The organism is Amycolatopsis mediterranei (assembly GCF_026017845.1).
Classification (GTDB): Bacteria; Actinomycetota; Actinomycetes; order Mycobacteriales; family Pseudonocardiaceae; genus Amycolatopsis; species Amycolatopsis mediterranei.
Genome location: NZ_CP100416.1, coordinates 9701992 through 9758152, shown reverse-complemented (window position 1 = coordinate 9758152; position 56161 = coordinate 9701992). Strand labels below are relative to the sequence as shown.

Annotated in this window: 55 protein-coding genes and 1 riboswitch (2 of these 56 running past the window's edge); of the genes, 32 read left to right on the top strand and 23 right to left on the bottom strand. The window is 71.2% G+C overall.

The annotated features are described in order from the left end of the window. Window positions 1-88 carry the start of a bifunctional hydroxymethylpyrimidine kinase/phosphomethylpyrimidine kinase gene (gene thiD / locus ISP_RS44275; protein WP_013230298.1) on the bottom strand. Its footprint begins 731 nt before the window's first position, so 88 of the gene's 819 nt are visible here — the first part of the coding sequence; the start codon lies at window positions 86-88; its stop codon lies off the left edge, out of view. Between the two features lie 103 nt (window positions 89-191). Between thiD (ISP_RS44275) and ISP_RS44270 the strand changes: the two genes are divergently transcribed. Then, a complete protein-coding gene (locus ISP_RS44270; RefSeq protein ID WP_013230297.1) occupies window positions 192-1202 on the top strand; it encodes a phosphatidylinositol-specific phospholipase C domain-containing protein in 1011 nt (336 codons plus the stop codon). A gap of 83 nt (window positions 1203-1285) precedes the next feature. Here the strand turns inward: ISP_RS44270 and thiD (ISP_RS44265) are convergent, their stop codons facing one another. The 3 genes from thiD (ISP_RS44265) to ISP_RS44255 all read right to left on the bottom strand — a co-directional run bounded on the left by thiD (ISP_RS44265) (window position 1286) and on the right by ISP_RS44255 (window position 4792). Further along, the gene (thiD, locus tag ISP_RS44265) at window positions 1286-2083 is read right to left on the bottom strand and encodes a bifunctional hydroxymethylpyrimidine kinase/phosphomethylpyrimidine kinase (protein ID WP_013230296.1); all 798 of its coding nucleotides are present in this window, start codon (window positions 2081-2083) and stop codon (window positions 1286-1288) included. Then, on the bottom strand, window positions 2080-3717 hold the full coding sequence (gene thiC, locus ISP_RS44260) for a phosphomethylpyrimidine synthase ThiC (RefSeq protein ID WP_034284127.1): 1638 nt from the start codon (window positions 3715-3717) through the stop codon (window positions 2080-2082). The genes thiD (ISP_RS44265) and thiC overlap by 4 nt, the downstream gene beginning before the upstream one ends. Further along, window positions 3711-3832: riboswitch (TPP riboswitch) on the bottom strand. (Overlaps the previous gene by 7 nt.) 48 nt (window positions 3833-3880) lie before the next feature. Beyond that, window positions 3881-4792 carry a S1C family serine protease gene (locus ISP_RS44255; protein WP_013230294.1) on the bottom strand — a complete coding sequence of 304 codons (912 nt, stop codon included), beginning with the start codon at window positions 4790-4792 and terminating at the stop codon, window positions 3881-3883. Between the two features lie 198 nt (window positions 4793-4990). Here ISP_RS44255 and ISP_RS44250 point away from each other — a divergent pair, with 198 nt between their 5' ends. Next, complete coding sequence (locus ISP_RS44250) at window positions 4991-7156, top strand: glycoside hydrolase family 15 protein (protein WP_013230293.1); 2166 nt, start codon at window positions 4991-4993, stop codon at window positions 7154-7156. Between the two features lie 52 nt (window positions 7157-7208). On the opposite strand, the gene ISP_RS44245 is transcribed toward ISP_RS44250, so the two are convergent. Continuing rightward, a complete protein-coding gene (locus ISP_RS44245) occupies window positions 7209-7787 on the bottom strand; it encodes a peptide deformylase (RefSeq protein WP_013230292.1) in 579 nt (192 codons plus the stop codon). Between the two features lie 155 nt (window positions 7788-7942). On the opposite strand from ISP_RS44245, the gene ISP_RS44240 reads away from it, so the two are divergent. Next, window positions 7943-8251 carry a DUF3263 domain-containing protein gene (locus ISP_RS44240; protein ID WP_013230291.1) on the top strand — a complete coding sequence of 103 codons (309 nt, stop codon included), beginning with the start codon at window positions 7943-7945 and terminating at the stop codon, window positions 8249-8251. Continuing rightward, window positions 8248-8892, top strand: coding sequence for a LytR C-terminal domain-containing protein (locus tag ISP_RS44235; RefSeq protein WP_230468627.1), 645 nt, complete (start codon window positions 8248-8250; stop codon window positions 8890-8892). The genes ISP_RS44240 and ISP_RS44235 overlap by 4 nt, the downstream gene beginning before the upstream one ends. Window positions 8893-9040: 148 nt before the next feature. Here the strand turns inward: ISP_RS44235 and ISP_RS44230 are convergent, their stop codons facing one another. From ISP_RS44230 to ISP_RS44220, 3 genes are all read right to left on the bottom strand, one after another. Further along, on the bottom strand, window positions 9041-11308 hold the full coding sequence (locus ISP_RS44230) for an AAA family ATPase (protein ID WP_013230289.1): 2268 nt from the start codon (window positions 11306-11308) through the stop codon (window positions 9041-9043). 240 nt (window positions 11309-11548) lie between these two features. Further along, on the bottom strand, window positions 11549-12499 hold the full coding sequence (pssA, locus tag ISP_RS44225) for a CDP-diacylglycerol--serine O-phosphatidyltransferase (protein WP_013230288.1): 951 nt from the start codon (window positions 12497-12499) through the stop codon (window positions 11549-11551). A gap of 3 nt (window positions 12500-12502) precedes the next feature. Continuing rightward, the gene (locus ISP_RS44220) at window positions 12503-13228 is read right to left on the bottom strand and encodes a phosphatidylserine decarboxylase (RefSeq protein ID WP_013230287.1); all 726 of its coding nucleotides are present in this window, start codon (window positions 13226-13228) and stop codon (window positions 12503-12505) included. Window positions 13229-13476: 248 nt separating this feature from the next. Between ISP_RS44220 and ISP_RS44215 the strand changes: the two genes are divergently transcribed. Further along, window positions 13477-13707 carry a hypothetical protein gene (locus tag ISP_RS44215; RefSeq protein WP_014467797.1) on the top strand — a complete coding sequence of 77 codons (231 nt, stop codon included), beginning with the start codon at window positions 13477-13479 and terminating at the stop codon, window positions 13705-13707. A gap of 39 nt (window positions 13708-13746) precedes the next feature. On the opposite strand, the gene ISP_RS44210 is transcribed toward ISP_RS44215, so the two are convergent. Then, a complete protein-coding gene (locus ISP_RS44210) occupies window positions 13747-14031 on the bottom strand; it encodes a GlsB/YeaQ/YmgE family stress response membrane protein (RefSeq protein WP_013230286.1) in 285 nt (94 codons plus the stop codon). 72 nt (window positions 14032-14103) lie between these two features. Between ISP_RS44210 and ISP_RS44205 the strand changes: the two genes are divergently transcribed. After that, on the top strand, window positions 14104-14670 hold the full coding sequence (locus ISP_RS44205) for a helix-turn-helix domain-containing protein (RefSeq protein WP_013230285.1): 567 nt from the start codon (window positions 14104-14106) through the stop codon (window positions 14668-14670). Beyond that, the gene (locus ISP_RS44200) at window positions 14667-15920 is read left to right on the top strand and encodes an MFS transporter (protein ID WP_013230284.1); all 1254 of its coding nucleotides are present in this window, start codon (window positions 14667-14669) and stop codon (window positions 15918-15920) included. The genes ISP_RS44205 and ISP_RS44200 overlap by 4 nt, the downstream gene beginning before the upstream one ends. Here the strand turns inward: ISP_RS44200 and moeA are convergent. Beyond that, window positions 15874-17067 carry a molybdopterin molybdotransferase MoeA gene (gene moeA / locus ISP_RS44195; protein ID WP_013230283.1) on the bottom strand — a complete coding sequence of 398 codons (1194 nt, stop codon included), beginning with the start codon at window positions 17065-17067 and terminating at the stop codon, window positions 15874-15876. The two genes, ISP_RS44200 and moeA, sit on opposite strands and share 47 nt — an antisense overlap. A gap of 73 nt (window positions 17068-17140) precedes the next feature. Between moeA and ISP_RS44190 the strand changes: the two genes are divergently transcribed. The 5 genes from ISP_RS44190 (at window position 17141) to groL (ending at window position 22159) form a co-directional block, all read left to right on the top strand. After that, a complete protein-coding gene (locus ISP_RS44190; RefSeq protein WP_013230282.1) occupies window positions 17141-17818 on the top strand; it encodes a TIGR00266 family protein in 678 nt (225 codons plus the stop codon). Next, entirely contained in the window at window positions 17818-18441 is a 624-nt protein-coding gene (locus ISP_RS44185; RefSeq protein ID WP_013230281.1) for an AIM24 family protein, read from the top strand. The genes ISP_RS44190 and ISP_RS44185 overlap by 1 nt, the downstream gene beginning before the upstream one ends. 111 nt (window positions 18442-18552) lie before the next feature. Then, window positions 18553-18759 carry a cold-shock protein gene (locus tag ISP_RS44180; RefSeq protein WP_003085446.1) on the top strand — a complete coding sequence of 69 codons (207 nt, stop codon included), beginning with the start codon at window positions 18553-18555 and terminating at the stop codon, window positions 18757-18759. Between the two features lie 64 nt (window positions 18760-18823). Next, window positions 18824-20302: a serine/threonine-protein kinase gene (locus ISP_RS44175; protein ID WP_176742175.1), complete on the top strand. Its 1479-nt coding sequence runs from the start codon at window positions 18824-18826 to the stop codon at window positions 20300-20302. A gap of 228 nt (window positions 20303-20530) precedes the next feature. After that, window positions 20531-22159: a chaperonin GroEL gene (gene groL, locus ISP_RS44170; protein WP_013230279.1), complete on the top strand. Its 1629-nt coding sequence runs from the start codon at window positions 20531-20533 to the stop codon at window positions 22157-22159. A 51-nt stretch (window positions 22160-22210) separates the two neighbouring features. Here the strand turns inward: groL and ISP_RS44165 are convergent, their stop codons facing one another. The 5 genes from ISP_RS44165 to ISP_RS44145 all read right to left on the bottom strand — a co-directional run bounded on the left by ISP_RS44165 (window position 22211) and on the right by ISP_RS44145 (window position 26178). Then, on the bottom strand, window positions 22211-22531 hold the full coding sequence (locus ISP_RS44165; protein WP_013230278.1) for a hypothetical protein: 321 nt from the start codon (window positions 22529-22531) through the stop codon (window positions 22211-22213). Window positions 22532-22703: 172 nt separating this feature from the next. Then, window positions 22704-22919, bottom strand: coding sequence for a PspC domain-containing protein (locus tag ISP_RS44160; RefSeq protein WP_013230277.1), 216 nt, complete (start codon window positions 22917-22919; stop codon window positions 22704-22706). A 76-nt stretch (window positions 22920-22995) separates the two neighbouring features. Beyond that, window positions 22996-23925: an o-succinylbenzoate synthase gene (locus tag ISP_RS44155; RefSeq protein WP_013230276.1), complete on the bottom strand. Its 930-nt coding sequence runs from the start codon at window positions 23923-23925 to the stop codon at window positions 22996-22998. A 64-nt stretch (window positions 23926-23989) separates the two neighbouring features. After that, a complete protein-coding gene (locus ISP_RS44150) occupies window positions 23990-24835 on the bottom strand; it encodes a DUF72 domain-containing protein (RefSeq protein ID WP_013230275.1) in 846 nt (281 codons plus the stop codon). 581 nt (window positions 24836-25416) lie between these two features. Next, entirely contained in the window at window positions 25417-26178 is a 762-nt protein-coding gene (locus tag ISP_RS44145; RefSeq protein ID WP_013230274.1) for a DUF4253 domain-containing protein, read from the bottom strand. Window positions 26179-26435: 257 nt separating this feature from the next. Here ISP_RS44145 and ISP_RS44140 point away from each other — a divergent pair, with 257 nt between their 5' ends. Then, on the top strand, window positions 26436-26615 hold the full coding sequence (locus ISP_RS44140) for a hypothetical protein (RefSeq protein WP_013230273.1): 180 nt from the start codon (window positions 26436-26438) through the stop codon (window positions 26613-26615). Between the two features lie 6 nt (window positions 26616-26621). Here the strand turns inward: ISP_RS44140 and ISP_RS44135 are convergent, their stop codons facing one another. Beyond that, window positions 26622-28268, bottom strand: coding sequence for a DNA repair helicase XPB (locus ISP_RS44135; protein WP_013230272.1), 1647 nt, complete (start codon window positions 28266-28268; stop codon window positions 26622-26624). 89 nt (window positions 28269-28357) lie between these two features. Here ISP_RS44135 and ISP_RS44130 point away from each other — a divergent pair, with 89 nt between their 5' ends. Then, window positions 28358-28969, top strand: a complete 612-nt coding sequence (locus ISP_RS44130; protein WP_013230271.1) for an LppU/SCO3897 family protein — start codon at window positions 28358-28360, stop codon at window positions 28967-28969. 4 nt (window positions 28970-28973) lie between these two features. Here the strand turns inward: ISP_RS44130 and ISP_RS44125 are convergent, their stop codons facing one another. Then, on the bottom strand, window positions 28974-29939 hold the full coding sequence (locus ISP_RS44125; protein WP_013230270.1) for an ABC transporter substrate-binding protein: 966 nt from the start codon (window positions 29937-29939) through the stop codon (window positions 28974-28976). 186 nt (window positions 29940-30125) lie between these two features. Here ISP_RS44125 and ISP_RS44120 point away from each other — a divergent pair, with 186 nt between their 5' ends. From ISP_RS44120 to mdlC, 9 genes are all read left to right on the top strand, one after another. Then, on the top strand, window positions 30126-32909 hold the full coding sequence (locus ISP_RS44120) for a sensor histidine kinase (RefSeq protein ID WP_014467795.1): 2784 nt from the start codon (window positions 30126-30128) through the stop codon (window positions 32907-32909). 12 nt (window positions 32910-32921) lie between these two features. Next, window positions 32922-33599 carry a copper homeostasis protein CutC gene (locus tag ISP_RS44115; RefSeq protein WP_013230268.1) on the top strand — a complete coding sequence of 226 codons (678 nt, stop codon included), beginning with the start codon at window positions 32922-32924 and terminating at the stop codon, window positions 33597-33599. Window positions 33600-33891: 292 nt separating this feature from the next. Next, on the top strand, window positions 33892-34275 hold the full coding sequence (locus ISP_RS44110) for a hypothetical protein (RefSeq protein ID WP_230468626.1): 384 nt from the start codon (window positions 33892-33894) through the stop codon (window positions 34273-34275). Between the two features lie 44 nt (window positions 34276-34319). Next, complete coding sequence (locus ISP_RS44105; protein WP_013230266.1) at window positions 34320-34565, top strand: hypothetical protein; 246 nt, start codon at window positions 34320-34322, stop codon at window positions 34563-34565. Between the two features lie 33 nt (window positions 34566-34598). Then, a complete protein-coding gene (locus tag ISP_RS44100) occupies window positions 34599-35282 on the top strand; it encodes a hypothetical protein (RefSeq protein ID WP_013230265.1) in 684 nt (227 codons plus the stop codon). 167 nt (window positions 35283-35449) lie between these two features. Next, window positions 35450-37099 (top strand): S53 family peptidase, encoded by a 1650-nt coding sequence (locus tag ISP_RS44095; RefSeq protein ID WP_013230264.1) that lies wholly within the window; start codon window positions 35450-35452, stop codon window positions 37097-37099. Window positions 37100-37180: 81 nt separating this feature from the next. Next, window positions 37181-38017, top strand: coding sequence for a helix-turn-helix domain-containing protein (locus ISP_RS44090; protein WP_071831667.1), 837 nt, complete (start codon window positions 37181-37183; stop codon window positions 38015-38017). Continuing rightward, window positions 38014-38175: a DUF397 domain-containing protein gene (locus ISP_RS44085; RefSeq protein WP_014467793.1), complete on the top strand. Its 162-nt coding sequence runs from the start codon at window positions 38014-38016 to the stop codon at window positions 38173-38175. The genes ISP_RS44090 and ISP_RS44085 overlap by 4 nt, the downstream gene beginning before the upstream one ends. 9 nt (window positions 38176-38184) lie before the next feature. Next, a complete protein-coding gene (mdlC, locus tag ISP_RS44080) occupies window positions 38185-39771 on the top strand; it encodes a benzoylformate decarboxylase (protein WP_013230262.1) in 1587 nt (528 codons plus the stop codon). A gap of 61 nt (window positions 39772-39832) precedes the next feature. On the opposite strand, the gene ISP_RS44075 is transcribed toward mdlC, so the two are convergent. Genes ISP_RS44075 through ISP_RS44060 form a run of 4 tightly spaced genes read right to left on the bottom strand, consistent with a single transcriptional unit; the run spans window position 39833 to window position 43319 of the window. Continuing rightward, window positions 39833-40693: an ABC transporter ATP-binding protein gene (locus ISP_RS44075; RefSeq protein WP_013230261.1), complete on the bottom strand. Its 861-nt coding sequence runs from the start codon at window positions 40691-40693 to the stop codon at window positions 39833-39835. A gap of 19 nt (window positions 40694-40712) precedes the next feature. Beyond that, window positions 40713-41546 carry an ABC transporter permease gene (locus tag ISP_RS44070; protein WP_013230260.1) on the bottom strand — a complete coding sequence of 278 codons (834 nt, stop codon included), beginning with the start codon at window positions 41544-41546 and terminating at the stop codon, window positions 40713-40715. Next, on the bottom strand, window positions 41543-42313 hold the full coding sequence (locus ISP_RS44065; RefSeq protein ID WP_013230259.1) for an ABC transporter permease: 771 nt from the start codon (window positions 42311-42313) through the stop codon (window positions 41543-41545). The genes ISP_RS44070 and ISP_RS44065 overlap by 4 nt, the downstream gene beginning before the upstream one ends. 1 nt (window position 42314) lies before the next feature. Next, complete coding sequence (locus ISP_RS44060) at window positions 42315-43319, bottom strand: ABC transporter substrate-binding protein (protein ID WP_014467792.1); 1005 nt, start codon at window positions 43317-43319, stop codon at window positions 42315-42317. Between the two features lie 724 nt (window positions 43320-44043). Here ISP_RS44060 and ISP_RS44055 point away from each other — a divergent pair. The 6 genes from ISP_RS44055 to ISP_RS48470 all read left to right on the top strand — a co-directional run bounded on the left by ISP_RS44055 (window position 44044) and on the right by ISP_RS48470 (window position 51367). Continuing rightward, window positions 44044-47184 carry a sensor histidine kinase gene (locus tag ISP_RS44055; protein WP_013230257.1) on the top strand — a complete coding sequence of 1047 codons (3141 nt, stop codon included), beginning with the start codon at window positions 44044-44046 and terminating at the stop codon, window positions 47182-47184. A 20-nt stretch (window positions 47185-47204) separates the two neighbouring features. Next, window positions 47205-47666 carry a roadblock/LC7 domain-containing protein gene (locus tag ISP_RS44050; RefSeq protein WP_013230256.1) on the top strand — a complete coding sequence of 154 codons (462 nt, stop codon included), beginning with the start codon at window positions 47205-47207 and terminating at the stop codon, window positions 47664-47666. Window positions 47667-47691: 25 nt separating this feature from the next. After that, window positions 47692-48471 carry a DUF742 domain-containing protein gene (locus ISP_RS44045; protein WP_013230255.1) on the top strand — a complete coding sequence of 260 codons (780 nt, stop codon included), beginning with the start codon at window positions 47692-47694 and terminating at the stop codon, window positions 48469-48471. Continuing rightward, the gene (locus tag ISP_RS44040; RefSeq protein WP_013230254.1) at window positions 48452-49060 is read left to right on the top strand and encodes a GTP-binding protein; all 609 of its coding nucleotides are present in this window, start codon (window positions 48452-48454) and stop codon (window positions 49058-49060) included. Before ISP_RS44045 ends, ISP_RS44040 begins: the two co-directional genes overlap by 20 nt. Before the next feature lie 402 nt (window positions 49061-49462). Then, window positions 49463-49879, top strand: a complete 417-nt coding sequence (locus tag ISP_RS44035; protein ID WP_003085368.1) for a roadblock/LC7 domain-containing protein — start codon at window positions 49463-49465, stop codon at window positions 49877-49879. A gap of 6 nt (window positions 49880-49885) precedes the next feature. After that, window positions 49886-51367, top strand: a complete 1482-nt coding sequence (locus ISP_RS48470; RefSeq protein WP_013230253.1) for a DUF742 domain-containing protein — start codon at window positions 49886-49888, stop codon at window positions 51365-51367. Here the strand turns inward: ISP_RS48470 and ISP_RS44025 are convergent. Both ISP_RS44025 and ISP_RS44020 read right to left on the bottom strand, forming a co-directional pair. Next, a complete protein-coding gene (locus ISP_RS44025) occupies window positions 51364-51933 on the bottom strand; it encodes a hypothetical protein (RefSeq protein ID WP_230468625.1) in 570 nt (189 codons plus the stop codon). The two genes, ISP_RS48470 and ISP_RS44025, sit on opposite strands and share 4 nt — an antisense overlap. A gap of 56 nt (window positions 51934-51989) precedes the next feature. Continuing rightward, window positions 51990-54227, bottom strand: coding sequence for a helicase-associated domain-containing protein (locus ISP_RS44020; RefSeq protein ID WP_013230251.1), 2238 nt, complete (start codon window positions 54225-54227; stop codon window positions 51990-51992). Window positions 54228-54317: 90 nt separating this feature from the next. Between ISP_RS44020 and ISP_RS44015 the strand changes: the two genes are divergently transcribed. From ISP_RS44015 to moaC, 3 genes are all read left to right on the top strand, one after another. Beyond that, window positions 54318-54497 (top strand): hypothetical protein, encoded by a 180-nt coding sequence (locus ISP_RS44015; RefSeq protein ID WP_013230250.1) that lies wholly within the window; start codon window positions 54318-54320, stop codon window positions 54495-54497. Between the two features lie 111 nt (window positions 54498-54608). Further along, window positions 54609-55997: an NAD-dependent malic enzyme gene (locus tag ISP_RS44010; protein WP_013230249.1), complete on the top strand. Its 1389-nt coding sequence runs from the start codon at window positions 54609-54611 to the stop codon at window positions 55995-55997. Between the two features lie 47 nt (window positions 55998-56044). After that, a protein-coding gene (gene moaC, locus ISP_RS44005) for a cyclic pyranopterin monophosphate synthase MoaC (protein ID WP_013230248.1) crosses the window boundary here: on the top strand, window positions 56045-56161 show its beginning. The gene runs 354 nt beyond the window's last position; 117 of the gene's 471 nt are visible here — the first part of the coding sequence; it begins with the start codon at window positions 56045-56047; the stop codon falls past the right edge of the window.

Sequence of the window (56161 nt, the reverse complement as noted above, 5' to 3'; positions counted from 1 at the left end):
CGCAGGTCAGGAACGTGCGCAGGTCCGCCTGGAGCCCGGCGGCACCGCCGGAGTCCGACCCGGCGATGGTCAACGCCGAAGGAATCATTCTTTTCCCGACTTCTGGTCTAGGCCAATTGGCCTCTCTTGCTTCATCGACAGTCAACCACGGTGGGACATTGTGAAGGTTACTCACGTTCGAAGGAGCCTGGATGAAGCTCTTCTCGGTGGTCCTCCTCGCGGCCGCTCTCACGCTCTCCGGAACGACCGCCGCTCACGCGGACAGTCCCAAGCTCTCCCACGTCACCACCGTCGGCGTGCACAACACCTACGACCCGGCGGCCTACGGCTACCTGGCCCAGGCGCTCGACGCCGGGTCGTCGCTGATCGAGCTCGACGTCTGGCCGGACTTCTTCACCCACGAGTGGAAGGTCAGCCACTCGAACCCGTTGGGAAACCAGAACAACTGCGTCGCGGCGACTTCGGCGTCGCAGCTGTACTCGGGTGGGACGAACAAGAACCTGGAGTACTGCCTCGACGACATCCGGATCTGGCTGGCCGCCCACCCCGGGCACACGCCGCTCACGCTCAAGCTCGAGATGAAGACCGGCTTCTCGGACAACACCGGCCTGGGCCCGGACGAGCTGGACGCGACGTTCCGTTCGCACCTGGGCAGCGTCGCCTTCCGCCCGGCCGAGCTGCTCGGGAGCTACGCCACGCTCGACGACGCGGCCAAGGCGGACAACTGGCCGTCCGTGGACGCGCTGCGGGGCCGGGTCATCACCGAGATCATCCCGGGCACGGTCGAGGAGCAGAACCCGACCGACACGCTGAAGACCGACGTCGAGTACACGCGGTACCTCGTCGGCCTCAAGAACGCCGGCAAGCTCGGCGACGCGAACATCTTCCCGACCGTGCACGGCGCGGCCGGCGGTGACCCGCGGGACAAGTACACCGCCGACCTCAAGCCGTGGTTCGTGGTCTTCGACGGCGACGCGAACGCGTGGGTGACCCAGACCGGGCCGTGGTGGTACGACGCCAACCACTACTACGTCGTGATGACCGACGGGCAGAACGTCGCGCCGGCCATCGACGCCCACAACCCGACGGTCGACCAGGCCAACCAGCGCGTCGCCGAGCTGGCGAAGCAGCACGCGTCGGTGGTCACTTCGGACTGGACCGGGCTGACGACGGTGCTGCCGCAGGTGCTCGCCCGGGGTTAGCCGATCAGCACGGGCCGGCCGGCTTCGATCGATCCGCCGCGGCCGGCCGGCCCGCCGCGGCCGGTGCCCGGTCCGCGCGCGATTTACCGATCCAGCACCCAGAACGGCGAGACCGGCCCCACCCCGGCGCCCAGCGGGTAGGCCTCCGCCACACACCGCTCGATGAACTTCTTCCCCGCCGCCACGGCGTCCGGCACCGAGGCGCCCTTCGCCAGCGACGCCGTGATCGCCGACGCCAACGTGTCCCCGCCGCCGTGGGTGTTCTCCGTGAGGTACCGCGGGCCGCTCAGTGCGATGTACTCACGGCCGTCCGACAGCAGGTCCACGCAGTCTTCCGTGCCCTGCATGTGGCCGCCCTTGACCAGGACCCACCGCGAGCCGAACTCCAGCAGGGCCTCGGCGGCTTCACGTTGGGAAGCCGGGTCCACGACCGAAATGCCCGTCAGCAGCCGGACTTCGTCGAGGTTCGGCGTGATCAGCGTCGCGCGGGGGAACAGCTCCGTGCGGATCGCCTCCAGGGCGTCCTCGCGCAGCAGCGGGTCACCCGTCATCGAGGCCGCGACCGGGTCGACCACGAACGGGCCGACCTCGACCTCGTCCAGGGTCTTCGCCACCGAACGGATGATCTCGGCCGTCGCCAGCATGCCCGTCTTCGCGGCGTTGACGCCCATATCCGACGCCACCGCCTTGATCTGCGCGGTGACGACGTCGGCCGGGATCTCCGTGAAACCCTGCACACCAAGAGAGTTCTGCACGGTGACCGCCGTCAGCGCGACCAGCCCGTGCACCCCGTGCGCGAAGAAGGTCCGCAGGTCGGCCTGGATGCCCGCACCACCGCCGGAGTCCGATCCGGCGATGGTGAGGGCGGTCCTCGGTGTCACGGCTGCACCACCGGCAGATAGACCTGGCCGCCGGACTCGGTGAACTCCGCCGACTTCGAAGCCATCCCGGCCTCGATCGCCTCCACAGTGGACAGTCCGTGCTCCTCGGCGTACTTGCGTACGTCCTGGGTGATCCGCATCGAGCAGAACTTCGGGCCGCACATGGAGCAGAAGTGCGCGGTCTTGGCCGGCTCGGCGGGGAGGGTTTCGTCGTGGAACGAGCGCGCGGTGTCCGGGTCGAGCGACAGGTTGAACTGGTCGTTCCAGCGGAACTCGAAACGTGCCTTGGACAGCTCGTCGTCCCACTCCTGTGCGTACTTGTGCCCCTTGGCCAGGTCCGCGGCGTGCGCGGCGATCTTGTACGTGATCACGCCGGTCTTGACGTCGTCGCGGTTGGGCAGGCCGAGGTGCTCCTTCGGCGTGACGTAACACAGCATCGCCGTGCCGTACCAGCCGATCTGCGCCGCGCCGATGGCCGACGTGATGTGGTCGTACGCCGGCGCGATGTCCGTCGCGAGCGGGCCGAGGGTGTAGAACGGCGCCTCGCCGCAGAGCTTTTCCTCGAGCTCGACGTTCTCCTTGATCTTGTGCATCGGCACGTGACCGGGGCCCTCGATCATCACCTGAACGTCGTGCGAGCGCGCGATGTGCGTCAGTTCGCCGAGGGTTTCCAGCTCGGCGAACTGGGCGCGGTCGTTCGCGTCGGCGATCGAGCCCGGGCGCAGGCCGTCGCCGAGCGAGAACGTGACGTCGTACTGCCGGAGGATCTCGCAGAGTTCCTCGAAGTGGGTGTACAAAAAGGACTCTTGGTGGTGCGCGAGGCACCACGCGGCCATGATCGACCCGCCGCGGCTGACGATGCCGGTGACGCGCCGCGCGGTCAGCGGGATGTAGCGCAGCAGCACGCCGGCGTGCACGGTGACGTAGTCGACACCCTGCTCGCACTGCTCGATGATGGTGTCGCGGTACACCTCCCACGACAGCTTTTCCGGTTCGCCGTCGACCTTTTCCAGCGCCTGGTAGATCGGCACGGTGCCGACCGGCACCGGCGAGTTGCGGATGATCCACTCCCGCGTTTCGTGGATCCGCTTGCCGGTGGAGAGGTCCATGATCGTGTCGGCGCCCCAGCGGGTCGCCCACACCATCTTGTCGACCTCTTCCTCGACCGACGACCAGACCGCCGAGTTGCCCATGTTGGCGTTGATCTTCACCAGGAAGTTCTTGCCGATGATCATCGGCTCAGTCTCGGGGTGCTTCCGGTTGGCCGGGATCACCGCGCGGCCGCGGGCGACCTCGTCGCGCACGAATTCGGGCGAAACCCGTTCGCGGGCGGCGATGTACTCCATCTCGCGGGTGATGACGCCCTGTTTGGCCCAGCCGAGCTGGGTGTTGTGCTCACGCCCGTCGGCCCAGCCGGCGCGCAGCCGGTGAAGTCCACTGTGGACGTCGATCTCGACGTCCGGATCGGTGTACGGGCCCGAAGTGTCATAGACGTCGAACTGCTCACCATTGGAGAGATCGATCCGCCGGACAGGGACGCGGAGCCCGGATTCGGTCTGCTGGTAGGCCTTGTGCGAGCCGGTGATCGGACCGGTGGTCACTTTCACGGCAGCATTGTTTTCAAGCGTCGTCAACGACTTTCACTCCCTACGCCGGCATTACCCGGTCAGGTTCATGCGGTCGGTGACGCCTGCGAAACGCAAGTCACCCTCTCAGCCCGCCATGGCGCGAGCTCCCGCGTTGGTGTTGTGCCACCGACCATGCCACGCCGAAGCGCGATACTCAAGTCTCCTCACCTCACCCGACCAGTTCGGCCGGGGTCGCGTAGACGTCGACCATGGCGCCGTTGCGCAGCACGGTGATCGGCAGCGCGGTGCCGATCACTTCCGCGAACAGCTGCCGCTGGATGCCTTGGGCGTCCGAGACGCGGGTGCGCCCGACGGTCAGCACGAGGTCGCCGGCGCGCAGGCCCGCCCGGTCGGCGGGGCCGCCGGAAACGACTTCGCGCACCCGCAGCCCGGCGCGCTGCCCGGTGCGCTCGGCGACGTCGTCCGGCAGCGGCGCGGGCACGCCGACGACGCCGAGGTACGCCCGCCGCACCCGGCCCTCGACGACGAGCGTGTCGATGATCCGCCGGGTCGTCGCGTTGATCGGCACCGCGAGCCCGAGCCCGACCCCGGCGACCGCGGTGTTGATGCCGACGACCCGGCCGGCGGAGTCGGCGAGCGCACCGCCGGAGTTGCCGGGGTTGAGGGCGGCGTCGGTCTGGATGACGTCTTCGATCACGCGGGTGGTCCGCCCCTGCCGCACCGGCAGCGCCCGCCCGAGCGCGCTGACGACCCCGGCGGTGACGGTCCCGGAGAACCCGAGCGGATTCCCGACCGCGACGACGAGCTGCCCGACGACGAGCCGGTCGGCGTCGCCGAGCACGGCGGCCGCCGGCGTCGCGCCCCGCGCACGCAGCACGGCGAGATCGGACAGCGGATCGGCGCCGACGACGTCGAAGGGCACTTCGCTGCCGTCGGCGAAGGTGGCGACCCCGCGCCGGTGGTCGCTGACGACGTGGGCGTTGGTGAGCAGGTGGCCGTCCTCGGCGAAGACGACGGCCGAGCCACTGCCCCGCGCGAGCTGCACCCCGGCGACGTGCGGGGTGACGATCTTGGCGACCGTGCTGACCGCGCGCGAGTAGGCGTCCATCGCGTCGTCCATGGAGATACCTCGATTACAGCGTTGCAGGTACTACAATCTTGCGCCCGGTTCGGCGGGAAGTCCGTTCGCTGCTGGTGAACCAGGACCAGTGACGGTCAGTGGTTCACCGGATCAGCCCATGCATCGGCCAGAAATCGGCGGCAGACTGCCAGGCGCCTTTCTGTAACGGTGCAGAGGCGACTTTTCTGTGGGGTTGATATGCGCAAACTCATCTTCGGCGCCCTCGCCGGGCTGCTGGTCACCGGCCTGATCCCGGCGACCGCGGCGGCGCAGGGGGAGGCTCCCGGTGCCCCCGGGACCCATCCCAGCTGGCTACCCGCGAACAAGACCGGCTTCGGGACCGCGCACGACCGGTCCAGCAACGTCTGGTTCACCCTCCAGGGCGGGCAGCTGTCCGAGGTCTACTACCCGGACATGTCCACGCCCAGCGTCCGCTCGATGGACTTCGTCGTCACGGACGGCCGCAGCTTCGCCGTCACCGACTACTCGGCGAAGTCGCAGCAGGTCCGGCGGACCGGCGACGACAGCTTGACGTACGAGCAGACCGTCACCGACGACCAGCACCGGTGGCGCCTCCGCAAGACCTACGTCACCGACCCGGCCGCCACGACCGTGCTGGTGGACGTCGACTTCCAGTCGCTCACCGGGCGGCCCTACCAGCTCTACGCGGTCGCCGACCCGGACCTCACCAACGACGGCTCCGACGACTCGGCCGCTCGCTCGGGTGACGCCCTCACGGCGCAGGACGCCACGAACGCCGCTGCGCTGACCGCGCAGCCCGCGTTCACCACGACCAGTGTCGGCTACGCGGGCGCCTCCGACGGGAACACCCAGCTCACCAAGACCTTCAAGCTCGACCGGTACGACACCGCGGCCAAGGGCAACGTCGTGCTGACCGGCCGGACGAACGCCGACGGCGTCCGCGACCGGCACGTCACCGTGGCCCTCGGCATGGGCGCGAAGGCCGCCGACGCGCTCAAGAGCGCGCAGGCGTCGCAGCGACGCGGCTTCCGCGACATCGCGCGCGCCTACGACCGCGGCTGGCAGCAGTACCTGCGCGGGGTCGCCAAGCCGCCGTCGTCGCTGAAGACCGGCGCCGAGCGCGACCTGTACAAGGCGTCGATGCTGACGCTCGCCGCGAGCGAGGACAAGCACCACCCCGGCGCCTTCATCGCGTCGCCGAGCATGCCGTGGCGGTTCGGGAACAACGACCCCGAGTGGTCGCCGTCGGGCACCTACCACCTGGTCTGGCCGCGTGACCTCTACCAGATCGCGACCGGGCTGGCCGCCGGCGGCGACACGGCCGCCGCGAACCGCGCGGTGTCGTACATGTTCGGCACGCAGCAGCAGCCCGACGGGCACCTGCCGCAGAACAGCCGGGTCGACGGCGTGCCGTACTGGACGTCGATCCAGCTCGACGAGACCGCGTTCCCGATCGTGCTCGCCCAGCAGCTGGGCCGGAACGACCTGTGGCCCGGCGTCCGCAAGGCCGCCGACTTCATCCTCGGCTACAAGGGGCCGAACGGGCAGGCGTCGCCGTACACCCAGCAGGAGCGCTGGGAGGAGCAGGACGGCTGGTCCCCGTCGACGATCGCCTCGGTGATCGCCGGGCTCGTCTGCGCCGCGGACATCGCTTCGCACAACGGCGCGGCCGCCGACGCCGCCCGCTACCTCGCCGCGGCCGACAAGATGAAGGCCGACCTGCCGAAGCAGACGATCACCACGAACGGGCCGCTGTCGAAGGACCCGTACTTCGTCCGGCTCACGAAAGACGCGAACGCGAACGCCGGGACGACGTACAACCTCGGCAACTCGAGCGTGACGATGGACCAGCGTGCGGTCACCGACGCGGGCTTCCTCGACCTGGTCCGGCTCGGCGTCTACCGCGCCGACGACCCGGTGATTCGCAACAGCGTGCGCGTGACCGACAAGGAAATCGCGTTCACTACGCCGACCGGTCAGTTCTGGCACCGGTACACGAAGGACGGCTACGGCGAGCAGGCCGACGGCTCGCCGTGGGACTACACGTTCCCGGCGGAGAGCCGCACGACGTTCGGCCGGTTGTGGCCGCTGCTCGCCGGCGAGCGCGGCGAGTACGAGCTGACGCTCGGTGACCGCGCCTCGGCCGCGCGGCGGCTGCGTGACCTCGGCCGGGTGAGCAGCTCGGCGGAGACCATGCCGGAGCAGGTGTGGGACGAGAACCCGCCGTCCGGGCAGACCGGCTTCCCGGCCGGCACGCCCACGACGTCGGCGACCCCGCTGGCCTGGACGCACGCCCAGTACGTCCGGCTCGCCTGGGACGTCAAGGCGGGCTCGGTGCTGGAGACGCCTCGAGTGGTCCGCTGTCACTTCCTCGGCTGCTGACCGCTCGTGAAACGGCGAAGGGCTCCTCGGTTTCGAGGGGCCCTTCGTGGTCTCAGATGACGGCGCCGTCGTCCTCGGGGGTCCGCGGCGGCAGCCACGAGTTGCCGGGGACGCCCCACTTGTTGGACTTCAGCATCTTCTTCGCGGCCCGCGCGTGCCGCCCGACCAGGCGGTCGAGGTAGATGTACCCGTCCAGGTGATCGGTCTCGTGCTGCAGGCAGCGCGCGAAGTAGCCGGTGCCCTCGACCTCGATCGGGTGGCCGTCGATGTCGGAGCCGGTCACCTTCGCCCACTTGGCCCGGCCCGTGGGGTACGACTCGCCGGGCGCCGAGAGGCAGCCCTCCCAGTCGTCGTCCGGGTCCGGCATGGTCTCCGGGATCTCCGACGTCTCCAGCTTCGGGTTGACCACGACGCCCTTGTGCCGCACGCCTTCGTCGTCCGGGCAGTCGTAGACGAACACCCGCAGATCGAGGCCGATCTGGTTGGCCGCGAGGCCGACACCCTCGGCGGCGTACATCGTCTCGAACATGTCGTCCACGAGCGTGCGCAGCTTCTCGTCGAACTCGGTGATCTCCCGAGTCGGCTGGTGCAGCACGGGTTCGCCGGCGATAACGATGGGGTGGATGGTCACGGCGAGCCAGTTTAGTCGGACCCCTCTGGTAGACCTGCATCAGACCGTGACGCGCCGACGTCGATGCCCACGTCGGCGGCGGCTTCCGTGGTTGAATGGCGCCCGCGGAAGAGCTGGATCTGATTCGCCATGACGCCCGATTGAGAGGGACTCGGATGGACGCCGCGGAGTCGATGGCTGAGCCGCAGCCGTCGCCGCCGAAGCCCGTGCCCGGCCTGACCGAACGCGAGGTCGAGATCCTCGCCTTCGAGCGCCAATGGTGGCGGCACGCCGGGGCGAAGGAGAACGCCATCCGCGAACGCTTCGACTTGTCGGCGACGCGCTACTACCAGCTGCTCAACAAGCTGCTGGAGAAGCCGGAGGCGATCGAAGCCGACCCGATGCTGGTGAAGCGGCTGCGCAAGACCCGCGCCGCCCGCCAGCGCAAGCGAGGCGCCCGGCGACTGGGGATCGAGCTGCAATGAGTGTGTTTTCCGGAATGTCCCGGCCGATGAAGGCCGCGGGTGTCGCGTTGATCGGCGTGGCCATCATCGCCGCTGTCATCGGCGGGATCTCCGCGCTGGGCGGGGGCGACGGGTCCAACGAAGCCGGGCCGAGCGGCACGTCGACGCAGCCGGGCACGTCCGGCGGGCCGTCGTCGGCGGCGCCGTCTTCGACCTCGTCTTCGGCGGCGACACCGCCGTCGAGCTCGACGAGCTCTTCGTCGCCCACCCCGCCGTCGCCGAGCTCGCCGTCGCCCGGCCAGGCGACGTCGTCCGCGCCCGGCGGCCCCGGTCAGCCGGGTGGTGACCAGCAGGCGTCCAACAAGTGGGTGACCGTCCGGGTGTTCAACAACTCGACGATCGAGGGCTTGGCGGACCGGGCGGCGGAGGACTTCCGCGGCGGCGGCTGGAACGTCAACGAGGTCAGCAACTACTCCCAGGGCATCATCCCGACGACGACGGCGTTCTACCGCCCGGGCACCGACGAGGAAGCCGCGGCCAAGCAGCTCGCGCAGGAGTTCGGCATCAAGGCCGAGCCGCGCTTCGAAGGCATCCAGAGCGCGAGCCCCGGCGTGATCGTCATCGTGACGAAGGAATACCAGTCCGGCCACAAGGGCAGCTGACGGGCTTTCGCGTGATCTGAACGCCGACACGCGTGATTGGGCAGCCGACACGCGTGATCAGAGGGTCGACAGGCCGTGGCTGGCTTAGCTCCGCCGTGTCGACCCTTCAATCACGCGTGTCGACCCTCGAATCACGCGTGTCGACCCTTCAGACACCGGCCTGGGTCTTCGCGTACGCCTCGAGGGTGGCCAGCTGGGCCGGGTCGAGGCTCGGCCGGACCGTCTTCCGGGCCGCGTCCAGGTGCGCCGCCGTGACTTCGCGGGCCTCCAGCGACTCGCGCATCGCCGTCAACGCCGCTTCGCGGATCAGCGCCGCGCAGTCGGCCGCCGAGTAGCCGTCCAGAGTGGACGCCACCGCAACGAGGTCCACGTCGCCGGCCAGCGGGGTGTTCTTCGAGCTGGCCGCGAGGATGGCCGCGCGGGCCTCGGCGTCCGGCGGCGGCACGTAGACGCGGCGCTCGAGCCGTCCGGGCCGCAGCAGCGCCGGGTCGACGAGCTCCGGCCGGTTCGTCGCACCCAGGACGACGACTTCGCGCATCGGCTCGACGCCGTCGAGCTCGGTCAGCAGCGCCGCGACCACGCGGTCGGCGACCCCCGAGTCGGACGACTGGCCGCGACGCGGGGCCAACGCGTCGATCTCGTCCAGGAAGATCAGCGCGGGCGCGGCCTCCGCGGCCCGGCGGAACAGCTCGCGCACCGCGCGTTCGGACTCGCCGACCCACTTGTCCATCAGCTCGGCGCCCTTGACCGCGAAGACGTTCAGCGCGCCGGTGCCGGCCAGCGCCCGCACGAGGAAAGTCTTGCCGCCGCCGGGCGGCCCGTAGAGCAGCACCCCGCGCGGCGGTTCGACGCCGAGCCGGGCGAACGAGTCCGGGTACCGCAGCGGCCAGAGCACGGCCTCGGTGAGGGACTGCTTGACGTCGAGCATGTTGCCGACGTCGTCCAGGGTCAGCCCGCCGGTGGCCAGGTTGTCCGAAGTGGACATCGAGACCGGCCGGACGGTGGCCAGCGCGTCGAGCAGGTCCTGCTGCGAGATGCGCGGCTCGTCGGTGTCGCGCTGGCGCAGCGCCGCCCGCAGCGCGGCGTCCCGGCGCAGCGCGATCAGGTCCGCGGCGACGAAGCCGGGCGTCCGCTCGGCGAGGACACCGCAGTCGATGCCCGTGTCGAGCGGGACGTCACGGAGCAGGACGTTCAGCAGCTCGCGGCGGGTTTTGGCGTCCGGGAGGGCGAGGCCGAGCTCGCGGTCCAGCAGGTCGGCGGCGCGCAGCCGGGGGTCGGCCGATTCGGCGCGGGCCGTCGTCGCGACGACGGCGAAGCGCTCGCGCCGCAGGGCTGCCCGCAGCTCTTCCAGCACGACGGTGGCGACCGGCGGCGGAGTCGTCGCGGGCAGGAGCGCGTCAACGTCGGTGAGCAGCAGGACCGAGGGGCCGCCGGCGGCGTGGATGGCCTCGCGCAGGCGTGCCACGGCGACGTTCGGGTCCAGCACGGCGAGGTTCGGCGCGGCCAGCGGGATCACCCGGATGCCGGCTTCGTTCGCGACCGACCGCACGAGCGTCGCCTTGCCGACGCCTTCGGGGCCGGACAGCAGGACGCCCAGGTGGGCGGGCGCGCCCAGCCGGGCCAGCAGCTCGGGCCGCTGGAAGGCGAGGTCGAACCACTCGGCCAGCTTGCGCGCGGCGGCCTCGGCGCCGATCAGGTCGGCCAGCGGGACGACGGGCTCTTCTTCTGCGACGGCCTCGTCCTCGACGACCTCGGCGTCGATCCACTCCTCGGCCGCGGTGACGGCGGAGGTGCGGACCAGCGCGGTCGCCGTCCGGGGCGCGGCGGGTTCGGCGGCCCTTCCGGGCCGGGCGCCGTCGCGCCAGGTGACCACAGTGGACGGTCCGACCGCCACGGTGCCGGCCGGCTCGGTCGCGGTGACGGTGAGCAGCTCGTTCGTCCAGGTCGCGCCGATCGCGCGTGACAGCTGGCCGCGCAGGCCGGCCGGGTCCGACCCCGGCGACGGCGCGAGGTCCTGCGGCAGCAGCGAAACGGCGTCCCCGACGGTGAGGACCTTGCCGATCAGCGCGAGCCGCAGCATGTGCGGGCTGACCGAGACGCTGGCCAGCCGCGACCCGGCGACGGTCACCGTCTTCGCCGCGGCGACGTCGGCCGGCGCGACGACGACCTCCGCGCCCTCGGTGACGCCCAGGTTCGACATGGTGACGTCGTCGGTGAGCACCACCCCGGGCACGCCGGTCTCGTCGGCGGGCGCGGCGAGCGCGGCGCTGACCCGCGCCCCGGTGAGGTGGACGGCATCCCAGGCCCGCAGGCCCAGCGCGTCGAGGACTTCGGGATGCAGCCGGACGACGCCGCGGCGGGTGTCCAGCGCGGACGGCGTGTGCCGGACGGTCAGCGTGATCTGCGGGTGGCTCACGCCGTTCACCCTAGCGAGCCGGCGCCCCCGGAGGACACGCGAACCAACCCAGGTACCCGAGTCGTCCACCCAGGTACGCGTGTCGTCCGTCTGAGTACGCGTGTCGTCCGTCCAGGGACGGCTAATGCCTCTCGGGTCACACGGGACACCGGCCGAATCGCGCGTGAGCCGGTACCGGAATGGCGAACTCGCGTACCTGGATGGACGACATGCGTACCTGGATGGACGACACGGCGGGGCTTACTTGCGGCGGAGGCCGATCTGGCGCCAGGAGCGGCGGCGCTGGCCGTTGCCGTTTTCCGAGGTGACGCGGGGGGTGCGGACCGTTTCGCGGGGGAGGCGGACCGCGCGCATCGCCGCGCCCGCGACCCGGCGGCGCAGCGGGCGACGCAGGCCGAGGCGGCGCGGGGAGCGGGCCCGGCGGATCGCGCGGCGCTCGCTCGGCGGGACCGTCCAGGCCTCCGGGTGCGCCGCCAGCCAGCGGTGCCGGTGGATCGAGTACGGGATGTGCGCCAGGTACAGCACCATCGCCGCGAGCAGGGCGACCAGCGGGAACTGGATGATCGCCGCCGCCAGGAGGGCGACGCCGAGCAGGAGCGGCGCGATCGCCTTCGGCGGCGCCTTGACCGTCTTGAGCGACAGCGTCGGGATGCGGCTGATCAGCAGGGCCGCGATGGCGACCGTCCACGCCCACACGACGTACTGCGACGACCACCACCCCTCGCCCCACTGCAGGTACGCCACCAGCGGCAACATCCCCAGCAGGCCGCCCGCGGGCGCCGGGACGCCGACGAAGAACTCGCTCGCGTACGGCGGCTGCTCGGTGTCGTCGAGCAGCGTGTTGAAGCGCGCCAGCCGCAGGATCATGCAGACGGCGAAGATCAGCGACGCCACCCAGCCGATCCGGTCCGCGCCGGTCTGCCACACGTAGATCACCAGCGCCGGGGCGACGCCGAACGAGATGCCGTCGGACAGCGAGTCCAGCTCCGCGCCCATCTTCGACGTCGCGTCGAGCAGGCGGGCGATCCGGCCGTCCAGGCTGTCGAGCACCGCCGCGATGCCGATCGAGGCGATCGCCATCGCGTAGTTCTTGGTCAGCGCGAACTGCACGGCCGACAGGCCCGCGCACAGCGCCAGCACGGTGATGGCGTTCGGCAGCAGCCGGACGCCCGGGGTGGTCACGCGGACCATCGATCAGCCTTTCGCAGGCGCGGCAGGGAGTTCGGCGATGACCGTCTCGCCGCCGATCGTGCGCTGGCCCTTGCTGACCAGCACCGTCGAGCCCGGCGGAAGGTAGAGGTCGACCCGCGAGCCGAACCGGATGATGCCGTACGTCGAAGCGGCGTCGACCTTGTCGCCCTCGCGGATCTCGCAGAGGATGCGGCGCGCCACCAGGCCGGCGATCTGCACGACGACGAGCTCGTGGCCGTCTTCGGTGCGCATGAGCACGGAGTTGCGTTCGTTGTCGTCGCTCGCCTTGTCCAGGTCCGCGGACAGGAACTTGCCCGGCCGGTAGGCGACCCGCTCGATCACGCCGTTGGCCGGCACGCGCTGGACGTGCACGTCGAACACCGAGAGGAACACCGAGACGCGCATCCGCGGCTCGGCGGGCAGGCCGAGCTCGGCGGGCGGGACGGCTTCCTCGATCAGCGACACGAGACCGTCGGCCGAGGCGAGCGCGACGCCGTCACGCGGCGGCGGGACGCGCTTCGGCTCGCGGAAGAACGCGGCCGTCGCCACGGTCGCCAGCGCGCCGACGAGCCCGAGGCGCTTGGAGAACCGCCGGGCGAGCAGCGTCACGGCGACGCCGCCAGCCACGAACGGGCGGCCGGCGGGGTGCATCGGCGGCACGGTTTCACGGGCGAGCTGGAGGGCGTGCGCGACGGGGTTGCCGGCGGGCTCCGGCCGGGTGCCGCTCATGGTCGGGTCCCCTGGTTTCGTGTCGGAAGAACGGATGGGCGCCGGGGTCCGGCGGCCGCGTACGGGCGCCCCCACGCTACCGCTGCCCCAGGTGAGCGTGTCCGCGCGCCCCTGCCGGACTCCTCCGGAAGGGGGTCACCGCGGTGGGTGGGAAAGATCGCCGGGTCGTAACGCAAGGTCGATTTCGCCGACGACTCTAAGTAGTTGCCGCCGTTCGGGGGGCTGCCCCGCCTGACCTGTGAGGACCGATGAGCGACCGCCGCGATCCCGCCGAAGCCCGGCTTCGCGAGCTCCTGTGCGCGTGGCGTCGGGAGGTCGACGAGGTGCCCGTGCCGTCGCTCGTCGACCCGGTGCACGCGGCCGCCGTCGTCATCGAGGCGATGAAGGCGAAAAAGGCGAGGGATGGGGGCCGGGTGCATCCGCCCCCCGACGGCGCACGCACCCGGCCACCGGGAGATGCGCGTGAGGAAGCAGTCTAGCGTCCGACAGCCTCTTGATCACTGTTCGTCCGGCAAAAGTTACCAACGGTCACTCGGGCGGCGGGCCAGACCGCTCGCGAGCCGCAGGATCGCCAGCAGCACCACCGCGCCGAGGATGGCCACGCCGAAGCTGGGGAAGTCGAAGTCGAAGGTCTTCGCCTGGCCGGTCGCGAGCCGGTAGATCAGGCCGCCCAGCGCCGCGCCGACGACCCCCACGAGCACGCTGACCAGGCAACCCTGCCGACGCCGTTCCCGGCCGCCGACGACCAGGTTCGCGGCCCAGCCGACGATCGCGCCGAAGATCACCCATGCGACGAAGCCCATGTCCGGAGTCTACGGGAGCAGATGTACAAGCGTCATTGCACAAGAGTTCTTGTACAACTACTCTTGTGCGTCATGGCGAGAGAAGAGAACGTCCGGGAGATCCGGGACTCGAAGGCGCTGGCCGCCATCGCGCACCCACTGCGCCATCGGTTGCTGGACCTGCTGCACCTCGACGGCCCGGCGACGGCGTCGCTGCTGGCGGAGAAGACGGGCCAGGCGGTGGGGAACATCAGCCACCACCTCAAGGTGCTGGCGGCCAGCGAGCTCATCGAAGAGGCGCCCGAACTCGCGCGCGACCGTCGTGAACGGTGGTGGCGGCGCACCTCCAGCGCGATCAAATGGGGCGCGCAGGACTTCCCCGACGACCCGATCGCCGAGGCGGCCGAAGTGCTGACCCTCGACCACCAGCACGCCGTGGCCCGCCAGTGGCTGGCTCAGCGCGAGACCTACTCCCGGGAGTGGCGCGGGGCGCTGTTCAGCATCGACGGCTGGACCCGGCTTTCCGTCGCCGAACTGGAGGAGCTGAACGACCGGATCGTCACCATGCTCGCCGGGTACCGCGATCGGCCCCCGCCGGATGACGGGGTCGAGCGCCGACCGGTCTTCTTCGCCGCACGAGCGTCGCTGGGGCAGCCGTGAAGGGGCTCTGGGGGAACAGGGACTTCCGGCTGCTCTGGACCGGCGAGACCACGAGCATGCTCGGCAGCATGGTCGCGAGCACGGCGTTGCCGCTGGTCGCGGTGGTCACGTTGCAGGCGAGCACCTTCCAGGTCGCGTTGCTGACGGCGGCGGCCTGGCTGCCGTGGCTGGTGATCGGACTACCCGCCGGCGCCTGGGTTGACCGGCTGGCGAAGCGCCCGATCATGCTGATCTGCAACACGGTGTCGATGCTGGTGTTCGGCAGCGTCCCGCTCGCGGCCGCCTTCGGCGCGCTGTCCATGCCGTTCCTGCTGGCGGCCGCGCTGCTCGGCGGCATCGCGAAGGTGTTCTTCACCCTCGCCTACCGCGCGTACGTACCGGCACTGGTCGGCGCGGGCGAACTCCTCGAAGCCAACGCCAAGCTGCAGGGCAGCGAGTCTGCGACGGAGGTCGCCGGACCGGGTCTGGCCGGCCTGCTGGCCCAGGCGTTCGGGCCGGTCAGCGGCATCCTGGCCGATGCGATCAGCTTTGGCGTCTCTGTCGGGTTCGTGCGGGCGATCCGGACGCGCGAGACCGTGGTCCCGGCCGAACGCACGCCGTTGCGCGGCCAGATCGCCGAAGGGCTGCGGTTCGTGGTGAACGACCGCTACCTGAGGACGCTGACGGTGTTCGGCGCCGTCTCGAACATCGCGCTGACCGGGTACGGCTCCATCCAGATCGTCTTCCTCTCCCGCACGCTCGGCGCCCCGCCCGGCCTGGTCGGCCTGGTCCTGGCGGTGGCCGCCACCGGCGGCGTGCTCGGCGCGGCCCTGGTCGGGCGGCTCGGCAGCCGCCTCGGCACCGCCCGCGCGTTCCTGGTGTGCGAGGCGTTCGTCGCGCCGATGGGGCTGCTCGGGCCGCTGAGCCGGCCGGGCTGGGGCCTGGTGCTCTACGTGCTCGCGCTGTTCGGCGTCTGCACCGGGCTCATCGCCTCGAACATCCTGACCACAACGTTCCGGCAGCAGTACTGCCCACCCGAGCTGTTCGGCCGGATCAACTCCAGCGCGGCGATCGTCAACTACGGCACGATCCCGCTGGCCGGTGTCCTCGGCGGCGCGCTGGGCGAGGCGATCGGCGTCCGCGAGACGCTCTGGGTGATGGCCGGCGTGCTGCTCGCCGCGCTGGTGCTGCTGGCCCCGCTGGCGAAGCTGCGGGACTTCCCGGTCAGAGCAGCAGGACGTCCACCTCTTCCCCAATCGCTGCCGACGTGACGTCTTCCGGGAGCACGATCAGGCAGTTGGCCTGGGTGAACGCGGCCAGCAGGTGCGAGCCCGGCCCGCCGCGCGGCCCGACGACCCCGGTGACCTCCCGATCGGACGGGGTGAACACGCCCCGGCGGTACTGGCGGCGCCCGGCGGGCGAGGACATCTCCTCGGTCAGCCGCGCGCGCACCCGGCGGCGGGAGACGTCGGTGTGGCCCAGCGCCGTCAGGATCGCCGGGCGCAGGAACGCCTCGAACGACACCAGCACGCTGACCGGGTTGCCGGGCAGCGCCACCACGGGCACGCCGTGCCAGCGCCCGCTGCCCTGCGGCCCGCCGGGCTGCATCGCGATCTTCGCGAACTCGACGCCCTGGCCGGTCAGTGCGTCCTTCACCACTTCGTACGCGCCCGCGCTGACGCCACCGGAGGTGACCAGCAGGTCGGCGCCGGCCAGCTTCGGCTCGATGACCTTCCGGAACTCCTCGACGTCGTCGACGACGCTGCGGACGACCTCGACCTCGCAGCCGAGGTCGCGGATCGCCGCGGCGAGCATCACGCTGTTGGACTCGTAGATCTGGCCGTGGCGCAGCGGGGCGGGCGCGTCGATCAGCTCGGTGCCGGTCGAGGCCACCAGCACCCGCAACGGCCGGTGCACCCGCACCTCGGCGAGGCCGACCGCGGCCGCGAGGCCCAGCTGGGAGTGGCGCAGCACGGTTCCCGCGTGCAGGGCGACGTCGCCGGCGACGACGTCCTCGCCGGTGTGCCGGATGTGCGCGCCTTCGCGGGCGGCTGCCGAGAACGTCACCGTTTCCGTGCCGCCGTCGGAATCCTCGACCATCACGACGGCGTCCGCGCCGGGCGGCAGCGGCGCCCCGGTCATGATCCGGTGCGTGGTGCCCGGCTCGAGCGGCCGGACGTCGACCCGGCCCGCGGGGATGTCGTCGGCGACCGGCAGGGTCACCGGAGCCGCTCCGACATCGGCGGCGCGGACCGCGTAGCCGTCCATCGCGGAGTTGTCGAAGGGCGGCAATGAGACGCCGGCGCGCACGTCCTCGGCCAGGACGAGGCCGGCCGCGGCGGGGAGGGGCAGCGTGGTCGCGGGGGCCGTGCCGAGGAGCGCGGCGACGCGGTCGCGGTAGTCGTCGACGGAGATCACCGGACCATCCTCCCCGGGTTCGGGGCGCGTGCAAGACTCTGCCCCGTCACGAGCACGCCGATGGGGAGTACGCATGCAGGTCGGAATCCGTCAACAGCCTTCGTTCGCCGTCGCCCGGCTGATGCTGGCGCCGGGCGAGCCGTGCCAGGTCGAGTCCGGCGCGATGATGGCCACCAGCTACGGCGTGCAGGTGCAGTCGCAGGCGCAGGGCGGGATCATGAAGGGCCTCGGCCGCGCGTTCCTCTCCGGCGAGTCCTTCTTCATCTCCACCTTCACCGCGCCGCCGAACGGCGGCTGGGTCGACGTCGCCGCCAACCTGCCCGGCGACATCCAGGTGATCACCCTCGACGGCCGCACCGGCTGGGCCGTCACCCGCGGCTGCTGGCTCGCGTCGTCGCACGGCGTGCAGACCGAAACCAAGTGGGGCGGGATGAAGAACCTGATGGGCGGCGAGGGCGGCTTCCTGACCCACGCCACCGGCCAGGGCCAGCTGCTCGTCAGCTGCTACGGCGCGGTCGAGACCATCACGCTGCAGCAGGGCGAGATGGTGACCATCGACACCGGGCACGTCGTCGCGTACGCCGACACTGTGCAGTACCAGATCCGGAAGGTCGCGCAGGGCATCATCCAGTCGATGAAGAGCGGCGAGGGCCTCGTGTTCGACTTCGTCGGACCCGGCCAGATCATGACGCAGACGCGCAACCCGTCCGCGCTGGTCGGCTGGATCGTCTCCCACGTCCCGTCACGCTGATGCGCGTCCAGACCCGGCACACGCCCGCGTTCGGCGTCGCCCGCGTCCTGCTCGACCCGGGCGAGGCCGTGCGGGCCGCGCCGGAAACCCTGCTCGCCAGCCGGTTCGGGGTCACCGAGACGCCGGCGGGCCGCGGCGGTGTCCGCGCGGGCAAGAGCACGACGGTCGTCTACACCGCGCCGTCCGACGGCGGCTGGATCGACTTCGCGCCGCTGCGCCCCGGCGACGTCTACCCGCTCGACGTGGGCGGCGGCACGGGCTGGTCGGTGCACCGCGACGCGGTGCTGGTGCGACCTTCGTCGGTCCGGCACGACACGGGCTGGGTGCCGCTGCAGCAGCTTTTCGGCGCCGATTCGGGATTCCTCGAGCACTACAGCGGGACCGGGCCGCTCGTGCTGGCCGCGCCGGGCCCGGTCGACGCGTTCGAACTCGGCCAAGGCGAGCTGGTCACGGTCCGCCCGGACTACCTGCTGGCCTACCCGGACTCCGTCCAGTGCCGGTTGCGGGCCCTCGATCCGGGCGGCCCGCAGTCGCTGCGCACCGGCGAAGGGCTCGCGATCGACTTCGCGGGTCCCGGGACGGTGCTCGTGCACGCGCGGAACCGACGCCTTTCGGGTTCGTGATCTTCGGACGAATTGCCCATTGCCGAGGGGAATAATTCCGGTAGCGTGATTGGCACTCCGCCGCTGGCATCCGCTCGGGCCAGCGGATCCTTTGTGCTGAGGGAGGGCGCCGTGGCTGTCGGCACCGTCAAATGGTTCAACTCGGAAAAGGGCTACGGGTTCATCGAATCCACGGAGGGGCCGGACGTGTTCGTCCACTATTCGGCCATCCAGTCCGAAGGATTCCGCACTCTGGACGAAGGCGATCGCGTCGAGTTCGAAGTGCAGTCCGGCCGCGACGGTCGTAGCCAGGCAGCTGACGTGCGGAAGGTTTCGTAGCAGGGTCCTCGCTTGATCGGTGAACCCCCGGCAGGCGCCGAACCAGGGGCGTTAGGCTGCGGGCGTGACAGGCGATGTGTCGGGGGACCTCACCGGTCGCCGGCTGGGCAACTACCGCATCGACGGCGTGCTCGGCAAGGGCGGCATGAGTGTGACCTACAAGGCCACGGATGTGCGGCTCGGCCGCAAGGTGGCCCTGAAGATCATCGGTGACCACCTCGGGGCCGACGCCGAGTTCCGCGAGCGGTTCGTCGACGAGGCGCGCAACACCTCGGCGATCGACCACGCCAACGTCGTGCCGCTGTACGACTTCGGCGAGCTCGACGGCATGCTCTACATCGCCATGCGGATGGTCGACGGCGGTGATCTCGCCGGCTTGATCTCCGGCGGTCCGATCGCCCCTTCGCGCGCCCTGACGATGCTCGACCAGGTCGCGGACGCGCTCGACACCCTGCACAACCGTGGTCTGGTCCACCTCGACGTCAAGCCGGCGAACGTGCTCGTGACGAAGAAGGAGACCTCGCGCGAGCACGTGTACGTCGCCGACTTCGGGCTGACCCGGCGCGGCGCGACCGGGCACCGGACGCGCGGTGGCGACTTCCTCGGCTCGCCCACGTACGCGGCCCCCGAGCACCTGCGCGGGGAGCCGCTGGACGGGCGCACCGACCAGTACGCGCTGACGTGCGTCCTCTACGCCTGCCTCACCGGCAGCCCGCCGTTCAAGGGCGACGTGCCGACGGTGATCAAGGGACACCTCAACGGCGAGCCGCCGGCGATCTCCCGCGCCGTCGGGTTGCCGCCGTCGATCGACGAGGTGATCCGGCGCGGCATGGCCAAGAACCCGGCCGACCGCTACGCCAGCTGCGTCGAGATGGTCGCGGCCGCGCGCCGCGCGCTCGGCCCGCTGGCGGCGTCGGACACCCCGCCGGGGCCGCCCGGCTCCCATTCGGGCGGAATCCCCGCGCCGCAGCGCCCTGGTCAGGTACAACAGGGGCCGCACCAGAACAGCGCGCCGCCGGGAGAGGGGGCCCCCGTGCACCCGTACGGAGGACAGCAGCAGCCCGGCTTCGGCCAGGGGCCCGGCCCGCAGGGGCCGCCCGGGCCGCCGCCGCAGGGTCCGCCGCCCGGTTACGGCTACCCCCAGCAACAAGGCCCGCCGCCCGGGATGCCGCCGCAGGGCCCGCCCCCGGGGTACGGCTACCCGCCGCCGCACCAGGGCAGGCACCCGCAGGGCCCGCCGCCCGGCTACGGCCCGCCCGGCGACCCGATGCGGCTGCGCCCGCCCATGCCCGCCGGCAGCGCGGATGCGTTCCACCAGCCGAAGAGCGGCGGCAAGAAGTGGATCTTCCTCGTGCTCGGCCTCGTCGTGGTGGCCGGCCTGGTGGTGGGCGCGATCTTCCTCTTCAGCGACGGCGGCAGCGGTGGCGGCGGCAGCCAGACCACGGCCCCGGAGATCCCGGTCGGCCCGGGCGGCTCCCAGAGCGGCGCGCCTTCGTCGCTCCACGCGCCCCCGACGTCGATCAGCATCAAGCCGAGCTCCTGATCGAGCGGCGCTGAGCAGGTCTTCTTGCACTCTCCCCGTCAGAGTGCTAAACACGAACCTGGCACTCGACGCCGTCGAGTGCCAAAGGTCGGGACGGTGAGGCTGACCCCCACCCGGGTCCAGTCGTCCGTCGCGGGCACCGAGCCTGGCCGAGGAAAGAGTCCTGCTGCCGCCGCTGCACGAGATACAGCGCGGCGGTGGCGCCCAATACCGGAGGACCACACCGCAATGGCCAAACTGATCGCGTTCGACGAGGACGCCCGCCGCGGTCTCGAGCGTGGCTTGAACATCCTCGCCGAAGCCGTCAAGGTGACCCTCGGCCCGCGGGGCCGGAACGTCGTGCTCGAAAAGAAGTGGGGCGCGCCGACCATCACCAACGACGGCGTCTCCATCGCCAAGGAGATCGAGCTCGAAGACCCGTGGGAGAAGATCGGGGCCGAGCTCGTCAAGGAAGTTGCCAAGAAGACCGACGACGTCGCGGGTGACGGCACCACCACCGCCACCGTGCTCGCCCAGGCCCTGGTCAAGGAAGGCCTGCGCAACGTCGCGGCCGGCGCTGACCCCATCAGCCTGAAGCGCGGCATCGAGGCGGCCGTCGAGGCCATCACCGAGCAGCTGCACAAGGCCGCCGTCCAGATCGAGACCAAGGAGCAGATCGCTGCTACCGCCTCGATCTCGGCCGCTGACCGCACCATCGGCGAGCTGATCGCCGAGGCGCTGGACAAGGTCGGCAAGGAAGGCGTCGTCACCGTCGAGGAGAGCAACACCTTCGGTCTCGAGCTCGAGCTCACCGAGGGCATGCGCTTCGACAAGGGCTACATCTCCGGTTACTTCGTGACCGACCCGGAGCGTCAGGAAGCCGAGCTCGAGGACCCGTACATCCTCCTCTTCGGCTCCAAGATCTCCACCGTCAAGGACGTGCTGCCGCTGCTGGAGAAGGTCATCCAGTCCGGCAAGCCGCTGCTGATCATCGCCGAGGACGTCGAGGGCGAGGCCCTGGCCACCCTCATCGTCAACAAGATGCGCGGCACCTTCAAGTCCGTCGCCGTCAAGGCGCCGGGCTTCGGTGACCGCCGCAAGGCGATCCTGCAGGACATCGCGATCCTGACCGGTGGCCAGGTCATCTCCGAGGACGTCGGCCTCAAGCTGGAGAACGCGGACCTGTCCCTGCTGGGCAAGGCCCGCAAGGCCGTCATCACCAAGGACGAGACGACCATCGTCGAGGGTGCGGGCGACGCCGACCAGATCCAGGGTCGCGTCAACCAGATCCGCGCCGAGATCGAGAACTCGGACTCGGACTACGACCGCGAGAAGCTGCAGGAGCGGCTCGCGAAGCTGGCCGGCGGCGTGGCCGTCATCAAGGCCGGCGCCGCGACCGAGGTCGAGCTCAAGGAGCGCAAGCACCGCATCGAGGACGCGGTGCGCAACGCGAAGGCCGCCGTGGAAGAGGGCATCGTCGCCGGTGGTGGCGTGGCCCTGATCCAGGCCGCCGAGGCCGCGTTCGCGGGCCTGAAGCTCGAGGGCGACGAGGCCACTGGCGCCAACATCGTCAAGGTGGCCGTCGAGGCCCCGCTCAAGCAGATCGCGATCAACGCCGGCCTCGAGGGCGGCGTCGTGGTGGAGAAGGTCAAGGGCCTGCCGCAGGGTCACGGCCTCAACGCCGCCACGGGTGTCTACGAGGACCTGCTCGCCGCCGGCGTGCCGGACCCGACGAAGGTCACCCGCTCCGCGCTGCAGAACGCCGCGTCCATCGCGGCGCTGTTCCTGACCACCGAGGCCGTCGTGGCGGACAAGCCGGAGAAGGCTTCGGCCGCTCCCGCCGACCCGTCCGGTGGCATGGGTGGCATGGACTTCTGATCCACGCGCTTTCCCGGGAAGCCCGGTCCGCTTCGGCGGGCCGGGCTTTTCTTATGGCCTGGTGAAGAACCAGACCGCGTAGGCGCCGACGATCACGACGCCGAGTGAGAGCACGCCGAGGCCCCCGAGCCAGGCGGTGCTCTTCTTGTCCGCTTCCAGTCCGACGACGATCGCGCCGATCCCGGTGAGCATGACCCAGATCGCCAGCCCCGCGGCGGTGTAGAGCACCGACTTGGCGGCCGTGACGCCGCCGGTGTGACCCGAGGCCAGCACGGTGTAGGCGGCGAAAGCAGTCAACCCCAGCCCCGCGATCAGGTACAAACCCCCCAAGATCCCGACGACGACCTTGGGGGCGGTGTTTCCGTGATCCACGAGCGCGAACCCTAACCCCTCGAACGGGATTCGCGCCGGGGTTTTGGGCCACCCGGCCCAACGGGCACGGCCGAACGGCCCGGACGTCCCCTGGCGTCCGGGCCGTTCGTTTCGTGCACCCCCGGCCTCCGGCGGGCGCCGGCTCCCCCTGCGAGCCGGCGCCCGCCCGGGTTCAGGAGTCCTCTTCCGGCGTCAGAATGGCGGCGGCGACGTAGATCGGGATGGCGATCCCGACCGAGAGGAACACGGCGGCGACCATGCCGATGCGCAGGACGCTGGCGTCGACGCCGAGGTAGGTGGCCCAGCCGCCGCAGACACCGGTGAGCATCTTGTCGCTCCGGCTGCGGCGGAGCTGCTTGGTTTCGGGGGTGTACACGCTGTTCGTCATGGCTCAATGGTGTCTCCCGGGGGCGGCTGCCCACATCGGGAAGGGCCCGGAGCCGACCCTGAACTTGCCCTCGGGGTCAGGCGAGCGCGCGCACCCGCGCGAGGCGGGCTGTCCAGGCGGCGGCCACTTCGGGCGGCGCCGCGAAAGCCGCCGCCGGTTCCGGTGCGGCCCGCGGAACCGGCAGATATCCGTCCACAGGAGACAGTGAGTCCGCGCAGACGTCCCCTTCCAGCAACGAAAGCGTCCCGAGTCCACAAGCGAATTCCAGCTGGGGCAGCGCGCCCGCCAGTGCCAGACCCGCCGCCAGGCCCACGCTCGTCTCCACCGCCGACGACACCACGCACGGCAGCCCGCACGCCTCGGCGACCTCCAGCGCTCGCCGGACGCCGCCGAGGGGGGCGACCTTCAGGACCGCGATGTCCGCCGCTCCGGCGACCGCCACCTTCAGCGGGTCCTCCGCGCGGCGGATCGACTCGTCCGCGGCGATCCGGACGGCCACCCGGCGCCGGACCGCCGCCAGCTCCTCGATCGACGGGCACGGCTGCTCCGCGTACTCCAGCCCGCCCGCCGCCTTGTCGAGGTCCGCGATCGCGCGCACCGCCGTGTCGACGTCCCACGCCATGTTCGCGTCGACGCGGATCGCCCCGTGCGGGCCGAGTGCGTCGCGGACCGCCTCGACCCGCGCGCAGTCGTCCGCCAGGGAGACGCGCGGGTCGGCGACCTTCACCTTCGCCGTCCGGCAGCCGGACGCGCGGACCAGCTCGTGCGCCTTCTCCGGCCCGACCACCGGCACGGTCGTGTTCACTTCGACCCGGTCGCGGACCGGCGCGGGCCAGCCGGCGTCGGTCGCCTCCAGCGCCGACCGCAGCCACGGCACGCTCTCGGCGTCGGAGTAGTCGGCGAACGGGCAGAATTCGCCCCAGCCCGCCGGGCCGTGCAGCAGCACGCCCTCACGGACGGTGATGCCGCGGAACCGGGTGCGCAGGGGGATCGCGTAGACCTTCATCGAGGCCGATCATGCCACCGTGCCGGGATTCGCAACGGCGCGCTTCCGGCCGAGCCGGCGGCGCTCACTGTCTCGTGATGGGGGCAACCCCGAGCAGGTCGGCGAGACATTCGGCGTTCCGGGGAGCCTCGACTTTGACGTCGTTGTCGAAGTAGACGTGCACGTCACGCCGCCCGCCGTCGTGCCAGTCCCGGATTTTCGCGGCCCACTTGCGCAGGGCTTGGTCGGAGTAGCCGCTGACGTAGAGCTCTTCGTCGCCGTGCAGCCGGACGTAGGCGAAGTCGGCGGTCTGGTCTTCGAGGAACGGCCACTTCCCGGCGGTATCGGCGACGACGAGCGCGATGCCGTGTTCTTCGAGGAGCTTTTTGGCGGCGGGCTCGGCGAAGCTGGGGTGCCGGACTTCCAAGGCGTGCCGCAGAGGTTTCCGCGCGCCGGCCTCGAGGTAGGGCGTGCCCTTGAGTTTGTCGTCGTGTTTCGCCGCCAGCTGGGCGGCATCGGTGGTGGTACGGGGAAGCAGGGCGAAGAAGTTCTCGAGCCGATCGGGATCGAAGGCGAGCCTCGGCGGTAGCTGCCAGAGGAAGGGGCCCAGCTTCGCACCGAGGGCGAGGACCCCGGAGGCGTAGAAGTTCGCGAGGGCGGTCTCGACGTCGCGAAGCTGCTTCATGTGGGTGATGAAGCGCCCGCCTTTGACGGCGAAGAGGAAGTCGGCCGGGGTTTCCTCGAACCAGGCCCGGTACCGCTCGGGGCGCTGGAGGGAGTAGAAGGAGCCGTTGATTTCGACGGCGTTCATCCGCCGCGACAGGTATTCGAGTTCCCGCCGTTGCGCGAGCTTGAGTGGGTAGAAGACCCCGCGCCACGGCGGATAGCGCCACCCAGAGGTACCGATCCGGATCTCGGCGATCGCCCTCACCGCCTTTCCGTTTCCGCGAGAGGTGATTCCCGATCGCTTGGCCGGCCAAACGCGCCCCCGGCCGGACGGGCGGACCGGAGGGTGGGACAGGCGACCCAACTTGGCGGACACCCGTCTGACCGGGCCTTTGAAGTGGCGGCTCAAGCGGTGGCCTCTCCGAGGGGAGCGGGTTTTGGCGTTGGCGCGGGTCGGAGGGTTTCGGTGGGCTGCGTTGCGGCGGGTTGGAGCACTACCGGGGTTGGGGGGCGGGCGAATCGCCGCGGGTCGGGGGCGGGGATTGCGGCCGCGGCTTGGACCGACGGCGGTGTCGGGGCGCGGGGGCTGCCGAGTTGGGCGGCGGCGCGGGTTTGGGCGCGCCGATGCTGCCGCGGGTGCGCTGCGGGGTGAGGGTGCTGCCGGAGGCGGGTCGGGCGCGGGCTGAGGCCGGCGAGCCGAGCCAGGCCTACCCCCAGCCCGCCCGGCCCCGCCTGCCTGGCCACCCCGCCTGCCTGGCCACCCCGCCCGCCTGGCCACCCGGCTCCGGCCCGCCCGCGGCCGCCGCCTGGCCCCGGCCCCGCCGAGCCCGGCCCCCGACCGATCCCTCACGCCCAGGAAAACCTCCAGTGCCGCGACTGCACCAACCCCGACGCGTATTCACGCAGATTCCCCGGCTGGCCCGCGAACGTAGGCAAACTGAACGCCCGGTGCTCCGCCGCCACCGTCAACGCCCGCGCCTGGTTCCGCGGCGGCGCTGCCACCGACAGCTCGATCGCGTCGAACCCCAGCACCACCAGCGTGGCCCCGAACCTGTCCTCCCAGCTGCGCAGCACCGCCGACAGCTCCGCCACCTGATCCGTGCACTTGATCATCCCCGTCCAGCCCAACAGGGCCGGGATGTCGGCCGGGCGCTCCGTCTGCACCAGGCCGAGCCGGTGGGGGGCTCGGGTGGCCAGGATCGAGCCCGTGTTGCCCGCCTCCGCCAGTGGGTCGGACCGGCGCTGGCTGCGCTTGGCCAGCCCCGGGAACCGTGCGCCGAACGGCCTCAGGCAGGCGCCGTTGCAGCAGGACGTGTCCCACCAGCGGGACAGGGCTGCCGCCGGGTCGGCTGTGGCCACCCGGTGGCCGGCCGGGGCCAGCCTGCCGCGGTCGTCGATCCAGTCTTCGCCGTTCGCCGCGAAGCGCTGGTCGTGGGGGATCAGCACCGGCCACAGCCCGGACCGCTCGAACTCGGCCACGCAGCCGAGGTAGCGCTCGGGCCGGGTCAGCGGCAGGTCGGACACCCACAGCCGGCCGTGCCACGACCCCGGTGGGAGGGTCTGGACCGGCGGCGCGGGCGTACCGGGGCGGAGTGGTGCGATCGTCATGGACGTCCCCTCGAACTTGTGTTCGGTTACTGCATCTCGAACAGTAGTTCGAGGATCCGACAATTTCCAGTACCGCGCCCGCTCATCCGTTCGAGTGAATCGGAGAATGTGCAGGTCAGAAGCCTGTCCGCGACTCCTGTGGCGGAAGTTGTTCCTGTGACGATTCGCTAGGCCGAACGAGTCCGGCGGCCGAACGGGTCCGGCAAGAAGAGGGACGTACGTGGTCGAGCTGCACTACTGCGCGCTGGACGGCGACGGTGCGCAGGCGCGGGCACTGCTCGCCGCGGGCCGTGTTCGCCTACCGCGGCCGTGGCGAGCTCATCGAGCTGCTGCGGCGGCATGGCGCCGACCCGCACCAGGCCAACCTCTCCGGGCAAGCGCCGGCCGGCCTGGTGCGGCTCATCGCGAACTACGACGTCGAGAAGCTCTTCGGCTGACCGGGCTCAGAGCGGCCGGAGCAGGTCGTCCGCGTCCACGATGTGGTACGCGTACCCCTGCTCCGCGAGGAACCGCTGCCGGTGCGCCGCGTACTCCGTGTCCACCGTGTCGCGCGAGACGATCGAGTAGAAGTGCGCTTGCCGCCCGTCGCCCTTCGGGCGCAGCAACCGCCCGAGGCGCTGGGCCTCCTCCTGCCGCGAGCCGAACGTGCCCGAGATCTGGATCGCCACCGAGGCCTCCGGCAGGTCGATCGAGAAGTTCGCGACCTTCGACACCACCAGCGTCTTGATCTCGCCGCGGCGGAACTTGTCGAACAGCTCCTCGCGCTCCTTGTTGCGGGTCGCGCCCTGGATCACCGGGGCGTCGAGCTCGTCGCCGAGCATCTCCAGCTGGTCGAGGTACGCGCCGATGACCAGCGTCGGCTCGCCCGCGTGCTTGGCCACGATCGACTTGATCACCGGGGTCTTCGTCAACGCCGTCGCCGCCAGCTTGTACCGCTCGTCGGCCTCGGCCGTGGCGTACTCGAGCCGCTCCGCGTCGGTCAGCGTCACGCGGACCTCGGTGCACTCCGCCGGGGCGATCCAGCCCTGGGCCTCGATGTCGCGCCACGGCACGTCGTAGCGCTTCGGGCCGATCAGCGAGAAGACGTCGCCCTCGCGGCCGTCCTCGCGCACCAGCGTCGCCGTCAGGCCGAGGCGCCGCCGCGACTGCAGGTCCGCCGTCATCCGGAACACCGGCGCCGGCAGCAGGTGGACCTCGTCGTAGACGACCAGGCCCCAGTCGCGGGAGTCGAACAGCTCCAGGTGCCGGTACTCGCCCTTGGTCTTGCGGGTGATCACCTGGTAGGTCGCGATGGTGACCGGCCGGATCTCCTTCTTCTCCCCGGAGTACTCGCCGATCTCCTCCTCGGTCAGCGACGTCCGCGCGATCAGTTCGCGCTTCCACTGCCGCCCGGCGACCGTATTCGTCACCAGGATCAGCGTCGTGGCCTGCGCGCGAGCCATCGCCGCCGCGCCGACCAGCGTCTTCCCGGCGCCGCACGGCAGCACGACCACGCCGGAGCCGCCCGCCCAGAACGCCTCCGCGGCCATCCGCTGGTAGTCGCGCAGGTGCCAGTCCTGCTCGTCGAGGGCGATCGGGTGGGCTTCGCCGTCGACGTACCCGGCCAGGTCCTCGGCCGGCCAGCCGACCTTCAGCAGCGCCTGCTTCAGCCGCCCGCGCTCGGACGGGTGCACGATGACGGTGTCCTCGTCGATCCGGGCGCCGATCATCGGGCTGATCTTCTTGTTCCGGACGACCTCGGTCAGCACCGCGCGGTCGGTGGTCGACATCACGAGCCCGTGCGCGGGGTGGTTGGCGATCTGCAGCCGCCCGAACCGGCCCATGACGTCGACGACGTCGATCAGCAGCGGCTGCGGCACCGGGAAGCGCGAGTACGTCGTCAGCGCGTCGACGACCTGCTCGGCGTCGTGGCCCGCGGCGCGCGCGTTCCACAACGCCAGCGGCGTGATCCGGTAGGTGTGCACGTGCTCCGGCGCCCGTTCGAGCTCGGCGAACGGCGCGATCGCGACGCGCGCGTCACCGGCCTGGGGGTGGTCGACCTCCAGGAGCACGGTCTTGTCGGACTGGACGATCAGCGGGCCATCAGTCACAACTACTGTTATACGTGCCTCGCTCCGGTCCGCTCCGCTCGCGGGTCCGCCGGTGGGACGAGGTGCCGAGGGGATCACTGGAGGGCACGTTGACCACACCGCCGTTCGACGACAACCCGTTCCGGACGCCGGGCTACGCGCCGCCCGCGCCGATGCCGCCCGCACCAGGGCAGCAGCCGATTCCGCACTGGTTCACCACGAAGGTGCGGATCACGCTGGTCGCGTGCGTCGTCGCCGCGCTGGGCCTGGGGGCGCTGGGTGCGATGGGCATCTACTGGGTCGATCACAGCGGGCCGCCGTCGAACGGCGACTGCCTGTACCTGACGCGCGAGGGGGCAGGCAAGCTCGCCTACCACCGCGTCGGCTGCACCGCGAACAACGCGACGTACAAGGTCGAGAACACCTTCCGCGGGGCCATCGCGTGCGCCTCCGGCGACTACGTGCGGTTCCGGCTCGGCTCCGGCACCGGCCAGACGCTCTGCCTGGCCCTGAACGTCAAGGCCGGTGACTGCCTGCGTGACGTCGACGACGAGAGCACGATCGGCAAGGTCTCCTGCACCGACCCGGCGGCCCAGGAGCGCGTCGAGATCCTCTCCGGCTTCGGCCGCGACGACAAGTGCGAAGGCGCCGACGAGGTGTTCAGCTACTCCGGCCCGCCGTCCCGCACGGTGTGCCTGATCAAGACCGGGGAGAACATCTAGCCGCTCAGTAGCCGGTCCGGTCGGGCAGCAGGCTCTGGACGTCGAGGCGGTTCGCCAGCTGCCCCGAGTTGTGCATCAGGTCGGCGACGCGCTGGAGCCGGATGCCGTTGAGCGACGCCGGGTACGAGCCGAGCGAGATCAGCGCCGCGGTCGTCGCGTCGATGTCGGAGAACTTCGGCAGCGCGTCGCGCACGATCGCCGGGTCCGTCGCGCTCTGCTGGGCCGCGCCCAGCGCGGTGCGGAAGGCCCCCAGGGTCCGGGGGTTGGCCTGCGCGAACGGTTTCGCCGCCGCGTAGCCCGACAGCGGGAAGCCGAGCGTCGAACCGCGGGCGCCGTCGGCCAGGATGTGTGCGCCGAGGTCCTTCTCGGCGCGGGTGATGTACGGCTCGATCATCAGCGCGGCGTCGGCGTCGCCCGCCTGCAGCGCCTGCGGCATCCGGTCGAACGGGGTGGGGACGAACTTGATCTTCGCCTGGTCCACGCCCGCGGTGACCAGCACCGAACGCGCGACGAGCGCGCCGACGTCGTCGAGCATGTTCACCGCGATCTTCGGCGACCGCTTGCCCGTGGGCACGGTGTAGTCCGAGTCCGGCAGCGTCACCAGTGCCATCGTGTTCGGGCCGGCGGTGTAGGCCTCGCCCTGCAACTGCAACGCCGTCCCGCCGGCCGCGGCGCGGAACATCGCGATGTCGGAGGCGAAGGTGACGTCGAGGTCGCCGGCGGCCAGTTTCGCGAGCCCGTCGTCGGCGCCGAGCTCCACGAGCTGCAGATTCAGCCCGGCGGAGCCGAACTTCCCGGCCGCGACGGCGATCCGCAGCGGGGCCGTGTCGATGGCGTTGCCCACACCGACGCGCAGGGTGGTCCGCTCCAGCGGTGGCGGAGCCGCGGGGGGGCCGGAAGAGAACACGGAGCACCCCGCGGTCGCCAGAAGCGCCGCTACCAGCGGAATCAGCCGTCCGCGTCTGATCATGAACCTTCACCTACCGCGAGAATCTGGTTCTCGTGCTGGATCGTATGGTCCGCGCCCCATACGATCGCGGGCAGGGCCGTATCGTGCCAGCGCGGCTTTCGGATCTTCATGGAGCGGGCTACCGTTCAGTAGGTTCGAGTGTCGTTCGATCCGCGGGTTCCCGCCCGCGGCGGAAAAGGAAACCAGGTGACCCGTCGCGACAAGCGTCCCCGCAAGGGCGGCGACGCGGCGGATCCGCGTCCGGCGGGCGGCCGCTGGCGGTTGCGGAACTGGCGTCTCGGCACGAAGCTCTTCGCCGTCCTCCTCATCCCCGCCCTGGCCGTGATCGCGCTCGTCGGCCTGCGGATCAGCTCCGACCTGCGCGACGCCCGGCAGCTGGCCGAGTTTGCCACGCGTGGCCGCGTCGACAGCACGATCGCCGAAGCCTTGCACGAGCTGCAACGCGAGCGAGACCTCACCGTCCGGTTCGTCGCCCAGAACCGCCAAGGCGACACCGCGGACCTGACCGCCCAGCGCAACCGCGTCGACCAGGCCATCGGTGGGTTCGAGCGGACCCTCGCCGAAAGCAAGGCGCGGCTCGACGCGAACGCCGCGGAAAGCCTGCAGCAGACCGAGGACCGGCTGCGCGTGCTCGGTGGCCTGCGGTTTTCCGCGGAGCATTCGGCGTTCCCCGCCGACGCCGTGCTGCGCTCCTACAGCGAGCTGATCTCCGGGCTGCTCGACATCAGCGACTCCGCCGCCGCCGACGTCTCCGACCCGCAGCTCGCCCGGATGCGGCTGGCGGGCAACGCACTCGCCCGGATCAAGGACCAGATGTCGGTCAAGCGGGCGGTGATGGCCGAGGCGCTCGCGGCGGGCACGCTCAACCGCGACCGCACGCGCGCACTGCTCGGCGCGGAAGCCGAGCTGGCCGCCGCGCGCAACGACTACCGCACCTTCGCCACCCCCGACCAGCAGCGGATGTTCGACGACACGGTGATCGGCCTGGTCGTCGACATCGGCAACGACCTGGTCGAATCCGCGCTCACCCGCACCGAAAACGGCCAGAACCTCTCGGGCCTCGACCCGAACCAGTGGGACACTTCGGCGACGCACACGGTGAACCTCGCCCGCCAGGTGCAGCAGGCGCTGCTGGTCCAGTTGCAGGAACGCACGGACACCCTGGCGGCGCAAGCCCGCACGGCCGCGTTGTGGGACGGCGGTGCCGTCCTCGCCGTCCTGCTCGTCGCGGGGGTGCTGTCGGTGGTCATCGCGCGATCCCTGTTGCGCCCCTTGCGGATCCTGCGCCGGACGGCGCTGGAGGTGGCCGAGCACCGGCTGCCCGCGGCCGTGCAGAACCTGCTCACCGATCCGGAGCCCGCGCCCGAGAACCTGCGGAAGCGGCTCGCCGTCGCGCCCGTGCCGGTGTTCACCCGCGAAGAGCTCGGCCAGGTGGCGCGTGCGTTCGACGCGGTGCACGGCGAGGCCGTCCGGCTGGCCGGCGAACAGGCCATGCTGCGCGAGAACGTCAACGCGATGTTCGTCAACCTCTCGCAGCGCAGCCAGGACCTCGTCGAACGGCAGCTGTCGGTGCTCGACCGGATGGAGGCCGACGAGCAGGACCCGGACACCCTCGCCGGGCTGTTCGAGCTCGACCACCTCGCGACGCGGATGCGGCGCAACAGCGAAAACCTGCTGGTGCTCTCCGGCCAGGACTCCGCGCGGGAGGACGCCGGCCCGGTGGCGGCCGACGAGATCATCGGCGCCGCGCTCTCGGAGGTCGAGGACTACCAGCGGATCGAGCTCGGCCCGGCGCCGCAGGTCGCGATCCGCGGCGAGGCCGTCAACGACCTCGTGCACGTCGTTTCGGAGCTGCTGGAGAACGCGACGCGCTACTCCGCCGACGAGACGGTCACCGTGGCGAGCGCCGAAACCCACGACGGCGACTGGCAGATCGAGATCATCGACCACGGCGCCGGTATGCCGCAGGCGGAGATCGACCGCACCAACGCGCGGCTCGCGCACCCGCCGGACGTCGACGTCGAGGTGTCGCGCCGGATGGGCCTGTTCGTCGTGGCGACGCTGGCCACGCGCCACCACATCGACGTCAGCCTGAGTGCGGGCGCCGACTCCGGGCTGATCGCGACCGTGCTGGTGCCCGCGGCCCTGATCGTGGAGCTGCCGCCGATGCCGGCCCCGCCGCCGCCCGCCGAGCCGTCCGCCGCCCAGGAACCGGAGCTGCTGGCGCCGCTCGCCCCGCTCACGCCGACGGAGCCCGAACCCGAGCCGGAGCCGGAAGAGCTGTCGCCGCCGTCGATCGAGGCCGGCCCGCCGCGCCGGGCCCCGGTGGTGGCCCGCGACCACGCGCCGGAGTGGCCGACCGTGGACGAAGAGGCGCACCTGGACCTCGACGCCCCGACCGAGCGGATGCCCGCCTACCGCGACGTCCTGTCCCGCTGGTTCGACGCCTCCGCCGCACCCGAACAGCCGCGGAAGCCGGCGGAGCCGCTTCCGGTCGCCGAAGAGCCGCGCCCGGTCGAGCCCCAGCCACGGCACGCGCTCACCACGCGGCCGCCGATCCGCGAGCCGCAACCGCCGCCCGCACCGGCACCGGCACCGCCACCGGCGCCCGCACCGCCACCGCCGCCACCCCCGCCGCCCGCGCCCGCGCCCGCGCCGGTGGCCGTCGCGCCCGTGCGCACGCCCGACGACGAAGACACCGAACCGCGGCTGACGCCCGTCGCGCCGCCCGCCGCGATCGAGCCTGCGTACGAATGGCCTACCCCGGCCGAACTGGAGCAGGAGGACGGCGCGGAGGACACCTGGCCGTTCCTGCAGCCGCTGGATTCCGCGGCCGGCCCGGGAGCGGTGCCGGAACAGCGGCCGATACTCTCTCTTTCCCCGGAAGCGGTACGCGAGCGGATGACGAGCCTGCAAGGCGGCTTCCGGCGAGGGCGGCACGCGAGGGGAGACGACACCCGGAACCAGTGAAACGGATGAGGCATGAGCTCGAAGACGCCCCTGCTGGAAGTGATCGCGCTGGACGCGGCGGACGCCGAAGGCGCCCAGGCGGGCGGGGCCGACCGCCTCGAACTGGTTGCGGACATGGCGCAGGACGGCCTGACGCCGTCGCTCGAGACGCTGCGTGACGTGCTCTCGGCGACCGACCTCCCGGTGCGGGTCATGCTGCGGGACAACGGTTCCTTCGCCATCGGCGATCTGGAGGGGCTGCGCGCGGACACCGCCCGGCTGATCGACGCGGGTGCGCGCGAGTTCGTCTTCGGCTTCCTCACCGTCGACAGCGAGATCGACCTCGACGCCTGCGAGACGCTGATCAAGGAGGTCGACGGCCTGCCCTGGACGTTCCACCGCGCCATCGACCGCACGCGCGATCCGTTGCGCGCGTACGACCAGCTGGCCTCGCTCGGATGTGACACCGTGCTCGCCGCCGGTCACCCGAACGGCGTGGCGAGCGGCCTTTCGGTGCTGCAGCGGCTCGCGCAGCGCGACGGCGGGCCGGAACTGCTCGTCGGCGGCGGCCTGCGCGCCCAGCAGGTCCACCTCCTGCGCGCGGGTGGCGTGCGGGGATTCCACGTCGGCAGCGCGGTGCGGCCCGGCGGCTGGCAGGCGCGCGTGGACGCCGCAACCGTGCGCACCTGGGTCGACCTCGTCAAATCCTGATCGATTACACGAAATCCTTGAAGAATCGGCGGAGTAAAACGGTTTCCGCCGATGTTTTCGCGTGCGGTCGGCAATCGTGACCCGGCGCGTGAAATTGCAGCCGTCTCGTGCAGAGTCGCGCGCGGAGCTGCGCGTGCGACTGCACAGTCGGTTACGGGTTTGACCTGGTTGGTGGCTGAATCGGCGCCACCTGCTGGTTATCGTTGGCGAAGTCGGGCGCTGTCGGCGGACGACCACTGTCGAGCCCCGGCTAATTCGGCACCCCGGCCCCCGGTGTCATCAATCGTCTGGAATGTACAGGAGGCAGCGCTGTGAGCGCGCGTATCCGGTTCGCAATCCGTTCGATGACCAGCCAGCAGGAAACCAGGATGTCGACCGTCAGGTGGATTTCCGCCACCTGGGGCCGGGTGATTCCCCGCGGATATCGCCCGAGTGCTTCCGCGGCAAGCCGGAAGGCCGAATCGTGACCGGCGCGATACCGCGTCAACGCGGAACCGAAACCGCCGAAGACGATTTCGCGAAACTGGGGCTCGGCGGCTCCCTCGCCCTGACCGGGCTGCTGGCCGTCGTCAAGATCGCGGAAACCGCCACGGGTGTGGTGCTGACCGCCACCGGGGTGCTGCCCGGTGCCAGTCCCTCGAAGGAGCGGGCTCCGGCCTGGCCCGGCGGGGAATGAGCGGAGCTGCCCGATCGGCAGCTCTCTACGGACGGAGGGCTGCCATGACCGGCAGTGACGGGCGGGACGCCTTCAGCGGCGCACGCGTGGGTCTCGCCGACGTGCAACGGCTCGAGGACACCGTCGCGCGGCTTCGGGCGCAGGACTACCGCTACGGGGGTGGTGCCTGTGGCGAAGCCGTGGCGGAGGTGCTGCCCCACGCCGTCGGGCTGCTGGGTGGCACGGTGCGCGGGACGGTCCGGCCGCGGCTGTGCACCGCCGTCGCCGACCTGTACAACCTCGCCGGCTGAACCAGTTTCGACGCCGACCGGCCCGAGGCCGCGATGGAGGCGTTCGCGCAGGCGATGGACCTGGCCGTCGAAGCGGGCAACCACGATCTCCAGGCCAACATCCGGTACCGCGCCGGGCGGCTGCTGCTGCACTACGACTCGGTCGATCCGGCGCTGGCGGAGTTCGCACGGGGCCGCGAGGCGGCGTTGCGCGCGCACTCGCGGCTGGCCCAGGCGATCCTGTCGGCCAACCAGGCGTGGGCGCACGCCAAGAAGGCCGACGTCGTCGCCGCGCTGGCGTGCCTTTACCGGGCCCGCACGGAGTTCGCCGACGCCGCCGGCGTGGAACCGTCGCCGTGGGCAGCCTTCTTCGGGTCCACCGACCTGGCGGCGATGGTCGGCACGGTGCACGGGGAACTCGCCCAGGTCGTCGACGTCCGGCACGGCCCCGAGGGCATTCCCGCGCTCGTCGACGCGATCGCCGGCTACGGCCCGGAGATGGCTCGCAGCCGGTCCCTGACGGTGATCTGGCTGGCCACCGTGCACGCGCTGGACGGTGATCTCGACGTCGCCGCCGAGGCCGGCCGGGAGGCGATCGAGCTGGCCGGCGTCCTGCGCTCGCCCCGGACCCGGCAGCGGCTGCGGACGTTGTCGGCCGCGGCCCGCCGCCACCGGCGCGACGGGCGCGCCCGGGAGATCATCGAACGCATCGAAATGGTCGGACATTCCGGACAATAATCGGTTTGCCATGGGAAGGTAAACCTCTCGGAAAATGAAAATGGGATCCGCTGAAGACCGGCCAAAAGTAGGTTCCTCGGCGTGATCACGTCTTCTTATGCTGCTCGGCAACCTGCGGCGAGCATTCCGCGCAGGCCCGGTCCCCACCGCCGAGAGGAAATTCCCCCATGCGCTTGCGCAAGCTCGTCGCGGCCGCTGTGCCGCTGCCGGCGTTGCTCGGCCTCGCTGTGGCCATCCCGGCCGCCGCCGCGCCGGAACCCCTGGTCACGCTGGCCGACAACGCCGCGCCACTGATCAACAGCGCCCGCACCGGCGACGTCGCGGCCGACCGGCCGATCACCGCCGCGCTCTCGCTGAAACTGCACAACCAGCAGGCGCTCGAAAAGTTCCTCGCCGACGTGCAAAATCCCGCTTCGCCGCAATACCACCGGTTTCTGACCCCGGCGCAGTTCAATGCCAGGTTCGGCCCGACCCAGGCCGACGTTGACAAGGCCGTCTCATTTCTCGGGAAAGCGGGGCTGTCCGGGATCGAGGTTTCCGGCAACCGGCAGGCGATCACGTTCACCGGCTCGGCGGCGCAGCTGGAGTCGGCGTTCCGGACCGGGCTCGGGACCTACCACGACCAGGCTTCCGGGCGGGACTTCTTCGCCAACGACGCCGTCCCGGCCGTGCCGGCGAGCGTCTCGGACGTCGTGGGCGGGGTCATCGGCCTCGACGACCACGCGGTGCGGACGCATGCGTCGAAGCCGCTGGCGCAGCCCAACGTCGTCAAGTCCGTCACCCCGCCGGTGCTCAAGACCGCTTACGGCACCAGCGGCCTGTCGGCGACCGGCCGCGGTGTGAACGTCGGGTTCGTCGAGTTCGACGGCTACCAGAAGTCCAACATCACCAAGTACGACAGCACGTACGGCCTTTCCGCGGGCACGGTGACGACGGTCGGCATCAGCGGCGCGAACTACGACTCGTCGCCGGGTGACGGCCAGATCGAGGTCGAGCTCGACATCGAGGTCGTGCACGCGCTGGCCGCGGCGGCCAACGACTACGTCTACGAGGCACCGAACTCGGGCGCGGGCGAACTCGCGATGTACCAGAAGATCGCGTCCGACGCGAAGGTCAACGTCGTCTCGATCTCCTGGGGCGCCTGCGAATCCGCCGAAGGTTCGAGCGCGGCGAAGGGCGTCAGCAGCGCGATCGCGACCGGCACGGCGGAGGGTATTTCCTACTTCGCGGCGGCGGGCGACGACGGCACGACCGACTGCTACCGTCAGACCGGTTCGACGGCGAAGGGCGTCGACTTCCCGGCGTCGAGCCCGAACGTCTCGGGCGTCGGCGGCACGAAGCTGAGCGTGACGTCCTCCAACGGCTACACCAGCGAAGTGACCTGGAACGACGGCAACAGCGGCGGCTCGACCGGCGGCGGCATCTCGACGGTGTTCACGGCGCCGTCGTGGCAGTCCTCCCAGAGCACGACGTACCGCAAGGTGCCGGACGTGTCGGCGGACGCCTCCCCGACCTCGGGTTACTACATCTACAGCGCGGGCAGCTGGGGAACGGTCGGCGGCACGTCGGGCGCGGCCCCGCTGTGGGCGGCCTTCGCGGCGCTGCAGAACCAGGTGCACGGCGGTGGCCTGGGCAACCTGAACCCGACGTTCTACTCGATCGGCAACGGGTCGTCGTACGGCACCGGTTTCCACGACGTGACGTCGGGCAACAACACCCTCCACGGCACGACGGGTTTCACTGCGGGGACGGGATACGACCAGGTGACGGGCTGGGGTTCCTTCAAGGGCACCGGGCTGTCCGGCCTGATCGGCTGAGTGTGTGACGCCGGGGCTGTCGCGAGTTTGCGACAGCCCCGGTTTCCCGGTTTTGTCGGTGCCCGGTGACAGAATGCGCACATGGCAGCACTGGTAGCGACACCGAGGTCCCGTGCGCTGGGTTTCGGTGTCCGCGCAGCGAGGAAAGCGCGGAACCTGAGCCTGCGCCAGCTGGGCCGGATGATCGGCGTGAGCGCGCAGGAGCTTTCCCATTGGGAGGCCGGGACGCGAGTACCGAAGATCGAGCAGGTCGGTCTGCTGCTGGGGGCGCTCAGGGTCGAACCGGTCGAGCGGAAGCGTTTGCTCGCCCTCGCGGAGAACGCCCGGGAGCCGAACTGGGTCGAGCCCGGCACGGCACCCGAACTGGCGACGTATCTCGAGTACGAGCGGACCGCCGCGACGGTGATCAACTGGGAGCCGCTGCTGGTGCCGGGCATCCTGCAGACCATCGACTACGCCCGCGCGGTGTCGGATCCCAGCTTGCGGTCCGCGGAGGAGATCGAGCGCCGGGTGCAGATCAGGCTGCGCCGCAAGCAGCTTCTCCAGGGCGCCGAACCCTTGGAGTTGGTCGCTTTCGTCGGCGAAGCCGCCTTGCGCAGCGGCTGCTGCTCCGCCGCGGCGATGGCCGGGCAACTCACCTTCCTCTCGTCCATGTCCGCGCAGAGGAATGTCAGCGTTCGGATTGTGCCCATCGTGGCCGGGTTCCATCCCGGGCTGTACGGCCCGTTCGCGATCCTGGACTTCTGGAACCTGCCGTCCATCGTCCATTTGGAGGGCTATCGCGGCAGTGCCTACCTTTATGATGATCGTGAGGTGGCCGACTACCGCATCGCCGCTCGGAGGATGCGGGAACTGGCACTGGGTGAGCAGGAATCGCGGGCGTTCATCCAGGGGGTGATCGCTGAACTGGAGGCATGATGTGGCGTAAATCGAGCTACAGCGGGGCTCAGACCAACTGCGTCGAGGTGCAGCTCGGGCCGGTGTCACAGATCCGGGACACCAAGGACCGTTCGGGTGGCACGCTCACCGTCGGTTCGGCCGCTTGGGGGGCTTTTCTTCGCAAGGCTAAGCGTTAACCTGTTCGCATGATCAAGCGCACGGTGCTGGACGCCACCCGCGAACTCCTCCGCGAACTCGGCCTCACCACGGTGTTCGGCAACCCCGGCACCACCGAGGTGCCGTTCCTCACCGACTGGCCCGACGACTTCGACTACGTCCTGGGCCTGCAGGAATCCGCCGTCGTCGCGATGGCCGATGCCTACGCGCAGGCCACCCGGCAGGCGGTGCTCGTCAACCTGCACTCCGCCGGCGGGGTGGGGCACGGGCTCGGCAGCCTCTTCAACGCCTACCGCAACCGGACGCCGATGATCGTCGTCGCCGGGCAGCAGATCCGGTCGCTCACTCCGCACGAGCCTTTCCTCGGGGCCATGGAAGCACCCGAGTTCCCGAAGCCGTACGTGAAGTGGTCGATCGAGCCCGCCTCGGCCGAGGACGTCCCGGCCGCGCTGGCGCGGGCCTACCACGTCGCCACGCAGGCGCCGTCCGGTCCGGTTTTCGTGTCCGTTCCCGCCGACGACTGGGCCGTCACCACCGAACGCCCGATCGTCTCGCGCCCCCGGATCCGCGGCTTCGCGCCCGATCCCGAGGCCGTCGACGAGCTCAACACGGCCCTGGAAGCCGCCGAACGGCCGGCGATCGTCGTCGGGGGAGCCGTCGACCAGGACGGGGCCGTCGTCGAGACCGTCGCGCTCGCCGAACGGCTCAACGCCGCCGTGTGGGTCGCGCCGATGTCCTACCGCTGCTCGTTCCCCGAGGACCACCCGCTGTTCCAAGGGTTCCTCGACCCCGAACGCGGTGCGATCGCCGACACGCTCGCGCCGTACGACCTCGTCGTCGTGCTCGGGGCGCCCGCCTTCACCTACCACGTCGACCGTGGGCGCGGGGAAGCTCCGCTGCCGCCGCTGTTCATCGTCAGCGACGACGAGCAGGTCCTCGCGCGCGCCTTCGAAGGCACCGGCGTCCGCGCCACGCCGAAGCTGGGAATCCGCGCGCTGCTCAACGTCGTCGACCGCAGCACGCGGCCCGCGCCGGCCCCGCGGCAGCGTCCCGCGAAACCGGCCGGCGACGCGCTGACCGGCGAACTCGTCTACTCGACGCTCGCGGACCTGTTGCCGGACAACGCTCTGGTCGTCGAAGAGGCGCCCAGCCACCGTGGGATCCTGCACGACCACCTGCCGATCACGGCCACCGACACCGGCTTCCTGACGATGGCCAGCGGCACGCTCGGCTACGGCGTCCCCGGCGTGGTCGGCGCGGCGCTCGCCCGCCCGGACCGCTCGGTCGTCGGCGTGATCGGCGACGGTTCGAGCATGTACGGCATCCAGGCCCTCTGGACGGCGGCGCGCGAAGAACTGCCCGTGACGTTCGTGATCCTGGACAACTCCGAGTACGCGGCGGTCCGCATCCTCGGCGACGCGATCGGCGGCGCGAAGCTGCCGGGCACCGAACTGGGCGGCATCGGGTTCGCGGCGCTGGCGGAGAGCATGGGCTGCCACGGCGTGACGATCACCGAGCCGGCCGAGCTGGTCCCCGGCCTCACGGCGGCGCTGGCCGACCCGCGCCCGACGCTGGTCCACGTCCGGGTGGCCGCGTCGTCGAAGTCGCTTTACTGAGCACCGAACAAACCGCCGCTGGTGGTCCACAGTGGATGTCCACTGTGGACCACCAGGCGGATCAGCTGCGGGTCTTGCTCTCCCGGACGTCCGAAGTCCGCTCGGCCAGCTCCCACTCCGCGGCGTCGGACGCGGCCGTGGCGGCTTCCGCCGGCGTGCCGCCGTTCAGCAGCCGCGCCACTTCGCCGCGCAGGGCCACGAACTCCGCCGACTCGCGCGTGGTGATCTGGTTCCGCGAAGCGGGCAGGCCCACCGGCAGGTCCGCCACGATCGACGCCGGTGACTTCGACAGCACCAGCACGCGGTCGGACAGGTACACGCTCTCGTCGATGTCGTGGGTGACGACCAGGACCGTGCTGCCCTGCTCGCGCTGCACGCGCCGGGTCAGGTCTTCGAGCTCGAAGCGCGTCTGGGCGTCGACCGAGGCGAACGGCTCGTCCATCAGCAGCAGCGCCGGGCGGCTGGCCAGCGCGCGGGCGATCGACACCCGCTGCTGCATGCCGCCGGAGAGCTGCCACGGGTACTTGCCACCGACGTCCGACAAGCCCACGTGGGACAGCGCTTCGGCCGCCCGTTCCCGGCGTTCCGCGCGGGAGATCGGCCGCCACCGCAACGGGAACTCGACGTTCTTCTGCACCGAAAGCCAGGGGAACAGCGAACGGCTGTAGTCCTGGAACACCACGGCCAGGTCGTCCGGGACTCCGGAGACGCGGTCGCCGTGCAGGCTGACCGTGCCGTCGGTCGGCGGGGTCAGCCCGGCGATACAGCGCAGCAGCGTCGACTTCCCGCAGCCCGACGGGCCGACGATGCTGGCCAGCTGCCCGGCTTCGACGGTGAACGAAAGGTTGTTCACCGCGGTGTGCGCTCCTGTGCCACTGCCGTAGGTGTGACTGAGGCCGGAAACTTCGAGCATGGTGGACATGGGAGAGGCCTTTCCAGCGTCAGTCGCGGCCGAGACGGGCCGGCTGCCAGGCCAGCACCCGCCGTTCCGCGGCCAGGAAGATCGTGTTGAAGACGTAGCCGAGGATGCCCAGCAGCACCAGCCACGACCACATGGTCGGGAAGTCGAAGTCCTGCTGGGCGTTCAGCAGCGACCGGCCGATGCCGTTGTAGGCGCCGACGAGCTCGGAGACGACCATCAGCAGCAGCGAGATCGACAGGCTCACCCGCAGCCCGGCGAAGATCTTCGGGGCCGCCGCGGGCAGGACGACCATGCCGAGCCAGTACGCCTTGGGCGTGCGGAACGACCGCGCCGTCTCCACCTTCACCTGGTCGACCGAGCGGACGCCGTCGACGGTGTTGAGCAGCACCGGCCACACCGCGCCGAAGATGATCGACCCGATCTGCATGCCCGAGCTCAGCCCGAACAGCACCCCGAACACCGGGATCAGGGTGGGCGGCGGGATCGAGCGGAAGAACGCGAACAGCGGGCCGACGTAGTCCATCGCCGTCGCCGACCGGCCGAGCAGCACGCCGATGACGATGCCGACGACCGCGGCCAGCGCCCAGCCGCCGAGCGTCCGGCCGAGGCTGGGGAACACGTTGTCGAACACGGCGTCGGTGAGGAACAGGTGCGACGCCGGCCCGGTGAACCACAGCTTGGCGGCGGTGCCCGCGATCTCCGACGGCGGCGGGAAGAATATGCTGCCGCCGGCCCGGGCGGCGAATTCCCACACGACCACCAGGAGTGCGAACAGCAGCCAGTTGCGCACGACCGTGGCGGCCCCGCGCGCGGCGCGCCGGCCCACCCGGCCCGAAAGGGTCACCGCCGTCACGCGATCGCCTCCCGATCCACCGTGCTCCACCGGAACAGCCGCTTGCCGAGCTGTTCGAGCCCCTCGTTGATCAGGTAGCCCAGCGCCCCGGCGACCACCGTGCCGGCCAGGACCAGGTCGAACCGGGCCGAACCGGTGCTGGCGACGATGATGAAGCTGCCGAGACCGAGCTGGGAACCGGCCAGGAACTCGACGCTGACGACGGCGATCAGCGAGATCGTCGCCGACAGCCGGACGCCGGTGAAGACGAACGGCGCGGTCTGCGGCAGCGCGACCGACGTCAGGATGCGGAACCGGCTGGTCCCGCACGCGCGGGCGGTCTCCATCAGCACCGGATCGATTTCGCCCATGCCGTAGATCGTGTTGAACATGATCGGCCACAGCGAGGCGTAGACGGCGAGGGTGATCTTCGCCTCAGGACCGGAGCCGATCACCAGCAGCACCAGGGGAACCAGCGCGGTGATCGGGATCGGCCGGAGGAACTCCACGATCGCGGCGGTGGCCGTGCGCAACGCCGGGACGCTGCCCAGCAGCAGCCCGGCGGGGACGCCGACCGCGATCGCGACGGCGATGGCGATCAGCCAGGCCAGCATGGTCGCGACGATGTCCCGGATGAAGTCGGGGTCGCCCAGCAGGTCCCCGACGGTGCCCAGCACGACGCTGGGCGGCGGGGTGAACGTCCGATCGACCAAGCCGACCTGGACGAGGACCTCCCAGAGCAAGAGGAAACCGACCAGGCCGGCCAGGCCGCGAAGCAGTTTCTTCACGTCAGCTGGTCGCCTGCGGGGCGATCATCGGCGCGGCGTCGACCTTGCTGGTGATGACCCCCATCTGCAGCAGCAGGTCGGGCACCCGCTGCAGGCGCCGGGCGTCCAGGACGGAGCCGTAGCCGGGCAGGGTGAGCAGCTTGGCCGTGTCCTCGTCGATCTTCGCGTACTTGACCAGCAGCGGTTCGACCTTCGAGCGGTCGTTGATCGCGTCGCTGGTGGCCTTCTTCATCGCCCGCTGGAAGGCCGCGAGGGTCTTCGGGTTGCCCTGCACCCACTTCGTCATCGAGCCGTAGCCGGTCAGCGGGAAGTCCTGGCTGGCGCCGGTGTTGATGTCGATGACCGGCGTCGCGCCGACGGTCTTCGCCGCCTGCGTGAGCATCGGCTCCGGCATGTAGGCCGCGTCCACCTCGTTGTTCTTCAGCGCCGCCGCCATGTTCGGCAGCGTGACCAGGGTCCACTGGACCCCGGTGAAGTCGACGCCGTGGTCCTTCATGACGGACTTGGTGAGGATGTCGGACGCGGTGTTCTTGGCCGTGATCGCGATCCGGCGGCCCTTGAGGTCGTTGACCGTCTTCACCGGCGAGTTCGGCACCGTGACGATGGCGTTGCTCTTCGCGTTCACCGACGTGCCGTCGGCGACCAGCTGGATGTCCGTGTCCTTGCTCTTGGCGATGAAGAACGGCGTGTACGTCGAGAGGGCGATGTCGACCTCGCCGGCGATCGCCTTCTGCATCGACTCCTGGCCGCTCTTGGCGACGACCTGCTCGACCTCGAGGCCCTCGGACTTGAAGTAGCCGCCGTCCATGGCCAGCCAGAAGGGACCGAGGTCCGTGGTCGGCATGATCGAGACCTTGATCTTCGACTTCTCCAGGCCGCCCCCGTTCGACGAGGCGTTCGAGCTGTCCGAGCCGAGCGCACTGCAGCCGGTGAGGGCCGTGGCGGCTGCGACGGTGAGGGCGAGCCCGAGCGCGGCGCGGCGAGTGCGAACCCGGCCACTGCTCATGGCGTTTCCAAGCAAGGCCTGCTCCTTGAAGAAAGTGACGGTTCGGGAACCGATTCCGGTGGAAGTGCGTGACTCATTCTCGGAAGTCACGCGGGCCACTGTAGAGAACGTGACAGCTCGCTCACAATGGGTGGAATCACTACCTGACCGAGTGGCGCACGTCACTCTTTCGGCCTCTGGTCTAGACCCGCTGCTCCACTCGCCGTAGCTGTTCACCCAGCGTAGGGTGAGGTTCTTGAATTCGCGACGGCTGCTGTGCGTCGACTGAGCGAACGCTGTGCAAGATTGAGCGGGTCCTGTCGGGAGGGTTACATCTTCCCCGGCCGTTCGCTACCCTCTGCACCTGCGGGGAGGTATCAACCTCCGATGTAGTGAGAGAGAGTGCCTGGATGGCCGATCAAGAAGTCCCACTTCGGTCTACCAGCACACACTGTGCTTTTCCTGAGAGAATCTTCCCCGCAAAGACCACTGCCTGGCCGGGCACAACCGCCGCGCCGGTGGGTTAGGCCGACCAACAGACCGATGCAGGACCAGCGCAGGGACCCGACCGTGATGCTCGAGCTGAACCGATTCCGTCCGGCTGGACGGGGTTCAGGAACCCCCAGTTGCGACACTGGAGACGATCTTTTCACCCGTACGGGTAGCGTCTTGCGCTGGGCTCCTTCCGATGGGCCGGAGCGCCGGAACCCCGGGAGCGTGCAGACGAGTGGCTGAGGAGAACGCGATGCGCCCTGGCGGGCGCTGGACCGACCAGGGTTTCCCGAGCACGAACGATGATGGTGGAGCGGCGGTGCCGAACGAAGACGCCGCGGGGGTGGGAGGGGCCCCCGCGCAGTCGCCCGGAGCGGATCCGGGCCGGAAGGCCGGGCTGTTCTCCGGCATGCGTGACTGGCGGCTGCGGTCCAAGCTGGCCGCGGTCCTGATCATCCCGACCCTGACCGCGCTCGCACTGGGTGCGGTGCGCGTGATCGACGACGCCCGCCAGGCGGCCGAGTTCCAGCGCACCGCCGACCAGGTGGCGTTCGCCGTCAAGGTCACCACAGTGGTGCACGAGCTGCAGAACGAGCGCTCGCTGTCCGTCGCGCGGATCTCCTCGCAGAACCAGCTGCTGCAGACCGGGCTCGACTCGCAGATCGCCAAGGTGGACCGCGAGGTCCAGGACCTGCGCGGTGCGGCGTTCACCCTCAACTACGACGACCAGGCGACCAAGGACCGCTACACCCGCGGTCTGCAGCGCCTCGACGCCCTGCGCCCGCTGCGGGCGGCGTTCAACACGTCCAACAGCCTGCCCGACATCACGGTGCTCACCGCCTACTCGGGCGTCATCGACTCGCTCATCGAGCTCGGCCGCGAGGTGACCACCGCGGTCACCGACCGGGACGTGCTGCGCCTGGGCACGAGCACGCAGGCGATCAGCGAGGCCAAGGAGTTCACCACCCGCTCCGACGCCGAGCTGCAGATCGCCGCGTTCCGCGGCAACTTCCCCGGCGACCTGCTGGACCAGACGCGCGCGTCGGCGTCCAGCGCGGACGCCTCCGTCGCGTCCTTCCTCGCGAACGCCGACGACGACCAGCGCCAGCTCTACAACGACACGTACTCCGGCCCGGAGGTCGACGACCGGCGGCGGATCCAGACCTCGGCGTTCTCCTTCGCCCAGCTGGGCGATCCGCCGAACATCGACACCACCGCGCTCAGCAAGGACAGCACCGTGTCGGCCGACAAGCTGCACGCGGTCGAGTCGAACCTGCTGGCCCAGCTGAAGACCCGTGCCGACGACCTCGCCACGCAGGCGGTCAACTCGGCGTGGATCGGCGGTGCCGTGGTGCTCGCCGCGCTGATGCTCGCGGTCGCGCTGATGCTCCTCGTCGCCCGCCTGATGCTGCGCCCGCTGCGGGTGCTGCGGAAGAGCGCGCTGGACATCGCCTACACCCGGCTGCCCGAGACCGTGCAGGGAATCCTCGACGACCCGGACCCCGTCGGCGCCTCGAAGCGAGCCGTCCAGCCGGTGCCCGTCAACACCCGCGACGAGATCGGCGAGGTCGCGCGGTCGTTCGACATCGTCCACGAACAGGCCGTCAAGATGGCCGCCGAGCAGGCCCTCCTGCGCGAGAACGTCAACGGCATCTTCGTGAACCTCTCCCGCCGGTCGCAGCGGCTGGTGGAACGGCAGCTCGGCGTCATCGACCGGCTCGAGGCCGACGAGCAGGACCCGGACCACTTGGCCAGCCTGTTCGAGCTCGACCACCTCGCGACGCGGCTGCGGCGCAACGGTGAGTCCCTGCTGGTGCTCTCCGGCGCCGGCCTGGCCAAGTCGGTGCCCAAGCCGGTGCCCGCCGCCGACGTCATCGGCGCCGCGGTGTCGGAGATCGAGCAGTACGCCCGGATCGAGGTCGGCATCGTGCCCGACGTCGCGGTCCAAGGCCTGGCGATCCACGACCTCGTGCACGTGCTCGCCGAGCTGCTCGACAACGCGACCTACTTCTCCGAGCCGGAGACGAAGGTCATCGTGCGGGCCGTGGTGACCCGGCGCAAGGCGCTGGCCATCCAGGTCACCGACCACGGTGTCGGCATGAGCGAGGAGCGGCTGGCCGAGGTCAACGCGCGCCTGGCCGACCCGCCGGACCTGGACGTGTCGGTGACCCGGCGCATGGGTCTGTACGTGGTTTCGCGGCTGGCCAAGCGCCACGGCATCGAGGTCCGGCTGCGCGAGAACGAGGACATCGAGGGTGGCGTGATCGCCCGGGTCGTCGTCCCGGCCGAGCTGCTGACCCAGCTCCGCCCGGGCATGCAGCGGCAGACGCCGCCGCCGGCGAACCGGTCCGAGACGTCGATGTCGATGCCGAGCATCCCGATCCCGGCCGCGCGTTCGGACTTCGACCAGACGCAGTCGTTCGCGCAGACGCCACCGCCGCCTTCGGCACCGCCACCCCCGGTGCACGAACCGGTGCCGAACCAGGGCGGCCTCGTGCCGCTCGACCAGCCGATCAGCCTGGACGACCTGGTCAGCGGCGGCCGCGCGGCGGGCCCGTTCCTGTCGCCGGAGCTGCCGAAGCCCGAGACGCCGGCCTGGCCGACCGCCGAGGACCTGGCGCCGCTGGCGCCTTCCTCGAACGGCGACGGGGCCAGCTCGCGGGCCGCCGACACGCAGTTCGCGCCGCTGGTGCTGCCCAAGCGCGAGCCGAAGTTCGTGCCGCCGGAGGAGCCGCCGGCCCCGCCGCCGCCCGTGAACGAGGTCGGTTCGTCGGCGCTCGAAGACGATGTACCCACCCGGCGGTTGCCGATCTACCAGTCGGTGCTGTCACGCTGGTTCAGTGAAGGTGACGACGCGGCAGCCGACCCGGTGCCGCCGCAGAGCGACGGCGAAGACCCCAACCTGCCGCCGCTCACCGGTACCGACATCGACGAGCAGCCGGCCCCGCCGCCGCCCGCGCCGGCCGAGCCGTCCCGCGACGAGCTCCAGCCGACCGCGGCGACCCGGCACCCGCTCCTCCCGGCCGACGACGGCTGGCACAGTGCCTCCGACGACGGCTGGCAAGCGGCGCAGTCGCTGCTGGAGTCCAAGAACGAGGAGATCACCCCGGCCGGGCTGCCCAAGCGCGTCCCGAACGCCTACCTGGTGCCGGGGTCGATCAGCAGTCCTTCGGCCGACGCGCCGCCGCAGAACAGCTTCGCGGACAACACCGCGGGGATGCCCGGAACGGGTGCGATCACCCGCTCGGCGTCCGCGGCGCGGAGCCGGATGGCAAGCTTCCAACGGGGCTACACCTCGGGACGGCACGCCTTGAAGGAACTCCCGGCCGAAGAACAGCTGCAAGGCAGCAGGGTTCCGGGGCGTGGCAACACCACAGACAGCAGTGAGGAGTGAAAGTGACACGGGCGGGTGCAATGCAGCCGGGTGGCTCCGCGCAGCCGAACGGCCAAGCGCATGCCAAGGCGAACAATGCCGGCAGCTTCGCTTGGCTGATCACGGATTTCGTGCACCGGGTGCCCGGCGCGGCCCACGCGGTCGTGGTGTCGGCCGACGGCCTGCTCCTGGCGGCCTCGCGAGGTCTGCCGAAGGACCGGGCGGACCAGCTGGCCGCGGTGGCGTCGGGGCTGACCAGCCTCGCGCGCGGTGCGGCCAAGGTGTTCGAGGGCGGCACGGTGGCGCAGACCGTGGTCGAGATGGCCAACGGGTTCCTCTTCCTCATGTCGGTTTCCGACGGTTCGTGTCTGGCGGTGCTGGGTTCGCCGGAGAGTGACATCGGCTTGGTCGTCTACGAGATGACCCTGCTGGTGGAGCGGGTCGGCCAGCAGCTGACTCCGGAGATGCGGGCGCAACTGCAGGGTTCGGCTGTCCGCCGCTGAGGACCTGGGAACCGAGGAGAGAGCCGTGGACGACGGGCGCTTGAGGGGTGAAGGGCGGCTCGGTGACGACTTCTCCGGCGGGTGGTCCGATCAATCGGACGACGGCCGGGAGGACTGGCAGTCGTTCCGGGACCGCGTCGACCGCGAGTGGCGCGCGCGGCGGGTGCAGGCCTCCGACAGCGACCCCGTGCGAGAGCCGCCGAACTGGCTGACCGACAGCAACGCCGGTCAGGAGCCGCTCCGGCCGATCGCCGGGGGCACCGAGTACCGCGACCGCCTCCTCGGCGGTCCGGGCGCGGAGCTGTTCGGCGGTTCGAGCGGGCCGCTGTACGACGCGCACGAGTTCGCCGCGTACAGCGCCGAGCGGGACTTCTCGTCGGGACCGGACTCCGGGGAGCTTGCCGCGGCCCTGCCGCGGCAAGCCCACCAGGAGTACGTCGACGAGCCGCCGCAGACGGAGATGGAGACGTCGGGCCTGGTCCGGCCGTACTTCCGGACCCGGGGCCGGACGAAGGCGACGCTCGACCTGGCCATCGAGGCGTTGATCTCGACCAGCGAACAGGGCCGGATGCTCGACCGGGTCCGGGTGCCCGAGCACCGGTCGATCTGTGACCTGTGCCTCGACACCAGGTCGGTGGCCGAGGTGGCGGCGCTGCTGCGCCTGCCGCTCGGCGTGGTGCGGGTGTTGATTGGTGACGTGGCGGGCCTCGGGCTGGTGCTGGTGCACTCCAGCAGCCCGACCGTGGGCGACCGCCCGAGTATCGAGTTCATGGAAAGGGTGCTCAGTGGGCTTCGGAGAATTTGACTCCGACGCGAACGCGCCGCAGGTGACGGGTCCGACCTCGTCGGCCAAGATCGTGGTCGCCGGCGGGTTCGGTTCGGGGAAGACGACCATGGTCGGGGCGATCTCGGAGATCGACCCGTTGACCACCGAGGCCATGATGACCGAGGCCAGCGTCGGGCACGACGACACCACGGCCACGCCGAACAAGACGACCACCACCGTGGCGATGGACTTCGGGCGCATCTCGCTGGACTCGGACCTGGTGCTGTACGTGTTCGGTACCCCGGGTCAGCACCGGTTCTGGTTCATGTGGGACGACCTCGCGGTCGGGGCCATCGGCGCGGTCGTGCTGGTCGACACGCGGCGGCTGGCCGACGCGTTCCCGTCGATCGACTTCTTCGAGAACCGGAAGCTGCCCTACGTCGTGGCCATCAACTGCTTCGACCGGCTGCTGCACCACCAGATCGAGGACGTCCGGCACGCGCTCACCATCGCGCCGTCGGTCCCGATCATGGCGTGCGACGCGCGGGAGCGCGAGTCCGCGAAGCAGGTGCTGATCTCGGTCGTCCAGCACGCGATCGCGCACGATTCGGCGCTGCGCGCGGGATAGCCCATGACGCCCCGATCCGGATGCGGCCGTTGGAGTGAACTCCGCGTGCTTCACCCACTTCGGGGAGTGCTGTCACCGTCCGGAGGAGTAGCCGGCCGGGGCGGTCCGGTGGTGCCGGCGACGGTGGTACCCGTGCGGGCTGGTCGTACCCGGGTTGACCTGGGCGGACGGCCCCCGGGTGCGAGCCGCGGGCCACGCCGTGGGGCCTCCCCCGGATGGGGGAGGCGAGCCGGGCTGCGGCGGAACCCGGCCGGGTGCACACGTAGGGTGCGCAGCGGCCGGCCGGAGGCGGACTCGACAGCACCGGCGGTGCGAATACGCTTTACCGTGGCGTCGCCGACCGGCCGTGCCGGGCGCTCCGGGGTGCGGCGGGCGACGCCGCACGAGCAAGGAGGAGCAGGAGTGACGGCTTCCGGCCAGGGCACGTTCGGCTGGCTCATCACGGACTTCGTCCGCCGGGTACCCGGTGCCGCGCACGCCGTTCTGGTGTCCGCGGACGGGTTGCTGCTGGCACCGTCGGAGGGGCTGCCCCAGGAACGTGCCGAGCAGTTGTCGGCGGTGGCGTCCGGGTTGATCAGCCTGACGGCGGGCGCCGCGCGCTGCTTCGAAGCGGGCGGTGTCAACCAGACCGTGGTGGAGATGGAGCGCGGCTACTTGTTCTTGATGTCCGTTTCGGACGGTTCGTCGCTGGCGGTGCTGGCCGCGCCGACGTGCGACATCGGCACGGTCGCCTACGAGATGACCCTGCTCGTCGAGCGGGTCGGCCAGCAGATCACCCCCGAACTGCGCGCACAGCTCCAGGGCGGCGTGCGTGGGTAGGGCGAGATGAGGATTTCGGGATTCGACGATCCGGACTCCAGCGGCTGGGACGCACTGCACCGCGGCACCGAGCGCGAGGGTTTCGATTCGCCCAGCAAGTTCGACATGTCGACGCTGTCGATGATCATGCCCAAGCGCAAGCCGGCCCGCCCCCAGCCGGACCCGCAGGGTTACACCGACGAGGACACCCGCGAGTGGGGCTCATCGTCCGACGACGACGATTACGAGGCTCCTTCGCCGGACTTCACCGGCGACGATGACGACGAGCCGACGGGCCGCCGGGCCAGGCGCTCGGCTTCGCGGTCGCGCGAGTACGTCGCCGACGAGCCCGCCCGCCCGGAGCCGAGGGCCCTCCCTGGTCGGCGCTCAGCGGAGTACACCGGCGGCGGTTACGACCGCCGCGAGTCCACGGGTTATCAGGGCGAGTACGCACCGGAGACCGGCGACGAGCCCGCCCGCCCGGCGTTCGGCGGCTACCAGGGTCGCCGCCGCTTGCCGGAGCCCGGTGGCGACGATCACGCCCGTCCGGATCCGGTGGGTTATCAGGGCCCGCGCTCGCCGGAGTTCGGCGATGACCACGGCCGCCCGGATCCCCTCGGTTACCAGGGCGAGCGTTCGGCGGAGTTCGGCAGCGTTGACTACGGCCGTCCGGAATCCGCGGGTTACCAGGGCCGCTCGCCGGAGTCCGGCGGCGATGACCACGGCCGCCCGGATCCCTTCGGCTACCAGAGCACGCACTCGCCGGTAGTAGCCGAGGACGGCTACGACCCCGTCGAGCCGGAGTGGCAGGACGGGGACCGGTTCGAGCCGGAACCCCCGCCGCTGGAGCCGGCGTGGACCCCGCCGCGGGGTGCGCGCTCGCCCGCTCCGCCGCGGCCGCCGGTCCACCCGCCTGCCCCGCGTCCGCCCGCACCGCGCCCGCCCGCGCCGCGGCCGCCCGCCCCGGTGGCGCGGCCCGCGCACCCGGCGGCCCCGCCCGCACCCGTTTCGCGGCAGGCGGCACCTCCACCCGCGTGGACCCCGCCGCCGCCCGCCGACTGGACGCCCCCGCCGGACCCGGAGACCCGCTGGATCCCGCACCCGGAACCGTGGGAGGACCCGGCCTGGAACGAGCCGGCCCGGGTGGCGAGCCCGGTGCCCGTCGCTTCGCCGGGTTCGCGGGTCCGCCCGTACACCCGCACGGGCGGGCGCACGCGGTCCGACCACAACCTGGCGCTGGAGGCGCTGGTCTCGACGTCCGACGACGGGCGCCGCTACCGCGGGGTCCGCTCGGTCGAGCACCGCCGGATCTGCGACCTGTGCCTGGACACCCGGTCCGTGGCGGAGATCGCCGCGCACCTGCGGCTGCCCCTGGGCGTGGTGAAGGTGCTGGTCGGCGACATGGCCGACATCGGCCTGGTGCTGATCCACCAGACCGAGCTGATCCTCGGTGACCGGTCGTCCCGCGAGTTCATGGAACGCGTCCTGGCCGGCCTGCGCGCCCTCTAAGCCGGGGTGAGGTCGAGGGTCAGGGTGTTGCCGTCACCCGGCACGAACCCGTTGATGAGCGGCGTCGCCGCACCGCAGTTCTCGAAGGCGCCGATCGCGTAGGTCGATTCGAGCCGGCCGCCCCGGCCCGCGGCGAACTCGCCCGAGGTCCATCCGGTCGTCACCGGCTCGGCCGTGCCGCATTCCGGGCCGACGTCGAACGGCACCCCGTTGACGCGGACGTCGGAGAGCCTCACCGGCCAGGTCGCCGAGCCGGAGAAGCCGCCGGACACCGAGCCCTCGGCGTGGCCGGGGCCGAACGTGACGGTTCCGCCGACCCGGCCCACGCCTGGCACCGACCGGGTGACCTCGACCGGCGGCAGCGTGATCGTGCCGGAGTAGGTGCCCGGCCCGAGGTCCACGGCGAACTGCCCCGGCCCGAGCTCGAGGTCGGCGTCCGGCTTCGCGATGTGGGTGCTCCCGGTGACGGTGTACTCGGCGTGGACGGGCGCCGCCGCCGCCGCGGTCCCGGCTCCGCCCAGCACCGTTGCCGCGGCCAGCGCGGTCACGCGTGTTCCCCGCTTCATGCACCACGCTTACCCCCGGCCCGAAGCGGTGCGGCCGGATTTCACCGGATCCGGTGTCAGTCCTCGACCAGCGCCGCGGACGTGATGCGGTGCAGGGAGTAGCGCTCGTTGTTCTCGCCTTCGAGCACCCCGCCGCCGACGCGCACCGGCCGGACCACGCGCTGGCTCGCCGTGCCCCGGGAGTCCACGAACCCGATCCACACCTCGCGGCGCTCCAGCGTTGCCCGGGACAGCAGTTCCAGCGTCGCCGACGTGTCCGCGCCGCCGCCGACCGGCGCCCGCACCGCGGAGCCGCGGCGGCGGGCCGAAGCGGCGTCGCCGGCGCGGAGGTTGGAGACGATCCGGGCCGCCTGGTCCTCCGTCAGCACCGCCTGCTCACCCGGGCTGCGCCGCGCCGCCCGCGCCTTCGCCGGCAGCCGGCGGCCGCCGGGCCGGATGTCGACCACCCGGCCGTCCGGGCCCTCCGCCGCCGGGGCGAACCCGGCGCCGCGCAGCGCGGCGAGGACCTCGTGCAGCGGATCCGGGCTGATCACGACCGTCGGCGCGATGAGCCGCAGTGCGTGCTCCGCCGCGACCGGGTGGGCCAGCACCTCGGCCAGCAGCGCTTCGTCGTCGCACCGAAGGAACGACGCCGCGACGCCGCCGCGCAGCCGCCCGTGCCGCCGGGCGACGTCGTCGATCAGGTAGCTCAGCCCCTGCGGCACCGGCGTCGCCGACTTCGACTTGAACAGCGCGTGCAGCTCGTCGGCCGTGCGGCCGGTGTCCAGCGCGCGCCGCACCGAGCCCTCGGTGATCCGGTAGACCGTCGCGTGCCCCGCCGACTCGACGTCGGCGACCGCGGCCATCTCGGCGGCCAGCTCCGGCTCCAGGGGGCCCGGCGCGACGACCGTCAGGTCGGCCTGCAGCAGCACGCGGTCCACCGGCGCGGGCAGCGCGTCCATGATCGCCTCGACCGCGCGCGGCCGGTCGTCGGCGAGCAGCGCCCGCGTCGCCGTCGTGACGCCGCCGAGCCCGACGATCCCCAGCGCGCTCGCTTCGGCCATCGTCCAGCGGACGGTCTCGTCCCGCAGCCGCCCGCCCCGGCGAGGGGCTCGCCAGGCCAGCACGGCGACGAGCTCGTCGACGCTCTTCACCCCCGCGCCGCGCGGCAGGTCGGCCAGTGCGGAGAGGATCCGCCGGCGGACCACCGGGGCCAGCGGGCGGCGCAGGTCCTCCGACAGCGGCGCGATCGGCTTGTCCTTGGCGTCGCGCCCGCCGGCCATCCCCGGCAGGCGCGGCAGCTCCAGCCACGCCTGGGCGAGCGTCATCCACCGCTGCGCGGTCGGCGACGCGAACCACGAGTCGGTCAGCGTCGTCGGCACCCACTCGGGCACGCTCGCCTCGCTGTCGGCGACGAGCCCGGCGCCGACGGCCAGCTCGGCCAGCAGGATGGCCTGGGTGTCGTCGATCTCCAGGTCCTTGGCGAGCTTCTTCAGCTCCCGGACGCCGAGGCCGCCCGACTTGAGCACCGGCGGCGGGGCCGCCGACCACGCGCGCAGCAGGGCTTCGGTGTGGCGCAGGAACTCCATCGCCTCGCCGGCCGCCGCGGCGTCCAAAGTGGACGGCTGGTGCGGGTGGACCGGCAGCTCGGGCTCGGTGAGCGTGCCGGGCGCGAACGCCCCGCCGCGCACCGCGATGCCGAGCTCGCGCGGCAGCTCGACGGTCTGGTCGTCACGCCGCAGCAGCAGGCCGCGGGCGAGCAGTTTTTGCACCGGCGTCTCGGCCTTCTCGAGCGAGAGGTCCAGCCCGGCGTCGCGGGTGCGGCCGATGGGCGGCCCGGCGGCGAGGGCGGTCAGCACGCCGCGCTCGTCGTCGGGCAGCTCGGCGAGCCGCGCGTCGAGGTCCTCGCCGGCCAGCGACGGCGAGGACGAGCCCAGCCCGGCGGGGAACGGCCCGAGGGCCTCCCTGGCCGCCGGCGGCACGCGCAGGGCGTCGTCCGAGCCCCAGATCAGCGCCCGGGCGCGCAGGCGGGCCAGCGGCTCGGCGACGTCGGCGCCGATGAGCTTCGCGACGTCTTCGACCGGCACCGGGTCGCGGTCCGCCCCGGCGAGCAGGCACGCTTCGAGCACGGCCAGGGTGAAGGTGTCGAGGTCCTCGCAGGCGCGCGCGACCGAGCCCGGTGTTCCGGCCCGGGTGGCCAGCACCGTGCTGTCGGAGGGCGGTGGCGTGGACAGGTCGCGCCGCGTGCGGAGCAGCTCTGCGAGTGCGTCGTCGGACTCCGCACGCAGCCAGTCCGCCAAAGAGGTCGCGGGCATAGAGGACCAGGGTACCGGGCGGTTGTGACCGGCCGCGCGGGCTCAGGCAGACTGTCTGCGTCAGCCGAAGACCGGTGGTGGGAGGACGTTGTGGCCAAGGGTGAGAAGAAGCACAAGGGCATCGACCCGACCTGGCCGGGCGAGGACGGCGAGCACCCGGTGACCGAGCTCGCGGCCGACCGCCAGGGCGCGCTCTCGCCGTTCGGCGACGTCACCTTCCCCCTCGACACGGTGCCGTACGTGCACCCGGAGACCGAGATCAACCGCTGACCGCACGGCCGATTGTTACTGGTCAGTACCGGTATCGGCCCCTCGTGAGGGCGATCACGGGAGTAGGTTTCCTCCCGTCCCAGCCCACCTTTCCCACACGGGGGTAGTGCCATGCCGGTTCCCGGTCCCGGATATTCGATCACCGTCCGGGTGGAGGCCCCGGCCTCGGTCACCGCGGCCGGTGACCTGACCGCCGCCGTCGGTCGCGTCGGTGGGGTGCTGACCGCGTTCGACGTCGTCGAGTCCCACTCCGACTCGATCGTGGTCGACATCAGCGCCAACGCGCTGTCGGAGAACCACGCGAACGACATCACCCAGACGCTCGACTCGCTGCCCGGCGTCAAGGTCCGCAAGGTCTCCGACCGGACGTTCCTGATCCACCTCGGCGGCAAGATCGAGGTCACCCCCAAGGTCGCGCTCCGCAACCGTGACGACCTCTCGCGCGCCTACACCCCGGGGGTGGCCCGCGTCTGCCAGGCGATCGCCGCCAACCCCGAGGACGCGCGCCGGCTGACCATCAAGCGCAACACGGTCGCGGTGCTCACCGACGGTTCCGCGGTGCTCGGCCTCGGCAACATCGGCCCGGCCGCCGCGCTGCCGGTGATGGAGGGCAAGGCGGCGCTGTTCAAGAAGTTCGCCGACGTCGACGCGTGGCCGGTCTGCCTGGACACCCAGGACACCGAAGAGATCATCATGATCGCGAAGGCGCTGGCCCCGGTGTACGCGGGCATCAACCTCGAGGACATCGCCGCCCCGCGCTGCTTCGAGATCGAGAAGCGCCTGCGCGAGCAGCTGGACATCCCGGTCTTCCACGACGACCAGCACGGCACGGCGATCGTGGTGGTCGCGGCGCTGCGCAACGCCCTGCGCGTGGTGGGCAAGAGCATCGAGGACTGCAAGATCGTGATCAGCGGCGTCGGCGCGGCCGGCTCGGCGATCATCCGCCTGCTGCTGCACAAGAACCCGGGCGACATCGTCGCGGCGGACATCGACGGCATCGTGCACTCCGCGCGCGGCAACCTCGACGACAACCTGGCGTGGATCGCGTCGCACACGAACAAGGAGCAGGTCAGCGGCACCCTGCACGAGGCGCTCAACGGGGCCGACGTGTTCATCGGGGTGTCGGCACCCAACCTGTTCGGCGCCGAGCAGGTGGCGACGATGAACAAGGACGCGGTGGTCTTCGCCCTGGCCAACCCGGACCCGGAGATCGACCCGATGGACGCCCAGAAGCACGCGGCGGTCGTCGCCACGGGCCGCAGCGACTTCCCGAACCAGATCAACAACGTCCTGGCGTTCCCGGGCGTGTTCCGCGGCTTGCTGGACGCGAACGCCCACAACATCGACGACTCGATGCTGCTGGCGGCGGCCGACGCGATCGCGGACGTGGTGGACAACGGGAAGCTGAACGCGTCGTTCATCGTGCCGAGCGTGTTCGACAGCGCTGTCGCGCCGGCGGTCGCCGAGGCGGTGCGGAAGGCCGTCCTCGCGGAGCGCTGAGCCCCGGCCGCGGCGTCGTCCGCCGATGACGGAAGTAGCCTCGCCTGGTGAGTGAACTCAGCCACGTCGACGCGACCGGTGCCGCGCGGATGGTCGACGTCTCCGGCAAGACCGCCACCGCGCGCACCGCGCTCGCCGCCGGGACCGTGCGGACCACCGCCGAG

Coding starts and splice junctions, on each gene's coding strand:
- ISP_RS44250 (WP_013230293.1), top strand. CDS start 4,991: ATGCGCAAACTCATCTTCGGCGCCCTCGCCGGGCTGCTGGTCACCGGC.
- ISP_RS44220 (WP_013230287.1), bottom strand. CDS start 13,228: ATGAGCGGCACCCGGCCGGAGCCCGCCGGCAACCCCGTCGCGCACGCC.
- ISP_RS44235 (WP_230468627.1), top strand. CDS start 8,248: ATGAGTGTGTTTTCCGGAATGTCCCGGCCGATGAAGGCCGCGGGTGTC.
- mdlC (WP_013230262.1), top strand. CDS start 38,185: ATGATCAAGCGCACGGTGCTGGACGCCACCCGCGAACTCCTCCGCGAA.
- ISP_RS44160 (WP_013230277.1), bottom strand. CDS start 22,919: ATGACGAACAGCGTGTACACCCCCGAAACCAAGCAGCTCCGCCGCAGC.
- ISP_RS44110 (WP_230468626.1), top strand. CDS start 33,892: ATGTACAGGAGGCAGCGCTGTGAGCGCGCGTATCCGGTTCGCAATCCG.
- ISP_RS44090 (WP_071831667.1), top strand. CDS start 37,181: ATGGCAGCACTGGTAGCGACACCGAGGTCCCGTGCGCTGGGTTTCGGT.
- ISP_RS44100 (WP_013230265.1), top strand. CDS start 34,599: ATGGAGGCGTTCGCGCAGGCGATGGACCTGGCCGTCGAAGCGGGCAAC.
- ISP_RS44020 (WP_013230251.1), bottom strand. CDS start 54,227: ATGCCCGCGACCTCTTTGGCGGACTGGCTGCGTGCGGAGTCCGACGAC.
- ISP_RS44185 (WP_013230281.1), top strand. CDS start 17,818: ATGCGCGTCCAGACCCGGCACACGCCCGCGTTCGGCGTCGCCCGCGTC.
- groL (WP_013230279.1), top strand. CDS start 20,531: ATGGCCAAACTGATCGCGTTCGACGAGGACGCCCGCCGCGGTCTCGAG.
- ISP_RS44050 (WP_013230256.1), top strand. CDS start 47,205: ATGCAGCCGGGTGGCTCCGCGCAGCCGAACGGCCAAGCGCATGCCAAG.
- ISP_RS44270 (WP_013230297.1), top strand. CDS start 192: ATGAAGCTCTTCTCGGTGGTCCTCCTCGCGGCCGCTCTCACGCTCTCC.
- ISP_RS44215 (WP_014467797.1), top strand. CDS start 13,477: ATGAGCGACCGCCGCGATCCCGCCGAAGCCCGGCTTCGCGAGCTCCTG.
- ISP_RS44085 (WP_014467793.1), top strand. CDS start 38,014: ATGATGTGGCGTAAATCGAGCTACAGCGGGGCTCAGACCAACTGCGTC.
- ISP_RS44025 (WP_230468625.1), bottom strand. CDS start 51,933: ATGAAGCGGGGAACACGCGTGACCGCGCTGGCCGCGGCAACGGTGCTG.
- ISP_RS44055 (WP_013230257.1), top strand. CDS start 44,044: ATGCGCCCTGGCGGGCGCTGGACCGACCAGGGTTTCCCGAGCACGAAC.
- ISP_RS44115 (WP_013230268.1), top strand. CDS start 32,922: ATGAGCTCGAAGACGCCCCTGCTGGAAGTGATCGCGCTGGACGCGGCG.
- ISP_RS44060 (WP_014467792.1), bottom strand. CDS start 43,319: ATGAGCAGTGGCCGGGTTCGCACTCGCCGCGCCGCGCTCGGGCTCGCC.
- ISP_RS44105 (WP_013230266.1), top strand. CDS start 34,320: ATGACCGGCAGTGACGGGCGGGACGCCTTCAGCGGCGCACGCGTGGGT.
- ISP_RS44240 (WP_013230291.1), top strand. CDS start 7,943: ATGGACGCCGCGGAGTCGATGGCTGAGCCGCAGCCGTCGCCGCCGAAG.
- ISP_RS44255 (WP_013230294.1), bottom strand. CDS start 4,792: ATGGACGACGCGATGGACGCCTACTCGCGCGCGGTCAGCACGGTCGCC.
- ISP_RS44155 (WP_013230276.1), bottom strand. CDS start 23,925: ATGAAGGTCTACGCGATCCCCCTGCGCACCCGGTTCCGCGGCATCACC.
- ISP_RS44125 (WP_013230270.1), bottom strand. CDS start 29,939: ATGATCAGACGCGGACGGCTGATTCCGCTGGTAGCGGCGCTTCTGGCG.
- ISP_RS44095 (WP_013230264.1), top strand. CDS start 35,450: ATGCGCTTGCGCAAGCTCGTCGCGGCCGCTGTGCCGCTGCCGGCGTTG.
- ISP_RS44190 (WP_013230282.1), top strand. CDS start 17,141: ATGCAGGTCGGAATCCGTCAACAGCCTTCGTTCGCCGTCGCCCGGCTG.
- pssA (WP_013230288.1), bottom strand. CDS start 12,499: ATGGTCCGCGTGACCACCCCGGGCGTCCGGCTGCTGCCGAACGCCATC.
- ISP_RS48470 (WP_013230253.1), top strand. CDS start 49,886: ATGAGGATTTCGGGATTCGACGATCCGGACTCCAGCGGCTGGGACGCA.
- ISP_RS44205 (WP_013230285.1), top strand. CDS start 14,104: ATGGCGAGAGAAGAGAACGTCCGGGAGATCCGGGACTCGAAGGCGCTG.
- ISP_RS44210 (WP_013230286.1), bottom strand. CDS start 14,031: ATGGGCTTCGTCGCATGGGTGATCTTCGGCGCGATCGTCGGCTGGGCC.
- ISP_RS44145 (WP_013230274.1), bottom strand. CDS start 26,178: ATGACGATCGCACCACTCCGCCCCGGTACGCCCGCGCCGCCGGTCCAG.
- ISP_RS44010 (WP_013230249.1), top strand. CDS start 54,609: ATGCCGGTTCCCGGTCCCGGATATTCGATCACCGTCCGGGTGGAGGCC.
- ISP_RS44075 (WP_013230261.1), bottom strand. CDS start 40,693: ATGTCCACCATGCTCGAAGTTTCCGGCCTCAGTCACACCTACGGCAGT.